This window comes from Pseudomonas sp. HAR-UPW-AIA-41, assembly GCF_002304225.1.
Lineage (GTDB): Bacteria > Pseudomonadota > Gammaproteobacteria > Pseudomonadales > Pseudomonadaceae > Aquipseudomonas.
Window position 1 is genome coordinate 55,891 of sequence record NZ_NSLB01000005.1, and the last position, 55,839, is coordinate 111,729.

Annotated in this window: 51 protein-coding genes, 1 tRNA gene and 1 pseudogene (2 of these 53 cut by a window edge); 31 read left to right on the forward strand and 22 right to left on the reverse strand. The window is 61.6% G+C overall.

Annotation, left to right across the window (positions count from 1 at the left end):
* Positions 1 to 273 carry the 5' portion of an MOSC domain-containing protein gene (locus CK486_RS11285; protein ID WP_256574415.1) on the reverse strand. It extends 204 nt beyond the left edge of the window, so the window shows 273 of its 477 coding nt (coding positions 1-273); the start codon lies at positions 271 to 273; its stop codon lies beyond the left edge, outside the window.
* Complete coding sequence (locus tag CK486_RS11290) at positions 270 to 896, reverse strand: DUF1780 domain-containing protein (protein WP_095940404.1); 627 nt, start codon at positions 894 to 896, stop codon at positions 270 to 272. The genes CK486_RS11285 and CK486_RS11290 overlap by 4 nt, the downstream gene beginning before the upstream one ends.
* Before the next feature lie 112 nt (positions 897 to 1,008).
* Here CK486_RS11290 and CK486_RS11295 point away from each other — a divergent pair, with 112 nt between their 5' ends.
* From CK486_RS11295 to CK486_RS11310, 4 genes are all read left to right on the forward strand, one after another.
* Positions 1,009 to 1,431, forward strand: coding sequence for a GNAT family N-acetyltransferase (locus CK486_RS11295; protein ID WP_095940649.1), 423 nt, complete (start codon positions 1,009 to 1,011; stop codon positions 1,429 to 1,431).
* Complete coding sequence (locus CK486_RS11300) at positions 1,431 to 1,895, forward strand: FAD/FMN-containing dehydrogenase (RefSeq protein WP_095940405.1); 465 nt, start codon at positions 1,431 to 1,433, stop codon at positions 1,893 to 1,895. Before CK486_RS11295 ends, CK486_RS11300 begins: the two co-directional genes overlap by 1 nt.
* Complete coding sequence (locus CK486_RS11305; protein ID WP_095940406.1) at positions 1,895 to 2,584, forward strand: energy-coupling factor ABC transporter permease; 690 nt, start codon at positions 1,895 to 1,897, stop codon at positions 2,582 to 2,584. The genes CK486_RS11300 and CK486_RS11305 overlap by 1 nt, the downstream gene beginning before the upstream one ends.
* Before the next feature lie 107 nt (positions 2,585 to 2,691).
* Positions 2,692 to 2,907 (forward strand): hypothetical protein, encoded by a 216-nt coding sequence (locus tag CK486_RS11310; RefSeq protein ID WP_095940407.1) that lies wholly within the window; start codon positions 2,692 to 2,694, stop codon positions 2,905 to 2,907.
* A 26-nt stretch (positions 2,908 to 2,933) separates the two neighbouring features.
* Here the strand turns inward: CK486_RS11310 and yacG are convergent, their stop codons facing one another.
* The 5 genes from yacG to pilB all read right to left on the reverse strand — a co-directional run bounded on the left by yacG (position 2,934) and on the right by pilB (position 7,621).
* On the reverse strand, positions 2,934 to 3,134 hold the full coding sequence (gene yacG, locus CK486_RS11315; protein WP_095940408.1) for a DNA gyrase inhibitor YacG: 201 nt from the start codon (positions 3,132 to 3,134) through the stop codon (positions 2,934 to 2,936).
* Positions 3,131 to 3,739 carry a dephospho-CoA kinase gene (coaE, locus tag CK486_RS11320; protein WP_095940409.1) on the reverse strand — a complete coding sequence of 203 codons (609 nt, stop codon included), beginning with the start codon at positions 3,737 to 3,739 and terminating at the stop codon, positions 3,131 to 3,133. The genes yacG and coaE overlap by 4 nt, the downstream gene beginning before the upstream one ends.
* A gap of 81 nt (positions 3,740 to 3,820) precedes the next feature.
* On the reverse strand, positions 3,821 to 4,693 hold the full coding sequence (locus CK486_RS11325; protein WP_141248899.1) for an A24 family peptidase: 873 nt from the start codon (positions 4,691 to 4,693) through the stop codon (positions 3,821 to 3,823).
* A gap of 3 nt (positions 4,694 to 4,696) precedes the next feature.
* Positions 4,697 to 5,917, reverse strand: a complete 1,221-nt coding sequence (locus CK486_RS11330; RefSeq protein WP_095940410.1) for a type II secretion system F family protein — start codon at positions 5,915 to 5,917, stop codon at positions 4,697 to 4,699.
* A 3-nt stretch (positions 5,918 to 5,920) separates the two neighbouring features.
* Positions 5,921 to 7,621 (reverse strand): type IV-A pilus assembly ATPase PilB, encoded by a 1,701-nt coding sequence (pilB, locus tag CK486_RS11335; RefSeq protein WP_095940411.1) that lies wholly within the window; start codon positions 7,619 to 7,621, stop codon positions 5,921 to 5,923.
* A gap of 284 nt (positions 7,622 to 7,905) precedes the next feature.
* Here pilB and CK486_RS18410 point away from each other — a divergent pair, with 284 nt between their 5' ends.
* The 3 genes from CK486_RS18410 to CK486_RS11350 all read left to right on the forward strand — a co-directional run bounded on the left by CK486_RS18410 (position 7,906) and on the right by CK486_RS11350 (position 10,315).
* Positions 7,906 to 8,370: a prepilin-type N-terminal cleavage/methylation domain-containing protein gene (locus tag CK486_RS18410; RefSeq protein ID WP_095940412.1), complete on the forward strand. Its 465-nt coding sequence runs from the start codon at positions 7,906 to 7,908 to the stop codon at positions 8,368 to 8,370.
* 58 nt (positions 8,371 to 8,428) lie between these two features.
* Positions 8,429 to 10,132, forward strand: coding sequence for an O-antigen ligase (locus tag CK486_RS11345; protein ID WP_141248900.1), 1,704 nt, complete (start codon positions 8,429 to 8,431; stop codon positions 10,130 to 10,132).
* A gap of 107 nt (positions 10,133 to 10,239) precedes the next feature.
* A tRNA-Thr gene (locus CK486_RS11350) sits at positions 10,240 to 10,315 on the forward strand.
* Between the two features lie 54 nt (positions 10,316 to 10,369).
* On the opposite strand, the gene nadC is transcribed toward CK486_RS11350, so the two are convergent.
* Complete coding sequence (nadC, locus tag CK486_RS11355) at positions 10,370 to 11,218, reverse strand: carboxylating nicotinate-nucleotide diphosphorylase (RefSeq protein WP_095940414.1); 849 nt, start codon at positions 11,216 to 11,218, stop codon at positions 10,370 to 10,372.
* A gap of 280 nt (positions 11,219 to 11,498) precedes the next feature.
* Here nadC and CK486_RS11360 point away from each other — a divergent pair, with 280 nt between their 5' ends.
* From CK486_RS11360 to ampE, 3 genes are all read left to right on the forward strand, one after another.
* The gene (locus tag CK486_RS11360; RefSeq protein WP_095940415.1) at positions 11,499 to 13,784 is read left to right on the forward strand and encodes a DUF1631 domain-containing protein; all 2,286 of its coding nucleotides are present in this window, start codon (positions 11,499 to 11,501) and stop codon (positions 13,782 to 13,784) included.
* 105 nt (positions 13,785 to 13,889) lie between these two features.
* Entirely contained in the window at positions 13,890 to 14,453 is a 564-nt protein-coding gene (gene ampD / locus CK486_RS11365; protein WP_095940651.1) for a 1,6-anhydro-N-acetylmuramyl-L-alanine amidase AmpD, read from the forward strand.
* Complete coding sequence (gene ampE, locus CK486_RS11370) at positions 14,450 to 15,268, forward strand: regulatory signaling modulator protein AmpE (protein ID WP_095940416.1); 819 nt, start codon at positions 14,450 to 14,452, stop codon at positions 15,266 to 15,268. Before ampD ends, ampE begins: the two co-directional genes overlap by 4 nt.
* A 4-nt stretch (positions 15,269 to 15,272) precedes the next feature.
* Here the strand turns inward: ampE and CK486_RS11375 are convergent, their stop codons facing one another.
* A complete protein-coding gene (locus CK486_RS11375) occupies positions 15,273 to 16,166 on the reverse strand; it encodes an ROK family protein (RefSeq protein ID WP_095940417.1) in 894 nt (297 codons plus the stop codon).
* 1,533 nt (positions 16,167 to 17,699) lie between these two features.
* On the opposite strand from CK486_RS11375, the gene CK486_RS18505 reads away from it, so the two are divergent.
* Positions 17,700 to 18,413, forward strand: coding sequence for a methyl-accepting chemotaxis protein (locus CK486_RS18505; RefSeq protein WP_371915502.1), 714 nt, complete (start codon positions 17,700 to 17,702; stop codon positions 18,411 to 18,413).
* 51 nt (positions 18,414 to 18,464) lie between these two features.
* On the opposite strand, the pseudogene CK486_RS11385 reads toward CK486_RS18505, so the two are convergent.
* Positions 18,465 to 19,246 (reverse strand): annotated as a pseudogene (locus CK486_RS11385) (TatD family hydrolase).
* A 77-nt stretch (positions 19,247 to 19,323) separates the two neighbouring features.
* Positions 19,324 to 20,907, reverse strand: a complete 1,584-nt coding sequence (locus tag CK486_RS11390) for a peptide chain release factor 3 (protein WP_095940419.1) — start codon at positions 20,905 to 20,907, stop codon at positions 19,324 to 19,326.
* Positions 20,908 to 21,333: 426 nt separating this feature from the next.
* On the opposite strand from CK486_RS11390, the gene CK486_RS11395 reads away from it, so the two are divergent.
* The 9 genes from CK486_RS11395 to CK486_RS11435 all read left to right on the forward strand — a co-directional run bounded on the left by CK486_RS11395 (position 21,334) and on the right by CK486_RS11435 (position 33,056).
* Positions 21,334 to 22,497: a type III PLP-dependent enzyme gene (locus CK486_RS11395; RefSeq protein ID WP_095940420.1), complete on the forward strand. Its 1,164-nt coding sequence runs from the start codon at positions 21,334 to 21,336 to the stop codon at positions 22,495 to 22,497.
* Between the two features lie 255 nt (positions 22,498 to 22,752).
* Positions 22,753 to 25,038, forward strand: coding sequence for a catecholate siderophore receptor Fiu (locus tag CK486_RS11400; protein WP_095940421.1), 2,286 nt, complete (start codon positions 22,753 to 22,755; stop codon positions 25,036 to 25,038).
* Between the two features lie 70 nt (positions 25,039 to 25,108).
* The gene (locus CK486_RS11405) at positions 25,109 to 25,786 is read left to right on the forward strand and encodes a Fe2+-dependent dioxygenase (RefSeq protein WP_095940422.1); all 678 of its coding nucleotides are present in this window, start codon (positions 25,109 to 25,111) and stop codon (positions 25,784 to 25,786) included.
* Positions 25,787 to 25,788: 2 nt separating this feature from the next.
* Positions 25,789 to 26,886 (forward strand): alpha-hydroxy acid oxidase, encoded by a 1,098-nt coding sequence (locus CK486_RS11410; RefSeq protein WP_095940423.1) that lies wholly within the window; start codon positions 25,789 to 25,791, stop codon positions 26,884 to 26,886.
* Positions 26,887 to 26,993: 107 nt separating this feature from the next.
* Positions 26,994 to 29,378, forward strand: coding sequence for a sulfite reductase flavoprotein subunit alpha (locus CK486_RS11415; RefSeq protein ID WP_095940652.1), 2,385 nt, complete (start codon positions 26,994 to 26,996; stop codon positions 29,376 to 29,378).
* Positions 29,379 to 29,446: 68 nt separating this feature from the next.
* Positions 29,447 to 30,208 (forward strand): 5-oxoprolinase subunit PxpA, encoded by a 762-nt coding sequence (locus tag CK486_RS11420; protein WP_095940424.1) that lies wholly within the window; start codon positions 29,447 to 29,449, stop codon positions 30,206 to 30,208.
* Positions 30,205 to 30,882: a 5-oxoprolinase subunit PxpB gene (gene pxpB, locus CK486_RS11425; RefSeq protein ID WP_095940425.1), complete on the forward strand. Its 678-nt coding sequence runs from the start codon at positions 30,205 to 30,207 to the stop codon at positions 30,880 to 30,882. The genes CK486_RS11420 and pxpB overlap by 4 nt, the downstream gene beginning before the upstream one ends.
* Complete coding sequence (locus CK486_RS11430) at positions 30,879 to 31,802, forward strand: biotin-dependent carboxyltransferase family protein (RefSeq protein ID WP_095940426.1); 924 nt, start codon at positions 30,879 to 30,881, stop codon at positions 31,800 to 31,802. The genes pxpB and CK486_RS11430 overlap by 4 nt, the downstream gene beginning before the upstream one ends.
* A 78-nt stretch (positions 31,803 to 31,880) precedes the next feature.
* Entirely contained in the window at positions 31,881 to 33,056 is a 1,176-nt protein-coding gene (locus CK486_RS11435; RefSeq protein ID WP_095940427.1) for an ABC transporter substrate-binding protein, read from the forward strand.
* A gap of 21 nt (positions 33,057 to 33,077) precedes the next feature.
* On the opposite strand, the gene CK486_RS11440 is transcribed toward CK486_RS11435, so the two are convergent.
* Positions 33,078 to 33,782 carry an SIMPL domain-containing protein gene (locus CK486_RS11440; RefSeq protein ID WP_095940428.1) on the reverse strand — a complete coding sequence of 235 codons (705 nt, stop codon included), beginning with the start codon at positions 33,780 to 33,782 and terminating at the stop codon, positions 33,078 to 33,080.
* A gap of 231 nt (positions 33,783 to 34,013) precedes the next feature.
* Here CK486_RS11440 and CK486_RS11445 point away from each other — a divergent pair, with 231 nt between their 5' ends.
* Positions 34,014 to 35,282 (forward strand): ATP-binding protein, encoded by a 1,269-nt coding sequence (locus CK486_RS11445; protein ID WP_095940429.1) that lies wholly within the window; start codon positions 34,014 to 34,016, stop codon positions 35,280 to 35,282.
* Between the two features lie 23 nt (positions 35,283 to 35,305).
* Positions 35,306 to 35,866 carry a response regulator transcription factor gene (locus CK486_RS11450; RefSeq protein ID WP_095940430.1) on the forward strand — a complete coding sequence of 187 codons (561 nt, stop codon included), beginning with the start codon at positions 35,306 to 35,308 and terminating at the stop codon, positions 35,864 to 35,866.
* A gap of 10 nt (positions 35,867 to 35,876) precedes the next feature.
* Here the strand turns inward: CK486_RS11450 and CK486_RS11455 are convergent, their stop codons facing one another.
* The 7 genes from CK486_RS11455 to gatC form a co-directional block, all read right to left on the reverse strand.
* The gene (locus CK486_RS11455; RefSeq protein WP_176481698.1) at positions 35,877 to 36,731 is read right to left on the reverse strand and encodes a TIGR02285 family protein; all 855 of its coding nucleotides are present in this window, start codon (positions 36,729 to 36,731) and stop codon (positions 35,877 to 35,879) included.
* An 86-nt stretch (positions 36,732 to 36,817) separates the two neighbouring features.
* Positions 36,818 to 37,198 carry a carboxymuconolactone decarboxylase family protein gene (locus CK486_RS11460; protein ID WP_095940432.1) on the reverse strand — a complete coding sequence of 127 codons (381 nt, stop codon included), beginning with the start codon at positions 37,196 to 37,198 and terminating at the stop codon, positions 36,818 to 36,820.
* Positions 37,199 to 37,213: 15 nt separating this feature from the next.
* Entirely contained in the window at positions 37,214 to 38,299 is a 1,086-nt protein-coding gene (locus tag CK486_RS11465; RefSeq protein WP_095940433.1) for a calcium/sodium antiporter, read from the reverse strand.
* A 77-nt stretch (positions 38,300 to 38,376) separates the two neighbouring features.
* On the reverse strand, positions 38,377 to 38,820 hold the full coding sequence (locus CK486_RS11470; protein ID WP_095940434.1) for a septal ring lytic transglycosylase RlpA family protein: 444 nt from the start codon (positions 38,818 to 38,820) through the stop codon (positions 38,377 to 38,379).
* A 50-nt stretch (positions 38,821 to 38,870) separates the two neighbouring features.
* Positions 38,871 to 40,316, reverse strand: a complete 1,446-nt coding sequence (gene gatB / locus CK486_RS11475) for an Asp-tRNA(Asn)/Glu-tRNA(Gln) amidotransferase subunit GatB (protein ID WP_095940435.1) — start codon at positions 40,314 to 40,316, stop codon at positions 38,871 to 38,873.
* 11 nt (positions 40,317 to 40,327) lie between these two features.
* Complete coding sequence (gatA, locus tag CK486_RS11480) at positions 40,328 to 41,779, reverse strand: Asp-tRNA(Asn)/Glu-tRNA(Gln) amidotransferase subunit GatA (protein ID WP_095940653.1); 1,452 nt, start codon at positions 41,777 to 41,779, stop codon at positions 40,328 to 40,330.
* Between the two features lie 5 nt (positions 41,780 to 41,784).
* A complete protein-coding gene (gatC, locus tag CK486_RS11485; RefSeq protein WP_095940436.1) occupies positions 41,785 to 42,072 on the reverse strand; it encodes an Asp-tRNA(Asn)/Glu-tRNA(Gln) amidotransferase subunit GatC in 288 nt (95 codons plus the stop codon).
* Between the two features lie 223 nt (positions 42,073 to 42,295).
* Here gatC and mreB point away from each other — a divergent pair, with 223 nt between their 5' ends.
* The 8 genes from mreB (at position 42,296) to tldD (ending at position 53,197) form a co-directional block, all read left to right on the forward strand.
* The gene (mreB, locus tag CK486_RS11490; protein ID WP_095940437.1) at positions 42,296 to 43,333 is read left to right on the forward strand and encodes a rod shape-determining protein MreB; all 1,038 of its coding nucleotides are present in this window, start codon (positions 42,296 to 42,298) and stop codon (positions 43,331 to 43,333) included.
* A 64-nt stretch (positions 43,334 to 43,397) separates the two neighbouring features.
* On the forward strand, positions 43,398 to 44,420 hold the full coding sequence (gene mreC, locus CK486_RS11495) for a rod shape-determining protein MreC (RefSeq protein ID WP_095940438.1): 1,023 nt from the start codon (positions 43,398 to 43,400) through the stop codon (positions 44,418 to 44,420).
* A complete protein-coding gene (gene mreD / locus CK486_RS11500; protein WP_095940439.1) occupies positions 44,407 to 44,898 on the forward strand; it encodes a rod shape-determining protein MreD in 492 nt (163 codons plus the stop codon). Before mreC ends, mreD begins: the two co-directional genes overlap by 14 nt.
* A 33-nt stretch (positions 44,899 to 44,931) precedes the next feature.
* Positions 44,932 to 45,516 carry a nucleoside triphosphate pyrophosphatase gene (locus CK486_RS11505; RefSeq protein WP_095940440.1) on the forward strand — a complete coding sequence of 195 codons (585 nt, stop codon included), beginning with the start codon at positions 44,932 to 44,934 and terminating at the stop codon, positions 45,514 to 45,516.
* Between the two features lie 7 nt (positions 45,517 to 45,523).
* Complete coding sequence (gene rng / locus CK486_RS11510; protein WP_095940441.1) at positions 45,524 to 46,981, forward strand: ribonuclease G; 1,458 nt, start codon at positions 45,524 to 45,526, stop codon at positions 46,979 to 46,981.
* Between the two features lie 22 nt (positions 46,982 to 47,003).
* Complete coding sequence (locus CK486_RS11515) at positions 47,004 to 50,816, forward strand: YhdP family protein (protein WP_095940442.1); 3,813 nt, start codon at positions 47,004 to 47,006, stop codon at positions 50,814 to 50,816.
* A gap of 60 nt (positions 50,817 to 50,876) precedes the next feature.
* Positions 50,877 to 51,737 carry a carbon-nitrogen hydrolase family protein gene (locus tag CK486_RS11520; RefSeq protein ID WP_095940443.1) on the forward strand — a complete coding sequence of 287 codons (861 nt, stop codon included), beginning with the start codon at positions 50,877 to 50,879 and terminating at the stop codon, positions 51,735 to 51,737.
* A gap of 2 nt (positions 51,738 to 51,739) precedes the next feature.
* On the forward strand, positions 51,740 to 53,197 hold the full coding sequence (gene tldD / locus CK486_RS11525; protein ID WP_095940444.1) for a metalloprotease TldD: 1,458 nt from the start codon (positions 51,740 to 51,742) through the stop codon (positions 53,195 to 53,197).
* A 29-nt stretch (positions 53,198 to 53,226) separates the two neighbouring features.
* Here the strand turns inward: tldD and yjgA are convergent, their stop codons facing one another.
* On the reverse strand, positions 53,227 to 53,748 hold the full coding sequence (yjgA, locus tag CK486_RS11530) for a ribosome biogenesis factor YjgA (RefSeq protein WP_095940445.1): 522 nt from the start codon (positions 53,746 to 53,748) through the stop codon (positions 53,227 to 53,229).
* A gap of 93 nt (positions 53,749 to 53,841) precedes the next feature.
* On the opposite strand from yjgA, the gene pmbA reads away from it, so the two are divergent.
* Positions 53,842 to 55,188 carry a metalloprotease PmbA gene (gene pmbA / locus CK486_RS11535; protein WP_095940446.1) on the forward strand — a complete coding sequence of 449 codons (1,347 nt, stop codon included), beginning with the start codon at positions 53,842 to 53,844 and terminating at the stop codon, positions 55,186 to 55,188.
* A 57-nt stretch (positions 55,189 to 55,245) separates the two neighbouring features.
* Here the strand turns inward: pmbA and CK486_RS11540 are convergent, their stop codons facing one another.
* Positions 55,246 to 55,518, reverse strand: coding sequence for an HPr family phosphocarrier protein (locus CK486_RS11540; protein ID WP_095940447.1), 273 nt, complete (start codon positions 55,516 to 55,518; stop codon positions 55,246 to 55,248).
* 12 nt (positions 55,519 to 55,530) lie between these two features.
* Positions 55,531 to 55,839 carry the 3' end of an RNase adapter RapZ gene (gene rapZ / locus CK486_RS11545; protein ID WP_095940448.1) on the reverse strand. Its footprint extends 552 nt past the window's final position, so only the last 309 of its 861 coding nucleotides appear in the window; its start codon lies beyond the right edge, outside the window — the gene reads right to left on this strand; the stop codon is at positions 55,531 to 55,533.

Below are 55,839 nucleotides of genomic sequence, written 5' to 3' on the forward strand. Positions count from 1 at the left end.
GATACCGCTGACGGCGATATTGCGGCGCAAGTCCGTGGCGGTGACCGGTTTGCCCAGCAGGGCGCTGATGACGTGCAGGTGTTCCCACTGGATCAGGGTTACCTGGCGGCTGTTGTTGGCGCCGGGGCGGCTGTGATCGCCGGTCAGGCCGGCGTCGCGGCGCGCTTCCACGGCATCGATTTCCAGCATTGGCGCTTCGCGCGCCGGGCGCACGCCGATCCAGCGCACGGTGCCGATCTGCGGTACGTTGGCGATCAGCTCCTGCAGGTTCACAGGCCGATACCCAGGTCGAACAGGACGGTGCGACCGCGGTTGTGGCGCAGAAACTCCGGGGCATTGTCGTGAGTGAACAGCACGCGCACGAAGTTGGGGCCTACCAGCGAGAGTGAGCGCCAGCCTTGGCGCTGGTATTCCGAGGGCGGTGGAAACGGGCTGTTGAAGTCCAGAGCCGCCTGCTTGAGGTTGCAGAATGCGAGCAAGTCGAGCTCGCCAACTTGGAGGTCGCGCTCCTGATAGTTGTGCGCCTTCTTGCGCAGGGTAGGCCCCAGGCGGGCCTGCAGGTCCCCGGCGCTCAGCCAGCGCGGGCGGCGTTGGCGGCGCACCAGTTGGCTCAGTGAGAAGGCCGAGCGGCGGCGCTCCACTTCATCCCGCCACTCCTCATTGAGCCGCCGTCCTTCGTCGAGAACGAAGAACACTTCGAAGTTGGCTTCGCGAAATTGCACATCCGGTGGCTCCATGCCGCTGCCGAACTCGTCCAAGCGATGACTGATGTTGAAGGCCTGCAGCAAACGCTGGCAGACCCAGCGCTCGCGCTCCCATTTGCGGGCGTTGGACAGGAACTCATTGGCCTGTTCGGCCTGGCGCGTCAGCAGGCGCAGGTAATCGCTCTCGTGCATGAGGCTCATGATAGGCAGATGCAGGAGTAGCGTACAGCCTGCTCTGGCTGCGCCGAGGTGTCTCACGTCCGGTTGCGAATGACGGTGTAAACTGCGCCCATTAGTGAGGTGTCTGATGATCCGCTCTGCTACTGCCGACGACCATGCTCCGCTGTATGCCTTGTGGCAGCGCAGTGACGGTATCTGTGTGCGCGACGAGGATGCTTACTTACCGTTCTGTCGCTATCTGCAGCGTAATCCGCAGCTCAGCCTAGTGCTTGAGCTGGATGGGCAGGTGGTCGGTTCGCTGCTGGTTGGGCACGATGGCCGGCGTGGTTATCTGCAGCATCTGGTGGTCGATCAGCCCTGGCGTGGCCGCGGCTATGCGCGGGCTTTGCTGGATGAGGCGAGAAAGCGTCTGGCGATGCAGGGAATCGAGAAGTCGCACGTGTTTGTATTACGCGCGGCGCCTGAGGCTCAGTCCTTCTGGTCAGCACGGGTGGACTGGCTGCTAAGAGAGGATATTGATGTGTTTTCAACAAGGGAGAATAGCTGATGCGTAGTGTGATTGCGGTGTTTCTGTTGCTGCTGTGTGGCAGTGTCATGGCGCTGGAGAAGGGCGAGCGCCTGTTGCCGTGGACACTGCTGGATCAGTTCGACAAGGCCTATACCCTCGATCAGCAGGCGCGCATTCTGCTGGTGGCGCGCAATATGACCGGTGCCAAGCTGCTCAATGCCGCGCTGGAAGGAAAGCCGAAAGGGTTTCTTGAGGCTCGCCAGGCGGTGTTTGTGGCGGATGTGAGTCGCATGCCGGCGGTGATCTCGACTTTGTTTGCCGTGCCGGCTATGCGTGACTACCAGTACAGGGTGCTACTGGACAGTCAGTCCCGCGTGGCTTCGCGTTATCCGGCGGCAGAGGATCAGGTGCTGTGGCTGGATCTGGATCGCGGTGTGCTGCGCGATAGCCGCACCTTTTCGGATGCCCAGGCGCTGCGTCAGGCGCTGGAGCAAGCGCAGTAATGATCAGTGCAGGGCTGCTAAAACCTGAGGTTCTGCAGTTCGGTTGGCTGGTGTATGGGCCGGCATTGCTGTGGGCTATCTGGCGTGCGCCCTGGCTGGAGTTGTTCAGTGATTTTCGCCGGCAGCATCTGCTGTTCGGTACGGTGCTTTGCCTGTTTCTGTTGTGGTTGGTGCGGCGGGATTTTGAGTCGGGGCTGGCCTTCCATTTCATCGGGATGACGGCCGTTACGCTGCTGCTCGACTGGCCGCTGGCGATTCTTGCCGGCGCGCTTGCGCAGCTGGGTTTGCTGGCGTTGGGGCGTCAGGAGTTCGCGGCTCTTGGGGTCAATGCGTTGCTATTGATCCTGCTGCCGGTGTGGATCGCCGAGGGCTGTGCGCTTCTGGTCGAGCGCTTCCAGCCAAAGAATCTGTTTGTTTACATCTTCTGCGCCGGTTTCTTTCCGGCCGCGCTGACGGCGGCGGTATGCGTGCTCCTGGGATTGGGCATGCTGTGGTGGAGCGCGATCTACGTCATGCCGCCCTGGCTGGACGATATGGCTGCCTACCTCTGGCTGGTGATGTTTCCCGAGGCGTTCATCAATGGCACGGCCATTACGGGGCTCGTGGTGTTCTGTCCTGAATGGCTGGAAACCTTCAACCGTACCCGCTATCTGCAGGCCCCCTGGAAAGACGATGAGTCGCCCCGCTGATTCAGGGTGATTCATCGGTGTGATGCGCGAGTCGCGGTTGATCTGTATCAAATGCCAAATGGCCATGGCCCAGCAGTATCAGGCTTTGTTTGCGAAGGGGGAGCGACATGGGAGCACATGATTGGGCGCGGGGCGCAATCGACAAGGCGTTGCATGAGGCGCGAGAAGTGGGGCTGGATGAGGCGCTGGTGCTGCGCGCACTACTCAGCGCGCTGGTCGAGCGCAGCAAGGTCTCTCGGCCGTTGAATGATCTGGCTCAGGAGCTGCAGTTTCTGGCCGAGAATCTGGATGACGGGCGCGACTACATGTTTATGCGGCCCTGAGTGGCGATTGTTTTCTGCGGGACTGATCAGTGCCCGCGCGGTGGCAGTTCGCCGGAGAACAGTTCGTCTTCCAGTGGGTCGCCGGGAATGGCATGACTTTCCGAAGCCCAGGCGCCCAAGTCGATCAGCTTGCAGCGTTCCGAGCAGAACGGGCGCTGCGTGTTCTGGGGCGTCCATTCGACCGGGGCGCCACAAGTGGGGCAGCTGACGGTGGGGGTTGTTTTCATGGTTGGCCTCCGGTGAAGCGCAGATACTGTTGGTGCAGGCGCTCTACCTGCTGTTGCAGCCAGTGCAGGTCGCGATCATTGACCAGCACGTCGTGGGCGTGCTGAAGACGCTTCTCGCGTGCGGCCTGGACCTGCAGGATGGCTTTGACCTGATCCTCTGGCACCTTGTCTCGCTGCATGGTGCGGCGAATCTGCTCCTCTTCCGGTGTGTCGATGACCAGCACGCGCTGGGTCATTCGGTACTGGCCGGATTCGATCAGCAGGGGGGAAACGAGAATGGCGTAAGGGGAGTTTGCCCGCTGCAGGTGCTGGCGAATTTCGGCGCCGATCAGCGGATGAAGCAGGCTTTCCAGCCAGCGGCGTTCCCCGGTATCACTGAAAATCCGCGTGCGCAGCGCGGCGCGATTAAGCTGCCCGTCGTCCTGCAGAACCTCGTTACCAAAGCGATCGACAATGGCTTGCAGTGCTGGGCGACCGGGTTCCACCACCCAGCGAGCAGCATGATCGGCATCGACGGTGTGTATGCCCAGGGCATCGAAGCAGGCGGCGGCAGCGCTCTTGCCGCTGCCTATGCCGCCAGTCAGGCCGAGAATCCAGGGAGTCATTGCAATCATTCCGGAACAGCGGGCAGTGATTATCCGCGACAGTCAGCGCTGCTGTCATGCCCGGCACGCGCCGGGCATATTTCAGTTGAAATGGGCGAGCTGCAGATAGGCAGAGGTGATCTGTTCACCCCAGATCAGCGCTATCCAGCCGGCGATGGCGAGGTAGGGGCCAAACGGAATAGGCGTGCTGCTCTCGGCATTACGTAAGCGCAGCATAATCACGCCCAGCACGGCACCCACCAACGAAGACAGCAGGAGGGTCAGCGGCAGAACCTGCCAGCCGCCCCAGGCGCCGAGCATGGCCAGCAGCTTGAAGTCGCCGTAGCCCATACCCTCCTTGCCGGTCAGCAGTTTGAACAGCCAGTACACCGACCACAGGCTCAGATAGCCCGCCACTGCCCCCCAAAGAGCGTCGCCGGGCGGCGCAAACAGCCCGTATTGGTTGACGATCAGGCCCAGCCAGAGCAGCGGCAGAACCAGTACATCCGGCAGCAACTGGTGGTCGGCATCGATCAGGCTCATGGCCAGCAGCCCCCAGCTCAGCAGCAGCATCGTTGCGCACTGCCAGGTTGGTCCGAATTGCCACGCAATAAATCCCGACAGCAGGCCGCAGGCAAGCTCAACCAATGGATATCGCTTGCTGATCGGTGCCTTGCACGCGGAGCACTTGCCGCGCAGTGCCAGCCAGCTCACCAGGGGAATGTTCTCCCAGGGACGAATCTCATGCTGGCAGTGCGGGCAGGTGGAGTTGGGAAGTACCAGGTTGAAGGTAGGTCCAGCTGGTTCTGTCTCCAGCTCCAATATTTCCCGCGCCTGCATGCGCCATTCGCGCTGCATCATTTTGGGCAGGCGGTAGACCAGTACATTGAGGAAGCTGCCGATCAGCAGGCCCAAGATCAGTACAACTAAAACAAAGGCCGGCAAATTGCCGGCCACAAGATTAATCAAATTCATGATCTATACGACTGAGCCCAGCTGGAAGATCGGAAGGTACATGGCGATTATCAGGCCTCCGACCAGTACGCCCAATACGGCCATGATCATGGGCTCCATCAGAGAGGTTAGGCCGTCGACCATATTATCGACTTCTTCTTCGTAAAAGGTCGCAACTTTATCGAGCATTGCATCAAGTGCGCCGGACTCTTCGCCGATTGCCGTCATCTGAATGGCCATTGAGGGGAAAATGCCAGTTGTTCGCATAGAAAAATTGAGCTGGGTCCCGCTCGAAACATCCTGTTTGATCTTGTTGACGGCATTAACGAAGACGATATTACCAGTGGCGCCTGCGACCGAGTCGAGAGCCTCTACAAGTGGAACTCCCGCCGAAAAAGTGGTGGATAGAGTGCGTGCATAGCGCGCCACTGCAGACTTGTAAATAATATCTCCCACGATCGGGACCTTCAGGACTGTTCTGTCGGTCCAGTCCCGGAAGTCCTTGGATTTTGCATACGCATTCTTAACTAGAAAGGCTGAGGCAAGCATTGCGCCAAGCACAATCCACCACCACTCCTGCAAAAGCTCTGAGAGGTGGATAACCATCTGGGTAAAGGCCGGTAGTTCGGCGCCAAAATTGGCAAAAACCGATTGAAACTGCGGAACGACCTTGATCAGCAGAATCGCTGAAACAATTATGGCAACCAACACCACGGCGATAGGGTAGTTCATCGCCTTTTTGATCTTGGCTTTCAGTTGCTCGGTTTTTTCCTTGTAGGTGGCCACTCGATCCAGCAGGTTTTCCAGTGCGCCAGACTGTTCGCCTGCGTCTACCAAGTTGCAGTAGAGGTCATCGAAGTATTGCGGCTTTTTACGTAGAGAGGTTGCAAAGCTGTTGCCTGCTGCTACTTCCTGCTTCACCTCGTCTACCAGTTTGCGCATGTTTGCATTTTCTAATCCCTCACCGATGATGTCGAAGGATTGGAGTAGCGGGACGCCTGCTTTCATCATGGTGGCCATCTGCCGGGTAAACAAGGCAATGTCCATGGGCTTGATCTTCTTGCCGGCACCGCCAAAAAGATCTTTGCCTTTCTTGGTTACTTTGGTTGGATTGACGCCCTGTTTGCGAAGTTGCGCCTTTACCAATGCGGGGCTTTGCCCGCTCAGTTCCCCTTTGACTTTGGCACCTTTCTTGTCGATGCCTTCCCATTTGAAGACACTGGTTTGTAGTGCTTTTTCGGCCATGGCTTAGTCCTTGGTGACGCGGTTGACTTCCTCGAGGCTGGTGACGCCTTGCATGGCCTTGACTAGGCCCGAGGTGCGCAAATCATTAAAGCCATCTTTTCGCATTTGTTGGGCGATGTCGATGGAGTTGCCTTCTTCCATGATAATCCGCTGGAGTGCCGGTGTGACCTTGACTACTTCATAAATTCCGACGCGGCCTTTGTAGCCGCTTTTGCAGTTTTCGCAGCCGACGGGCCCGAAAATCTTGAAAGTGCCGATTTTGTCCTCAGGGAAACCCTCGTGAATGAGTGTCTCGCGCGGAACCTGTACTTCTTTCTTACAGCTGTTGCACAGTTTGCGGGCCAAGCGTTGGGCGATAATCAGGTTGACTGAAGTGGCGATGTTGAAGGACGGAACGCCCATGTTGCGCAGGCGAGTCAGGGTTTCCGCTGCGCTATTAGTGTGTAGCGTAGACATCACCATGTGCCCGGTCTGTGCAGCCTTTACTGCGATGGAGGCAGTGTCCAGATCTCGGATCTCGCCCACCATGATGATGTCAGGGTCTTGGCGCAAAAAGGCACGCAGAGCCTGGGTAAAGTCCATGCCCTGCTTGGGATTGACGTTGACCTGATTGATGCCTTCAAGGTTGATCTCTACCGGGTCTTCTGCGGTGGAGATGTTCACATCCACGGTATTGAGAATGTTCAGGCCTGTATAAAGGGAAACGGTCTTACCAGAGCCAGTCGGGCCTGTTACCAAGATCATTCCCTGTGGCTGCTTGAGGGCGTTGAGGTAGAGCTCTTTCTGTTCTTCTTCATAACCGAGCGCATCTATCCCCATTTGGGCGCTGGTGGGGTCGAGGATCCGCATCACGATCTTCTCACCCCACAAGGTGGGCAAGGTGTTGACGCGGAAGTCGATGGCCTTGCTTTTGGATATCTTCATCTTGATCCGGCCGTCCTGTGGCTTGCGCCGCTCGGAGATATCTAGGGCGGCCATTACCTTGAGGCGAGCGGAAATTTTGCTGGCTAGCTGAATGGGTGGGCGGGCGACCTCATGCAGGATGCCATCGGTGCGGAAGCGTACCCGATAGGCTTTCTCGTAGGGTTCAAAATGCAGATCGGAAGAGCCGCCTTTGATCGCATCTAGTAGCATCTTGTTTACGAAGCGGACTACCGGGGCGTCATCAGCCGCTTCGTTGTTGCTGTCTGCTTTCTCGTCATCAACAGCCTCAACATCCAGACCTTCCAGGTCGACATCGGCCAAGTCTTCCATTCCGCTGGGTCCAGCGTCGAAAAACTTCTCGATGGCATCTCCAAGCTTATCGTCTTCTACCAGGATGGCCTCGGTAGTAAGGCCGGTACTGAATTGGATGTCGGTAATACCTTGGTGATTTGCAGGGTCGGACAGGCCGATAAACAGCTTGTTGCCGCGACGGTAAAGAGGCAGGGCGCGGTGTTGCCTTATCAGCTTTTCGCTGACCAGGTCTTTCGGCTGACCCTCCTTGTCGATGGCGTTCAGATCTATGTACGCAATGCCAAACTGCTCGGCGGCCACTTCCGCGAGGGCGCGGCCTTTAACCAGTTTGTTCTGTACCAGATAAGTGACTAGCGAGGTCTTGTTGCGCTGTGCCTGTGCTTGTGCCTGCTGTGCGCTTTTTTCATCCAGCAGTTCTGCCAGCACCAGCTGTTTGGCTAGGCCTGTAAGGTTGACGATGTCATTCATTGGGGAGGCTCGAGGCAGTCATGCTTGCCTTATAGCCTAGTCGGACAGCGCTGCCAAATGCGTGCCTTTGGGATGACAAAAAAAGGCACTTAGTGATAATTTTTGAGTGCTTGCCAGTCTGGCTCTAGGGCGCAAGGCATCGGAGAAGCTTTCATCTCGTTGCCGTTCTCGTGGTTGGCGGCCCTCTTCAGTTGTCGTTTTATCGAGCGCGGCGAGGGTTGGCACGCTGTGTGCTGTGGGTCTGGTCAGGTCGCACGACCTTTCCATGTCGAGGAGACAATTAAATGAAAGCTCAAATGCAAAAAGGCTTTACCCTGATCGAACTGATGATCGTTGTGGCGATTATCGGTATTTTGGCCGCTATTGCGCTCCCTGCGTATCAGGATTACACCAAGCGTGCCCGCGGCGCTGAGATAGTTGTTGCTGCTGCGCCGTTCAAGCTGGGTGTGACTGAGTGCGTTCAGTCCGGCAGCTGCGTGGCCGCCGGCGCAATTTCTGTTCCTGCTACTGGTTCTGCTTCGCGTGCCCAGTGGTCCGTTCCTAACGATGTTGCTGCTGGTAATGGCCAGGGGCAGGTCAACGCAATCGCTCTTGCTGCTAACGGGCAAATTACTGTGACTCCGCGGGCTACCAATGGCTTCGCAGCGACTGATACTTATGTTCTGGGCGCTGGCTTAAACGCTGATGGCTCTGTCACTTGGACTCCGTCTGGTGATTGTGTGACCAAAGGCTTCTGCAAGGGCAAGTAAGTCTTCATGACTTCAAAAGAGCAGGCTGCGCCTGCTCTTTTTTTTTGGGGGGGTGTGTGTGCGCTGGCTGATGTTCTGTTTGGTGAGCGTGCCGTTTGTGGTGCCATTTCGTTGGTATCCAGACGGTGATTTTTTTTCCGACACCATTGCTGTTTTTTTTGCCCTCCTGTTTGTTATTGCTAGTAAAGAGCTGCGCTGCAGCTCGCTGGTGTTAATTGGTTTTTCGCTTGCTGGGCTGATTCTTGTTGCCGGTGTGCTGGGCGGTAGTGCGTACATGGAGGCTTGGCTGGCGCCGGCGCTCATGGTTCTGGTTGGTTCTCTTTTCTTGGGCTCTATGCACGCGCGTGACCCTGCTGAACTTCAGCGTGACTGGGATGCTGTGCTCTATGGGCTTGTGCTGGGCGGAGGGTGCTCTCTCGTACTCGGCCTGGGGCAGATTTTTGAGTGGGGGTGGATCAGTTTTTTGACGTTTGATGGAGCGATTGGTGTTGTCGCAAACATAGGGGGGCGAAATCAGTTCAGTCTTTATGTTTTATTGGGTTTTCTGGCCTTTCTGGTGTTGCTGGTTCGTTCGGCGTTGTCAGTCTGGTGGCGTTGTGCGGTTGTGGTGGTTGTCGCTTCTTTATGTTCTTTTGTACTTGTTAGTTCGGGTTCTCGTTCAGTAGTGCTGATGGTTTTTTCAGTGCTCGTTCTTGCAATATTCCGGCTTTATTTTTGGCGTAACGACCGCTTTAGCTATTATTTTTTGATTTTTGCGGGTGTTTTCTTTCTCACACAGCTGCTGTCGGTGTTATGGCCGGACTATTTCTCAGCTGTGGATGGGGGGTCAGGGTTTTCGAGAATTCAGAATGCCTATGCCGATACTCGCTGGGTCGAGTGGGCAAAGGCCTGGAGCATCTTTCTTGAACATCCGTTCGGTGTGGGGTTTGGTAATTATGCTTTCTTCAGCTTCGCGGCTACGCAAATGCCGTCCTTGGTGTGGTCTAATCCGCATAATGTGATTTTACATTTTTTGGTTGAAACGGGGTTTGTTGGCGCTGCTCTGATTGTTTTTGGTTTTGTTGTTGTTACTGTGGGCTGTTTTAGATATTTGCGAATGGCGGAGGGAGGGGTGATTCTACCCGCTGCAATAGGCTCTTTTATATTGCACAATCTTCTGGAGTATTCCTTCTGGTATGCAAATTTCTTTCTATGTTTTTTGATTTTTTTGGCGTTTTTGCCTACCAGTGGTCGTGTGCTGCGGTTTGTTAGTGGGCGCGTGGTGAGTCTTGTCTTTTTGGTGTTGCTCCTTGTTTCGGCGGTTCAATATTGTCGCTTGCTAAGCGCGGTTTGGTTGCCAGATAGTAAGTCGCGTGTCGCCCGTATTGTTGTATCGGCTCAAGTGGGTCTGAATCCGTTCTTGTCCTGGCGGGCAGATAAGGTATTCATGGATTTTATCCCTTATGACGATGGTCCGGATTTGGTGGTGCGCTTTTGCCGGCTTGAAGATATGGCAAGGCGTGAACCGTTACCTCAATATCTTGAACGGATGGCGTTTTTAGCAATGGTTGCTGAGGATCATGATCTTTATGGTGGTATTTTAAAGGCGCGCTATAGGAGGCTTTCTGATACCTCCGGTTATTATTTTGAGTCTGCGGTGAAAACTGCGTGGCCTCTTGCGGCTGAACGTGTAATTCGGGATTTTAAAGAAAGAAAGCTGGAAGGGTTTAAGTCGTATGAAGAATATCAGCTGGGAGAGTCTGGTGTTTGTGATGGGGGATAGTTGGGCGGAGCAGGTTGTGCAAGGGGCTTTGCAGATGTTTCTTGAGTTTAGCGCCGACATCCGGGATGTGTGGCCTGCTTTAGTAAATCGTGATTGAATTAGCAAAGGCCGGTGTAGCTCAGTCGGTAGAGCAGCTCATTCGTAATGAGAAGGTCGCAGGTTCGATTCCTGTCTCCGGCACCAAATCAAAAGCCCCGCATTTGCGGGGCTTTTGATTTTCAAGTGTTTTGAGTTGGGTTACATCGTCAGGCGCATGGACAGGTCGATGGCTTTGATGTCCTTGGTCAATGTACCGAGGGAGATATAGTCGACGCCCGTTTCGGCCACGCTGCGCAGGGTGCTGTCGTTGATGCCGCCGGAGGCTTCCAGCTTGGCGCGGCCGGCGGTGAGCTGTACGGCGGTGCGCATGTCCTCATGGCTTAGTTCGTCGAGCATGATGATGTCGGCGCCGGCATCCAGCGCCTGCTTCAGCTCTTCCAGGCTTTCCACTTCAACTTCCACCGGTTTGCCGGGGGCTATCTGTCGGGCGCTGGCGACTGCCTGGGCAATCCCGCCGCAGGCGGCGATATGGTTTTCCTTGATCAGGAAGGCGTCATACAGACCGATGCGGTGGTTATGGCAGCCGCCGCAGGTGACGGCGTACTTCTGCGCCAGGCGCAGGCCGGGGATAGTCTTGCGGGTGTCGAGCAGTTTGACTGGTGTGCCTTCGACCAGATCGGCGTAGTGACGGCAGCGGGTGGCGACGGCGGAGAGACTTTGCACGAAATTCAGCGCGCTGCGCTCGCCGGTGAGCAGGGCGCGTGCCGGGCCGCTCAGGGTGAACAGGGTCTGGTCGGCGCTGACCTTGTCGCCGTCCTGGGCATTCCAGGTCACCACCACGCGCGGATCCAGCTGGCGGAACACTTCATTGACCCAGGCGCTACCGCACAGCACAGCCGCCTCGCGGGTGATCACGCGGGCAGTGGCCACGCGTTCTGCGGGTATGAGCTGAGCGGTGATGTCGCCGGCACCGACATCTTCCTGCAGTGCCAGTTGCACGTTGCGCTGAATTTCGTCGTGCAGGTCGGCCAGGCGCAGGTTGGGCATGATCAGGCTCCAAGTTGGGGATGGCGCATTATACGGAGGCTGTGCACGGCTTGCTAACGGCGGTGTTGGTCTGCTTTGCATGACCGTTGGTAGGGCATTTGCCGCTAACTGTGACCCCGATCAAATCTACTGGGGTGCGCTGTTGGTTGTAATGCCCACCTGCCTCAATAATGAATCCAGAGAAATTGACGCCAGAGGGTTGACCTTTTTTGTACTGGCGTCCCGGTTGTTGATGTGTGCTGATGCTCCAGGCTGGACATTGGCTCACAGGAGAATTGAAATGCAGACTGATGCGAATGTGGTGCCGCTCAATCGTTCGGCCCCTGAGCATACCTCTAACACCCAGGTAGGAAGACTGCCCGTGGCGTTGACGCAACTGCGTGATAAGGCTGCTATGCAGCTTAAGCAGGATTTGCAGGCGTTGTTTGATAACGCTGACGATAGCCTTTTCGAGATGGCTGATCGTGCTACCTCTAACGCTGAGCAGAATGATCTGTTCGAGGCGATGCGTGAGCTACGTCTTAAGCGCAAGAGCATAGCCAATACATTCCTGCGTAGGGTGTTTGAAGGTTTCGCCGAATTGGCGCGCTACAGTCTGGACCAACCCCCACAGTTGACGCCTGTGACCTTGGACAGTCTCAGTCTGATGCAGAACGATGAGCTGGAAGAGTCTGTAGCTGTCGACGCCATGGTCGCCAAGATACTTAGTCGTGATGCTCAGGCTCTCCATCATCTGACTACGCGTATCAATACTCTGATTCACAAGAAAATTGATGAGGCCAGTAATCCGCTTGGGCCGCGACCGGTTTGCGAGAGTTTTGTCGCAGCCTGCGCTGATCTGGGTGTCGATATCCGCATCAAGCTGATCATCTACAAGCTGTTTGAGAAGTATGTGCTCAGTGAAATAGGCCAGTTGTACGCCGAGGCTAACCAGATTCTCGTGCAGGCTGGTGTTCTGCCTGAATTGAAGTCGGCCCCGCCAGCGGTCCGCCAGCCTCGAGCGGGCGCTCGTCCTGCTGTGAGCGCTCCGACTGCGTCGGAGTCGCCTGCCGGTTTTGCAGGTGCCAGCGAGGACATGCAGGAGGCTTTTGCTGCCTTTCAGGGGCTGATGACCCAGCTGCGCGGTACCGCCCTTCCGCAGCGAGAGCTGCCGGCCGATGCAGTGCCCATCACCAGTAATGATCTGACGCGGCTGCTTTCGCATCTGCAGCAGCACTTGCCGGCTGCCAGCCAGATCAGTGGTGAAGAACTGCGCGAAAAACTCGATCTGCTGCTGAGCAAGGCCAGCGCCAAGTCGGGCAAAACCCGAGTAGTTGGGCAGGTGGATGATGATGCGATCAACCTGATCTCCATGCTGTTCGAGTTCATCCTCGATGACCGCGCGCTGCCGGACTCGCTGAAGGCGCTGATCGCACGCTTACAGATTCCCATGCTCAAGGTGGCGGTGCAGGACAAAGCATTTTTCAATCGAGGAAGTCATCCGGCTCGTCGGCTGCTTAATGAAATCGCCTCGGCAGCACTGGGTTGGAGTGAACACGACGCCGAGAAGCGCGATAGCCTCTATCAGAAAATCGAACATGTCGTGCAGCGGTTGCTGAATGACTTTGTTGATGATCCGCGGATTTTCTCTGAGTTGTTGGCTGACTTTGTTGCCTTTACGGGTAGTGAGCGCCGTCGCAGTGAGCTGCTTGAGCAGCGCATGCGTGATGCGGAAGAGGGGCGCGCCAAATCCGAGCAGGCACGTTTGGAAGTTGAGCAGGCTCTGAACCAGCGCCTGCTGGGTAAGACCTTACCGGCAGCAGTAGTCCGGTTGCTACAGGAGGCTTGGAGCAAGGTACTGTTGTTGGTCAACCTTAAGCATGGTGGCGATTCTCAGGCATGGCGCGAGGCGACTGCGACCATGGATGATCTGGTTTGGAGTGCCTCCACACCAGATACTGCTGAGGATCGACTGCGTTTGTTGCAGATGGTCCCAGGTTTGCTGCGTAGCTTGCGTGCTGGCATGGCGGAGGCTTCGCTGGATCCTTTTGTGGTCAACGAGCTTTTTGCCGGGCTTGAGGCGCTGCACGTGCAGGCCTTTCAGCGTATGCGGCAGGAGCCTGAGGCGGATGCGGTGGTAAGTGCCGTCGAAGCGCAGGCACTCTCGGAGGTGGCGGAGGTGCTGCCGCTGGACAGCGCGCCGGAGATCAGTGAGCCGGCGCCGATGGTCGAGGTGGTCGAAGAGATCGTGTTGCTGGCGCCTGGCGAGCGCCGCGATCGTGAGGAGCAGCCGGTCGTCGAGGATGAGGCCGTGCTGGCTCAGGTCGATGCCCTGCGCGTCGGCAGCTGGGTGGAAATTCAGGAAGATGAGGAGCACAAGCTGCGCTGTAAGCTTGCGGCTGTGATCAAACCGTCCGGCAAGTTCATCTTCGTTAACCGCACCGGTATGAAGGTCCTGGAAAAGACCCGCATGGGGCTTGCCGTGGAGTTCCGCCGGCAGGCCGTGCGTCTGCTGGACGATGCCCTGCTGTTTGATCGGGCGCTGGAGTCGGTCATCGGCAATCTGCGGCGCATGAAAGGCGCCTGAGTATGCTTGCCTGCAAGCGCCCGGTGTTGCCGGGCGTTTGCCTTGATGGCTGGCGCAGTCTGTTATCCTCGCGCTTTTGCTGCGACGGAAATGCACGTGACTGGACTGCTTCTGGATGTCGACAGCGGCTGGGTGATCGGCGCTCGCCACTGCCCGTCACCAAACTGCAACAGCCGCCCTGCTGATGAAGTTTCCCTGTTGGTGATCCATAACATCAGCCTACCACCGGGCGAATTTGGTGGCGGATGGGTGCAGCGGTTCTTCCAGAATCAGTTGCCCGCTGATGCACATCCCTATTTCGCCAGCATTGCCGAAATGCGTGTGTCGGCGCACTTTCTGATCGAGCGTGACGGCGGTCTGACCCAGTTTGTTTCTTGCCGTGAGCGGGCCTGGCATGCGGGTGTTTCCAGCTTCGCCGGACGGGAGAATTGCAACGATTTTTCCCTGGGCATCGAGCTGGAAGGCACCGATGATCTGCCCTATACCGAGGCGCAATACGGCACTTTGCAGGCCCTGACCTGTCAGTTGCTGAATGCCTACCCCCTGCTTACGCACCAGCGCATCTGCGGGCATAGTGATATTGCCCCACAGCGCAAGACAGACCCGGGGCCGGCCTTCGACTGGCAACAGTTTTTCGCCGGGCTGCCACAAGAGGAGAGCAAGCAATGAGTTTTCTGGTGATGTTGCTGGTGATCTGGGTCGAGAAGTTTTCCGCCCTGCGCCAGCGTATTCAGCAGGATGGCTGGTGGCTGCGTCAGCTGCGCAGCCTTGAGGCAAAACAGGCCGGTGATGCCTGGCAGCTGCTGCGTCTGGTGCTCTTGCCGATGCTGCTGCTCGCGCTCCTGCTGATTCTGCTGGAGCCGGTGGCCTATGGCTGGCTGGCGCTGCCGGTTCATCTGCTGGTGTTGGTCTATGCCCTCGGGCGCGGCGATTTGCTGGCTTCCCTTGGGCCGTTCCGGGATGCCTGGCGCCGCGGTGATCATGAGGCAGCTTACCTGGCCATGCAGCGCGATCTGGGTCTGGCGGCCGAAAGCGAGACGACATTGCTGGGGCAGGTGCAGGCGCATCTGCTCTGGCAGGCGTATCAGAGTTTCTTTGCGGTGATCTTCTGGTATGCCCTGGCGGGACCGGTATTCGCGCTGGCTTATCGTCTGCTGGCGCTGCTAGAAGAGCAGGCGGCCAGCCCTTCTCTGCGTCAGCAGGCGACGGCATTGCGTCATGCCCTCGACTGGTTGCCGGTGCGCCTGCTGGCTGGTGCCTTTGCGCTGGTGGGTGATTTCACCGCCGTTGGCCGGGTACTGCTGCATGATCTGCTCAACTGGCAGGCCGGCGCCGCGCGCCTGGTGGCTGTCAGCGGGCAGGCGGCGGCAGATCTGGAAGATGCTCGGGATGGCGTTGCGACGCTGGATCAGCTTTGGCAGTTGCTGATTCGTGCCGCCATGCTCTGGTACGCCGCATGGGCCGTGTGGTTGTTGCTGATCTGACCGGCTACTGCCACAGCCAGGCAGCGCCCCGCACGCCGCTGGAGTCACCGTGGCGGGCCTGGACCAGGCGCGTGTTGACCTGGTCGGAAAAGACGTAGCGAGTCAGCAGTGGAGGAACTTCGCGGTAGAGCGCGGCGATGTTGGAAAGCCCTCCACCGAGCACAATCACTTCCGGGTCGACGATGTTGATCACGCTGGCAAGGGCGCGTGCGAGTTGATCGTAATAGCGTTGCAGCGCCTGCTCTGCCTGTTCAACGCCCTGCTGTGCTTGCGCCACGAGCTCGCGCGCGTCGACTTCAAGGCCGCTGCGGGCCGCCCAGCCGGGGCCGCTGAGAAAGGTTTCAATACAGTCCTGTTTGCCGCAATAGCAGCGGCGCGCTTCGCCGTCGGCTGAGTCTCGCCAGGGCAGGGGGTTGTGTCCCCATTCGCCACTGATACCGTTGGGCCCCTGCAACAGTTGTCCGTTGATGATCAGGCCTCCCCCCACACCAGTGCCTATAATCACTGCAAAGACCGTTTTGGCACCGGCGGCGGCACCGTCGCAAGCCTCCGAAACGGCCAGGCAGTCCGCGTCATTGGCTAGCCGTATGGGACGCTTTAGCAGATCTTGCAGGTCCTCTTGCAATAACTGGCCATTGAGGCAGGTGGAGTTGGCGTTTTTGATGCGGCCATGGTCGGCTGAGCGGGTGCCGGGAATGGCGATGCCGATGCTGCCGTGTTGGCCGAGTTGCTGTTCGCACTGGACGACCAGCCCGGCGATAGCGGTCAGCGTGGCTGAGTAGCTCCCTCTGGGAGTCGGGCAGCGCTGGCGCAACAGTTCGCGTCCGTCTGGAGCCAGGGCAATGATTTCGATCTTGGTGCCGCCAAGGTCTATACCGAGCCGGAGCGGGTTGTTCATGTTGCACCTTAAGTTCTGTACGTGGGGGCCGATAATCGTTGATGACGGCCTTGCCAGAAAAGAATGATGGCATTATGCCTTCTGATGGGTAGCTATCAGAGAGCCTGATGGCAGCGTCCGCATGTCTGCCGCTTAAGCTTTATCCCATGCCGACGTGCCAGAATGGCCCCGCCCCTTGGGCTGGCGTAGAAAAATAACAGGAGACGTCTCGTGAAGACCGTGTTGTATCCGGCTATCGCACTGATGAATCGACTGAGCTTCGGTATGAAGTTCAGCCTGATTAGCATCATGTTCTTCCTGCCTATGGGCATTACCAACTATTACCTGGTGAGCGATTCCTACACGCAATACCAGAACACACGTGCTGAGCTGGAAAGCCTGGATCTGCTGTCTTCCAGCTTGCAGCTCCGGCGGGATTTGGAAACGCTTAATGACCTTGTGCAGATCAACACGATGGTCGGCCAGTCCGGTAAGACTGGAGACATTGAGACTCAGATCAGCAAGCTTGAGCAGGGGCTGATTCAGCGGGTAGAAGAGATGAAGTCTGTCTCTCACCACCCGGAGGAAGTTGAGGACTTCAATAGCAAGCGTGATGCCCTATTACAGGCGCTCAAGGCTGTTCGCGCCGAAACCTCGCTGCAGAGTAAGACCGGTGCTGTGGAGAAACAGCTGGGCAGCTCCCAGGTTTTCCTCAAATACGTTGCTGCCCAAGCGGGGCTGAGCCAGGATGGCCTTGCCGAGGTGCGTCAACTGACTGAGCTCATTACCAGTTTTACCCCGCAGGTGACAGCCAATATCGCCGTGGGGCGTGCGGTGGGGTCTTACTCTCTGGCTCAGGGTTTTCTTAACTCGTCGTCCAGCACCAAGATGGACGATCTGTTGCTGCAGTTGGAAAAACTACAGGGCGAGTACTCGGTACGCTTGAAAGAGGCGCTGGCTGACGGTGAAGCCAAAACCACCTTGTCCTCCAAAGCCGAGGACAGCCTGAACAGTCTGAAGGAAGTTTCAACCCTTTTTGAAGACCAGATCATTGTTGCCGATAGCCTGGATCAACCATGGCAGGGCTATTTTGATCAAGTCACCGCCGTTTTGGCCAAGACCTATGCGCTTAACGACGCTTCCGTTGAACTGCTGCGCTCGGTGCTGGAGAAGCGACTGGCCCAGAAGCGCACCGACACTGTTCTGCTTGTGGTGGCGCTGGTGTTGGTGTTCCTGGTCATCGTTTACCTGTATGGCGGCTTCTATGTGTCCACTCGCAGCACTCTGAAGACCCTTGGCCAGGTAATGGACAAGGTTGCTGCCGGCGATATGACCGTTGGTTTCAAGGCGCAGAGTCAGGACGAGTTGGGCGAGCTGGGGCAGGTTTTCAACGATACCGTGGCGAAGATTCACGACCTGATAGACATCGTTGGCCAGACTGTTATTGAGGTAGAGCGTCAGGCGGATCGTGTTGAGCTGGTTTCCGGTGAGAGTAATCAGGCCGTGTTTGAACAGCGCGGCCAGATTGAACAGGTCGCAACCGCGATGAATCAGATGTCGGCCACGGCGCAGGAAGTGGCTCGCAGCGCGGCCGCCGCGGTGCAGAGTGCGCAGAGCGTCAATGACGAAACGGTCAGTGGTCGCAGTCTGGTAGAGAATCAGGTCGGCAGCATCCGTCGTCTGGCTGCCGAGATTGATCAGTCGGTGGCGGTCATCAATCAGCTGGCAGCCGATAGCGCTTCGATCAGCCGGGTGCTGGAAGTCATCAAGGGCATTGCCGAACAGACCAATCTGCTGGCTCTCAACGCCGCTATCGAGGCGGCGCGCGCCGGCGAGCAGGGGCGCGGCTTTGCCGTGGTGGCCGATGAGGTGCGCACCCTGGCCAAGCGCACCCAGCAGTCCACTGAGGAAATCGAGCAGATGATTGCCAAGTTGCAGGGCGGCGTGGGTGCGGCAGTGAAGGCTATGAGTGTCAGCCATCAGATGGCCGATGGCACGGTCAGCCAGTCGGGGCAGGTACAGCAGGCGCTGGAAAATATCCTCGGTGCGGTGGGTATGATCGTTGATCAGAACCAGCAGATTGCCGCGGCGGCCGAGGAGCAGACGGCTGTGGCGCACGATATCGACCAGAATATCGTGCAAATCAATCAGGCCGGTGAGCGTACTGCTGAAGGTTCCAGTCAGACCGAGCAGGCCAGCCGCGAGCTGTCGGCGCAGGTGGCTCAGCTCAAGCAGTTCATCGGCGCGTTCAAGGTGCGCCGGCACTGACCTGAGGTTGTGCTGAAAAAGCCCGCCGCTGTGCGGGCTTTTTCATGCCGGTCAGACCGGCCAGCGGAACAGTTCGCAGGCGTTGCGCGTGCTGGCCAGGGCCAGCTCGTCGGCAGGGACGCCACGCAGTTCGGCCAGAGCGGTGCAGAGCGCCGGCAGGTGTTCCGGGCTGTTGCGCTGGCCGGCATACATCACGGGCGCCATGTCCGGCGCATCGGTTTCCAGCACGATGGCATCCAGTGGCAGCTGCGCGATCACCTTGCGCAGGCGCAGCGCCTGCGGCCAGGTGGGCGCGCGCCCAGGCCGAGTTTAAAACCGAGCTTGAGGTATTCGCGGGCTTCTTCATGACTGCCGGCGAAGGCATGGACGATGCCGCCGCGCGCCGGCTTGAGGCGTTTCAGCGTGGCGATGGTGGGCGCATGGGCGCGGCGTACATGCAGCAGGGCGGGTAGTTCAAAATCAATGGCGAGTTTCAGCTGGGCCTCGAACAGCTGTTGTTGCCGTGTGCGGTCCAGCTCTTCGAGAAAGTAGTCCAAGCCAATCTCGCCCACTGCGCAGAGCTTGGGATGGCCCGACAGTCGCTGAAGCCAGTCCTGAAGTTCCTGCAGGTGGCCGGGCTGATGCTGGTCGAGGTACACAGGGTGCAGGCCGAATGCGGCGTACAGGCCATCCTCCTTCAGGGCCAGATCCCAAAGGCGTTCCCAGTTGTCCCGGTAAACCCCGAGCAGTACCAATCGCTCCACGCCCAGTGTGCGGCAGTGGGTCAGCACCTCGGCGCGGTCGCTATCGAAGTCGGGGAAGTCCAGGTGGGTGTGGGTATCGATCAGGCGCATAGGGCCAGTGTCGGTCTGACGCCGGGGTTCGGCAAGTGCCGATACAAAACGCCCCGGCTGGACCGGGGCGTAAGGCATCAGTGGTGTTCGCGAGTGGCGCGGAACTTCACTTCCGGCCAGCGCTCTTCCATCAGGCTCAGGTTGACGCGGGTCGGTGCCAGATAGGTGAGGTGACCACCGCCGTCCACTGCAAGGTTCTCAAAGGCCTTGTCCTTGAACTCCTTGAGCTTCTTCTCGTCGCTGCACTCGATCCAGCGCGCCGACCAGACGTTGATCGCCTCGTAGGCGCACTCGACCTTGTATTCCTCCTTGAGACGGCTGGCGACCACATCGAACTGCAGCACACCGACGGCGCCGAGGATGATGTCGTTGTTGCGCTCGGGGAAGAACACCTGGGTCGCACCTTCCTCGGCCAGCTCCTGCAGGCCCTGGCGCAGCTGCTTGGATTTCAGCGGGTCCTTCAGGCGCACGCGGCGGAACAGTTCCGGGGCGAAGTGAGGGATACCGGTAAAGCCCAGGCTTTCGCCCTCGGTGAAGGTGTCGCCGATCTGGATGGTGCCATGGTTGTGCAGGCCGATGATGTCGCCGGCAAAGGCCTCTTCCAGCTGCTCGCGCTCACTGGAGAAGAAGGTCAGCGCGTCGCCGACGCGCACGTCCTTGCCCAGACGAGCGTGGCGCATCTTCATGCCCTGGCTGTACTTGCCCGAGCAGATGCGCATGAAGGCGATGCGGTCGCGGTGTTTAGGGTCCATGTTCGCCTGGATCTTGAACACGAAGCCACTGAACTTCTCTTCTTCTGGCTCCACGCTGCGCTCGTTCGCCACTCGCGCCAGGGGCTTGGGTGCCCAGTCGACGACCGCGTCGAGTACGTGGTCGACGCCGAAGTTACCCAGCGCGGTGCCAAAGAACACCGGGGTCATCTCGCCTTTGAGGAAGGCATCCGGCTCGAATTCGTGGCAGGCGCCCTGCACCAGTTCCAGTTCCTCTACGAAGCGTTCGTACATGTCGCCCAGGTGGCTGCGCGCCTCGTCGGAATCCAGTTTCTGGATGATCTTGGCTTCGGTGCGCTCGTGGCCGTGCCCCGGGGTGTAGACAATGATGTAGTCGCCGGTCAGGTGGTAGACGCCCTTGAAGTCCTTGTAGCAGCCGATCGGCCAGGTGATCGGTGCAGCTTTAATTTTCAGGACTGCCTCGATCTCGTCGAGCAGTTCGATGGGGTCGCGGATATCGCGGTCGAGCTTGTTGATAAAGCTGACAATCGGCGTATCCCGCAAGCGGCACACGTCCATCAGGGCGATGGTGCGTGGCTCGACGCCCTTACCGCCGTCGAGCACCATCAGCGCCGAGTCGACTGCGGTCAGGGTGCGGTAGGTGTCTTCCGAGAAGTCCTCGTGGCCGGGGGTGTCGAGCAGGTTGATGATGTGCTCGCGGTAGGGGAACTGCATCACCGAGGTGGTGATGGAGATGCCGCGCTGCTTTTCCATTTCCATCCAGTCGGACGTGGCATGACGGTCGGATTTGCGCGACTTCACCGTACCGGCGACCTCGATGGCCTTGCCCATCAGCAGCAGCTTCTCGGTAATGGTGGTCTTACCGGCGTCGGGGTGGGAAATGATGGCGAAGGTACGGCGCTTCGCCACTTCGGCGGCCTGGATGCTCATGCTGGGAAACCTGTCGACTGCGTAGTCGGTTTGTCAAAAAAGGCGGCGATTATACCGGTAAAGCCGAGGCTCGCGGCGCCCGCTCGGAAAGTGGCTGAAAACCCCGATTTGTGCAGCATTCCGGACGTTTTGTTAAGTATCGAAAACAGGCAATCAAGCAGGCGACAACCGGGTGCAAAAAGGCGGCAATTTTTGATTGATCTCACCGGCTCATGGTCCTAAAGTTCGCGCCCGAACGCTCATGCTGGAAACGATCCATCCGGCTCAAGTACTGACGACGAGAGGCTTTCGTGTTGCGAAAGTCATCGGCGACATGCCTTGGGAAGTAGGCGAACCAAAGTGGGGAAACTGATCAGGCGTTCGCGGTTCTCATCGAGAGCCACTCCCTCTTTTCAATAACGTGTTTTGCCATTTGGAGTCCCGCGCATGTCGATCAAGGTCGAAGACTATTTCGCACCCGCCACCTTTGCCCGCATGAAGGCGTTTGCCGATCAGCACGAAACGCCGTTTGTGATGATCGACAAGCAGACCATCGCCGATTCCTATGATCAGCTGGTCAACTGCTTTCCGTTCGCCAAGGTCTATTACGCGGTGAAGGCCAACCCGGCCACCGAGATCACCGAGCTGCTGCGCGACAAGGGTTCCAACTTCGATATCGCCTCCATCTACGAGCTGGACAAGGTGATGAAGACCGGCGTCGGCCCGGAGCGCATCAGCTACGGCAACACCATCAAGAAAGCCCGAGACATTCGTTACTTCTATGAGAAGGGTGTGCGCCTGTTCGCCACCGACTCCGAGGCTGATCTGCGCAACATCGCCAAGGCTGCTCCGGGCGCCAAGGTCTATGTACGCATTCTCACGGATGGCTCCAGCTCGGCTGACTGGCCGCTGTCGCGCAAGTTCGGCTGCAACCCGGACATGGCTCTGGATCTGCTTATCCTCGCCAAGCAACTGGGTCTGGTGCCCTACGGCATCTCCTTCCACGTTGGCAGCCAGCAGCGCGACATCGATGTGTGGGACGCCGCCATCGCCAAGGTCAAGGTGATCTTCGAGCGTCTGAAGGATGAAGACGGCATCACCCTGCAGATGATCAACATGGGCGGCGGTTTTCCGGCCAACTACATTGCCCGCACCAACAGCCTGGAAACCTATGCCGAAGAGATCACCCGCTTCCTCAAGGAAGATTTCGGCGACGATCTGCCGGAGATCATCCTCGAGCCGGGCCGCTCGCTGATTGCCAATGCCGGCATTCTGGTTTCGGAAGTAGTGCTGGTTGCGCGCAAGTCGCGCACGGCTGTGGAGCGCTGGGTCTACACCGATGTGGGCAAGTTCAGCGGCCTGATCGAAACCATGGACGAGTCCATCAAGTTCCCCATCTGGACCGAGAAGAAAGGCGAGATGGAAGAAGTGGTGATCGCCGGGCCTACCTGCGACAGCGCCGACATCATGTACGAGAACTACAAGTACGGCCTGCCGCTGAACCTGGCTGCCGAGGATCGCCTGTACTGGCTGTCCACCGGCGCCTACACCACCAGCTACAGCGCCGTGGAGTTCAATGGCTTCCCGCCGCTGAAGTCCTACTACCTGTAAGTCTTTCAGCGCATCAAGAAAACCCCGGCTAGCCGGGGTTTTTGCATTTATGGCCCCGGCAATTCCCGCTTCCGCTATGCGAATCCATCCTAAATGATATTTTTTCTCGAAAACTCATGATCCTTTATTGCGATGGCAAATGATAATGATTAACATCCGCTCCGCTTCGAACTTACCGCCCGCGGTATGGCGCACTCATCACCAGAAGTGCAGGCGCCGCGCAGGGCATTTACCTGTTTCGAGTTGGGGAAGTCCATGTCCATTCGTAGTCGCAAACACCACAAAGCCACTCAACTGGCCGCGCTGATCGCCGCCACCTTTCCGGCACTGGCCGTTGCCGCTGAGCAGAAAGGTGAGCTGAGCTTGCCGGCCATCAGTGTCAGTGGTTCCAGTCAGGAGGCGCCGTACAAGGCAACTCGCAGTGCCAACGACAAGATGACCGAGGACCTGCTGGACACGCCCAAGACCGTTCAGGTGATCAAGAAGGAGATGCTTCAGGAGCAGGGCGCCAGCAACCTGATGGAGGCGCTGCGCAATACCCCCGGCATCACCATGCAGCTGGGCGAGAACGGCAACACCTCCGCCGGTGACACCTTCATGATGCGCGGCTTCTCGACCCAGACCTCGACCTTTGTCGACGGCATCCGTGATCTCGGTGCGGTCAGCCGCGATGTGTTCAACCTGGAGCAGGTGGAAGTGGTGAAGGGCGCCGCTGGCTCGGATATCGGTCGCGGCGCTTCGTCCGGCTACATCAATCTGGTGTCCAAGCTGCCGACCCTGGAAGACAGCATCAGTGGCACACTGGGCTATGGCACTGCCGACAAGGCCGCCATGACCGCCGACATCAACCAGACCATGAGCCAGGGTTCCGCCCTGCGCCTGAACCTGATGCGTCGCGACGGTGGCGTCGATGGCCGCGACTATGTGGAAAACAGCAGCTATGCCGTGGCGCCGGCCGTGGCCTTTGGTCTGGACGGCGATACCCGTCTGTATGTCTACAGCCAGCACGTGCGTCAGGAAAATGTGCCGGATGGCGGTATCCCGACCATCGGCATGGAGGGCTTCTACAACGCGGACGCCCGCCTGAATGCCGGCGGCAAGGTCGACGAGAACAACTTCTACGGCAGCACCGGTGACTATGAGGATGTCGATGCCGACATGCTCACCGTCAAGCTGGAGCACGATCTGAATGACGTGACCACCCTGCGCAACACCTCGCGCATCGGCAAGACCACCACCGACCGCATCCTCACCGGGGTCAACACCCTGTCGGCGAACAACTCCAGTGATCCGTCGAACTGGACCGTCACCCGCTCGCGCCAACTGACCGACCAGGAAAACGAGATCGCCGCCAACCAGACCAACCTGAGCACCGAGTTCTTCACCTTCGGCCTGCGCAACACCCTGGCCACCGGCGTCGAGTTCATGCGCGAGAGCCAGCGTACGGAGTCCGGTGCCACCGCTCTGCAGGTTATCGACGGTGTTACCTATGCGGCGGTAACGCTGCCGAATGCCAACCTGTATGACCCCAATGCCCATGATGTGATGGGCAAACCCTACAAGACCGGCGTGTACGCCGATGGCACCACCGATACCGCTGCGCTGTATGCCTTCGATACCCTGCACCTGAACGATCAGTGGTCGGTCAATGCAGGCGTACGCTTCGAGCATTACCGCACCGATACCAAGGGTGCTTCGCTGGTGTCGATTGCCTCGACTCCGGCCACCAACGACTACCTGCTGACGCCATATGATCTCGACAGCTCGGACGACCTCACCAGCTGGAACACCGGCATCGTCTACAAGCCGGCCGAGAACGGCAGCATCTACCTGTCCTATGCCAACTCGCTGACCCCGCCGGGCAGCTCGAACTTCGCTCTGTCTACCTCCGAGAGCAGCGACAGCCAGCCGAACCTGGACCCGCAGGAAACCGAGCACGTCGAGCTGGGCACCAAGTGGGATCTGCTGGATGAGCGCCTGAACCTGACCGCCGCCGTCTACCGTACCGAGAACACCAATCAGGTGTCCTACGACTCCCTGACCGGTGAATACCAGCAGGACGGCAAGATTCGCGTGACCGGCGTCGAGCTGGGCATGGTCGGGCAGATCACCAACTTCTGGCAGGTCAGCGCCGGTATCGCCAGCATGGATAGTGAACAATTGGATCAGTTCAGCCGTAACAGCAGCGGCGTGGTGACCGAGAACACCGGTGTGCGCTGGTCGCCGGACCTGACAGCGACCCTGTGGACGTCCTACACCCTCGGTGATCTGACCCTTGGTGGTGGTGCGCGTTATGTCTCGGATCAGGATCGTCTGATTGCCGAGGGCGCTGACAAGAACACCACCAACATGCCGGAAATCCCGTCGTACTGGGTGGCCGATGCCATGGCGGCCTATCGCCTGAACAAGAACGTCAACCTGCGTCTGAACGTCTACAACCTGTTCGATGAAGAGTACATCTCCACCCTCAACAACAGTGGTGCGCGGATGGTCCTGGGTACGCCGCGCTCGGCGATGATGACCACCGAGTTCAGCTTCTAAATCCACTGAAACCCGCCAAGAAGCCTGCGCCACTGCGCGGGCTTCTTGCGTTGGGTGAGGAACGTTTCCGATGTTGCTGCATATCCCGCAGGTGCTGAGTAAGGCCGAGGTTGCCGCGCTGCGCGCCGAACTGGCGGCTCATGACTGGGTCGATGGCGCGCGGACCTCTGGTGCCCAGGCCGCCCTGCTCAAGCACAATCTGCAGTTTCCGGCCGACTCGCCGGCCTTTGCCGGCCTGTCGCAGCGCGTCGCCGATGCCCTGGCGCGGCACCCGTTGTTCGTCTCGGCGGCCTTGCCCCGCCACATGCTGCCGCCGATGTTCAACTGCTACCGGGGCGGCGGGCAGTACGGCAACCATGTCGACAACGCCTTGCAGCGTGACCGTTTCAGCTGCGTGCAGGTGCGCACCGACGTGTCGACCACGGTGTTTCTCAGCGAGCCCGAGGAGTACGAGGGCGGCGAGCTGATCGTCGAGGACACCTACGGCGAACACGAGGTCAAACTGGCCGCCGGTGACGCCATCGTCTATCCATCCACCAGTCTGCACCGGGTCGAGCCTGTGACCGAAGGTGCGCGCATCGCCGCCTTTCTCTGGACCCAGAGCTGGGTGCGCGATGCCTGGCAGCGCAAGATGCTGTTCGACCTGGACATGACCATCCTCAAGCTGCGCGGCCAGCTGGGCGACAGCGAGGAAGTGCTCAGCCTGACCAGCACCTACCACAACCTGCTGCGCCAGTGGGGGGAGTGAGCATGTCGCGCTTGCCGCCCCTGAGCGGGATTCCTGCTGATCTGGTGTCGGCCGCCGACTACCAGCGTCATGCCCGGCAACGGCTGGACGAGAATGCCCTGGCCTATCTGGAGGGCGGCGCGGCCGATGAGCTGACCTGTCAGGCCAACCTGCAGGTCTGGCAGGAGTGGGCTCTGCTGCCACGGATGCTGCGTGATCTGCGCGGCGGGCATACCCGCTGCCGCCTGCTGGGGCAGGAGCTGCAGCACCCGATCCTGCTGGCGCCGGTGGCCTATCAGCAGTTGTTCCATGCCGAGGGCGAGCTGGCCACGGCCATGGCCGCCGGGGTGATGGGCGGCGCGGCGGTGCTCAGCTCATTTGCCTCGACCTCCCTGGAAGCGGTTGCCGAGGTGGCGCAGGGCCCGCTGTGGTTCCAGCTCTACTGGCAGGGCGATGGTGACCGCACGCTGGCGCTGGCCCGGCGAGCCGCAGCGGCTGGCTACCAGGCGCTGGTGCTGACCGTGGATGCGCCGGTCAGTGGTCTGCGTAATCGCGAGCAGCGAGCGGGTTTTCAGCTGCCCGACGGCATCCGTGCGGTGAATGTGGATGAGGCGTTGCGTCTGCCTGATCTGCAGCCGGGACAGAGCCCGGTGTTCGACGGTCTGCTGGCGCTGGCGCCGCGCTGGGAGGAGGTGGCCTGGTTGTGCCGGCACAGCCCTCTGCCGGTGTTGCTCAAGGGCATTCTGCACCCCGCCGATGCGCGGCAGGCCATGCAGGCCGGCGCCGCCGGCGTGATTGCCTCCAACCACGGCGGTCGCGTACTGGACAGTCAGTTGCCGGCCGTGAAGATGCTGCCGGCGATTCGCCAGGCCGTGGGGGACGGCGCTCTGCTGCTGGTAGACGGCGGTATTCGCCGCGGCACGGATGTGCTCAAGGCCATTGCTCTGGGCGCTGACGCGGTGCTGATCGGCCGGCCCTATGTGCATGCCCTGGCCACGGCCGGGGCGCTGGGCGTGGCGCACCTGCTCAAGCTCCTGCGTGAGGAGCTGGAAGTGAGCATGGCCCTGTGCGGTTGCCGCGAGTTGGCGGATATCAGGCCCGAGTTGCTGGTGCCGCTGTGAGCAGGGCTGCCCAAGGTAAAGGCTGGGTAAACCTTAAGCAGATGCAAATGCTTCCTATCTAGAATGTGCGCCGTTATGGGCGTGGCCTGTTGATCAAGGTGTTTGTCGTGTTCAAGAAGATCGTTTTCCAACTGCACTGGTTCTTTGGCATCAGCGCCGGCCTGGTGCTGGTGCTGATGGGTGTAACCGGTGCGCTGTACGCCTTCGAAGGCGAGATCATGGGCGCCCTCAATCCCGAGGTGCTCAAGGTTGAGGTGCGTGATTCGGGCATCCTGCCGCCGGCCGCACTGGTGGCGAAGATCGAGGCGGCCGAGGGCAAGACCGTCTCCGGCCTGTGGGTCGATCAGCGTGACGGGCAGGCATCGCGGGTGTTCTTCACTCCGCCACCGGGCGAGCGTCGCGGCCCTATGCGCTACTTCGATCCCTACACCGGAGAACTGCTCGCACAGCCGAGCGGGCAGGCGTTCTTCGGCCTGATGCTGAAGCTGCACCGTTTCCTCGCCATGGGCGATACCGGCAAGCAGATCACGGCGGCCAGCACCCTGGCGCTCGTGTTCTTCTGCCTGTCCGGGCTGTACCTGCGCTGGCCGCGCCAGGCGCTGAACTGGCGAGCCTGGCTGAGCCTGGACTGGGCGAAGAGGGGCCGAGCCTTCAACTGGGACCTGCATGCGGTCTTCGGCACCTGGGCGCTGTTGTTCTACCTGTGCGCCAGCCTGACCGGCCTCTATTGGTCCTATGACTGGTACCGCGACGGTATGACCCGCCTGCTCAGTGATGCGCCGGCCGGCGAGCATCGCAAGCCCGGCGAAGGCCGCCGTGAAGGCGGCCGCCCGGGGCAGCAGGGCGTCCCCAGCGGACAGCCGCCAGTGGTGGATTACCCGGCGCTGTGGCACAGCCTGCAGCAGGCGGCCGGTCCGCAACTTGCGGCCTGGAACCTGCGCCTGCCACCGGTGGCCGGGCAGCCGGCGACGCTGTTCTACCTACTGGAGGATGCCGGACATTCGCGGGCCTTCAATCAGCTGACCCTGGAAACGGACAGGGGTCGTGTGCTCAAGCATGAGCGTTATGCCGACAAAACCTTCGGTGCGCAGCTGCTGGGCAGCGTCTATGCGCTGCACACCGGTGAATACTTCGGTCTGCTCGGGCGCATCCTGATGGCGCTGGCCAGTCTGGCCATGCCGCTGTTCGCTATCACCGGCTGGCTGCTCTACCTGGACCGCCGGCGCAAGAAAAAGGCTGTGCAGGCCGCGCGTGTCGCCACCGGCGAGGGCGGTGCTGGCGAACCCTGGCTGATCGGTTTCGCCAGCCAGAGCGGCATGGCTGAACAGCTCGCCTGGCGCAGTGCCGGCCAGTTGCAGGCGGCCGGTCATACCGTTCAGGTGCAGCCTCTGGCCCGCCTGGATGCGCAAAAGCTGCAGCAGGCCCGTCGCGCCCTGTTCGTGGTCAGCACCTTTGGTGATGGCGAGGCACCGGACAATGCCCGTGGTTTTGAACGCAAGCTGCTGACCGGCGAGCTGGCGCTGGGCGAGCTGAGCTATGCCGTGTTGGCTCTTGGGGATCGCCAGTATCAGCAGTTCTGCGGCTTTGCTCGGCGCCTGCATGACTGGCTGGGGCGGCAGGGCGCACGCAGTCTGTTCAGCCCGGTCGAGGTGGACAACGGCGACAGCGCGTCGCTCAACCGCTGGCAGCAGCAACTCGTTGAGCTGGGCGCGGCGGAGGCAACGGCCGAGGTAGCGCCTGACCTACAGAACTGGACTCTGCTGGAACGGCGCTGCCTCAACCCCGGTAGCAGCGGCTCGCCCCTGTTCCTCCTGCGCCTGCAGGGACCGCAGGATGCCCAGTGGAAGGCCGGTGATCTGCTGCAGGTACAGCCGGGCAATGAGACCGCTGCCGCGTTGCGTGACTACTCGATTGCCACGCTGCCTGCCGCCGGTGTACTGGAATTGCTGGTGCGTCAGGAGCGTCTGAGCGATGGCCGTCTGGGCCTGTGCTCCGGCTGGCTGACGACCGATCTGGCGCTGGGCGGGAGCCTGCGCGCCAGTCTGCGCAGCAATCCGGCGTTCCGCGTGCCGGAGGCGGATGTGCCGCTGATCCTGATCGGCAATGGCAGCGGTCTGGCCGGTCTGCGCAGTCTGCTGCAGGCGCGAGTTGCTCTGGGTCGCCAGCGCAACTGGCTGCTGTTTGGCGAGCGCAACCGGGAGCATGACTTCTTCCTGCGCGAAGAACTGGAGGGCTATCTCGCCGATGGTCATCTGCAGCGACTGGACCTGGCGTTCTCCCGCGACCAGGCGGAGAAAGTCTATGTGCAGGACCGTCTGCGCGAGGCGCGCGTCGAGCTGCTGCGCTGGCTGGAGCAGGGCGCGGTGCTGGCGGTGTGCGGCAGCCTGAAAGGCATGGCCGCGGGCGTCGACGAGGTTCTGTTGGAGCTGCTCGGTCGCGAGGCTTTCGAGCAGTTGCAGGACAGTGGCCGTTATCGTCGCGACGTGTATTGAAGTTCGGGCGGGAGCGACCAAGGCCGCTCCCGCTGGCCGCGAGCCGTTTAGCGGCTTAAGCTTCGCGGATGAACAGAATCCTCCTCAATTGCGACATGGGTGAAAGCTTCGGTGCCTGGCAGATGGGCGATGACGCTCTGGCCATGCCGCTGATCGATCAGGCCAACCTGGCCTGCGGCTTTCATGCCGGTGATCCGCTGATCATCCAGCAGAGTGTTCTGCTGGCCCGCGAGCATGGCGTCAGCATCGGTGCTCATCCTTCCTATCCCGACCTGCAGGGTTTTGGCCGGCGCCATCTGGCCTGTTCGGCCGAGGAGGTCGAGGCGCTGGTGCTCTATCAGTTGGGCGCGCTGGATGCCTTCTGCCGGGCGGCGGGCACACAGATCGATTACGTCAAACCCCATGGTGCTCTGTACAACGATCTGCTGCAGCGTGATGACCTGTTGCAGGCGGTGTTGCGCGCCTGTTCCCGCTACCGTGCCGGGCTGCCGCTGATGCTGCTGGCCCGTGGTAGCCAGCATGCTGGCGAGGACAATGTCCGTGAGCGGCAGCTGGCCGAGGCGGCAGGGGTGCCGCTGCTGCGCGAGGCCTTTGCCGACCGCGCCTACCTGGCCGATGGCAGCCTGGCACCGCGCCGCCTGCCCGGTGCGGTGCACCAGCAGGCCGAGCGCATTCTTGAACAGGCGCTGGCCATCGCCCGTGGCGAACCCTTTGCTGCGCTCGATGGCAGTCCGCTGCGCCTTGAGGCCGACAGCCTCTGCGTGCATGGCGACAACGCCGAATCCCTGGCGGTGCTGCGCCGGCTGCGGGCGCAACTGGACAGCTTGTGATCCGCCTCGAACCGGCCGGTGCCGAAGCGCTCTTGCTGGTGCTGGCCGAAGCGCCGGATGACGACCTGCCGCTGCGTCTGGCGGTGTTGGCGCAGCGTATCCGAGCCGAGCTGGGGCCTCTGCTGATTGATCTGGTGCCGGGCTGGACCACCCTGCTGCTGCATTACGACCTGCTGCAGACCGATCACCTTGCATTGTCGGCACGGCTGACGCCGTTGCTGGACGTCTGGCTGGCCGAACCGCCGCCAGCGCAGGCCGGGCGCCTGCATGAGTGGCCGGTGTGGTACGCGGGGGAGGACCTCGCTGAAGTAGCGCAAGCCTGCGGTCTCGGTGTTGCCGAAGTGATCGCCCTGCACAGCGCGGTGGAGTACCGCGTCGGTGCCATCGGTTTTGCACCGGGCTTTGCCTATCTGGGGGAACTGGATTCGCGTCTGCAGCTGCCGCGCCGGGCCACGCCGCGCACGCGGGTGCCGGCTGGCAGTCTGGCGATTGCCGAGCGGCAGACGGCGGTCTATCCGCAGGCTTCTCCCGGAGGCTGGCATTTGCTGGGACGTTGTCCGCTATCTCTCTTCAATCCCCGGCAAACGCCGCCCAGCCCGCTGGCCATCGGTGACCGGGTGCGTTTTCACAGCATTGATGAGGCCGCTTACCGTGCCCTGGGTGGGGCGTTGTGACTGGCCTGCGCGTACTGCGGGCAGGGCCGCAGACATTGCTGCAGGATGGCGGCCGTCAGGGCTGGCTGCATCTGGGCGTCTCGCCGGCCGGGCCGCTGGACCTTAAGGCGGCCGCCTGGGCCAATCGCCTGTTGCACAATCCCTGGGGCACGCCGCTGTTGGAAATCGCCCTCGGTGACGTCGAGCTGGAAAGCGAGGTCGATACCTGGCTGGCGGTGACCGGTGCCGAGCTACCGATGCGGCGCGATGACCAGTCGCTGCCGCTGTGGACGCGCTTTGCGCTGCGGGCCGGCCAGCGGCTGAAACTGGGTTTTGCCCAGCGTGGCCAGCGGGCATATCTGGCGGTGGCCGGTGGCTTTCGTGGCGAGGCGGTGCTGGGCAGCGTCAGTTGCCAGCCGCGTGAAGGGCTGGGTGGCCATGCCGGTGGCGGGAGGCTGCTGCAGGTGGGGGATCGCTTGCTCTGCTCGCCTGCGCAGTTTTGTCAGGCGGCCAGCATGCCCTGGCCCTACCGGCCGGATTACAGCTGCTCGCCGGTACTGCGGGTGATGACCGGTGGTGATGCGGCGGAATTTGCCGAGGATGAATTGCAGGCGTTCTTTGAGCAGACCTGGCAGCTAAGCCCGCACTCTGACCGCATGGGTGCGCGCCTGCGTGGTCAGGCCATCGTGCCACCACGGCGACAGTGGTCGCTGGGTGTGACGCGCGGCGCCATTCAGGTACCGCCCGACGGTCAGCCGATCATCCTGCAGGCCGATCACCAGAGCATGGGCGGGTATCCGATTCTGGGCTGGCTGCATCCGCTGGATCTCAGTCGCCTGGCGCAATGCGCTGCGCAGCAGCCTCTGCGTTTCACTCCGGTCAGCGTGGGCGATGCCCAGGCTCAGTTGCGCCAGTTCTACCGTTTTTTCCAAACGGCCTGAATAGGGCGATTCGTGCACAAACACGAGGTTTCAGCCAGACTGCAATGGCGGTCGCCATCCATCACCAGTGAGAGCTGCATGTCGTCAGTGTTGCGCCACCTTCCTTCGTTTTGTCGCCTGGGCCGTGCTGCTGGTCTCTGGGTAGTTTCTGCGCTGTTGAGCATGCTGCTCGCCAGCGGGCTCAAGGCAGAGGATGGCGTGAGTGATGACGAGATTCGGCTGGGGATGGTCAATGCCCAGAGTGGCCCAGCTGCTGGACTCGGACAGGGTATGCATGCCGGGGCTCAGGCATATTTTGCCCGGGTCAATGCGGCTGGCGGCGTTCATGGGCGAAAGATCAGTCTGCTGCTACGGGATGACAGTTATGAGCCCGTTCAAACGGCCGAACACACTCGCCAACTGATTGCGTCCGGTTCGGTATTTGCCCTGTTCGGCTATGTCGGTACGCCAACGTCTCGCGCGGCCATGCCGATTGCTCTTCAGGCCGAGGTTCCCTATTTGTTTCCTTTTACGGGAGCCGAAGTGCTGCGCCGGCCGGTGCATGAGTGGGTATTCAATGTGCGCGCTTCCTACTTCGATGAAGCCGAGGTCATGGTTGAGCGGATGACTGGCAACCTCGGTCTGCGCAAGGTCGCCCTGTTGATGCAGGATGATTCCTTTGGCGAGACGGTGAAGAGCGGGCTAGTCGGGGCGCTGCAGCGCCGCGAACTTACGATTCATAGCGAAGCACGTGTGCAGCGCAACTCTTTGGATGTGGCAAAGGCTGTGGCTGAGCTCAAGCGCAGTCAGCCGGAGGCGATCTTTTTTGTCGGCACCTATAAGCAGTTGGCTGCTGCTATTCGCCAGGCACGAGTCAGTGGTTTGAAGGCTCGCTTTTTTACGGTTTCCTTTGTGGGTACTGATCATCTCATTCGTGAGGCAGGGTTGGCAGGCGACGGGGTTTATATCAGCCAAGTAGTACCCTCACCCTACGACCGCCACTTGGCACTGATCCGGCAGTATCAGACCGATGTGCCGGCAGCTGATATCGGTTACGCCTCGCTGGAGGGCTACATTGATGCGGCGGTTTTCGTAGCGGCTCTTCGCGAAGCGGGGCCTCAGCCGACCCGTAAAGCGCTGATCCAGGCATTGTCGTTTCTACGGGTCGACTTGGGCGGTTTCTCGGTGGCCTTCTCGCCGAATGACCATCAGGGCTCAGATGCTGTTTTCATCACGCGTGTCGAGGCAGGGAGGCCTTTGCCGGTCGATCGCTAGAATTCCCGGCTTGCTCACCGTTCAGGGCATTTGTACCTCGATGACACCATCGACGCTGAGCGTAACTTTGCTGCTGCCTGCCTCGATTTCAGGCGCCGGAGCCGCCTCGTTCATGGCCATCCCTTTCATGGCTGCCATACGCACTGGCATTGGTGGCTGGAATCCACTGTTGAAACTGAGGTTGACGATTTTGTAGGCATTACCGCCCAGCGTTTCGCTGGTCAGTTGAGCGCGGGCCTTGAAGCTCTCCACTGCGGTTTTGATCAGCGCATCTTCGCTGGCCTGGCGTGTGCTGTCGGCAATGCTGAAGGTCATACCGCCCATTTTCAGTTGCTGCAGCAGTTCACCGGTGAGCTTGGACAGTTGAGAGAACTGGGCGCTTTCCAATCGCAGCTCAGCCCGCTCGCGCCAGGCACTGATGTGTTCACCGTTATCACTGTATACCGGGTAGCTATGGCGGCTCCCCAGGCTCACTTGAACCCCCTTGCTCTGCCGGGCTTGGGCGATGGCCTTGTTCAGATTCTCGGTGATGCTCGCTGCCAGTTTGGCTGGATCATTGTCCTGCGCTTCGCTGTACAGGATGACCTGCATGAGGTCATGGGGCACTTCCTGGCTGACCTCGGTGCGCAGGCTGACTTGGTTGTAGTGCAGGTTATCGGCCTGTGCCGTACTGACGAGCAGGGCAGCAGGGAACAGCAGGACATAAAGACGGGTAGACGGAATCATGCCAGCTCCTTTGGAGGCGTGCCGCAAGCGGCGGTCATATGAGTAGACGCTGTTTTGAAGGCAGACGGGTTAACCGAACCTAGAAAAAATACGTTTCGGCCATCAGCTTGTTCAACGGCTGGTTAGCAGACACAGGAAAATGCTTGTGGTTCAGCCTGCGGTTTGTTGCCGCAGGGCAACGGATGCATTCCGGTGCCTTGGTTATACTCGCGGCCACTTACCGGAGACGCCATGTACACACCCGTTCAGTTGCTATCTGCCAGCCGCCAGAATCTCTGGCGCCTGACTCTGATCCGCATCCTGGTGCTGGCTGCCCAGGCCGGCTCGGTCGGCTTTGCCTGGCTTTCCGATCTTTTGCCGCTGCCCTGGTTGCCGATCGGCATTACCCTCGGCCTTTCGGCGAGTCTGTGCTTGCTTACGGTTCTGCGCTTGCGCGGGCCGTGGCCGGTGACCGAACAGGAATATGCCGTGCAACTGGCCGGCGACCTGATCATTCACAGCGTGCTGCTGTATTTCTGCGGCGGCTCGACCAATCCCTTCGTGTCCTATTACCTGGTGCCGCTGACCATTGCTGCCGCGACCCTGCCGTGGATTTACTCCATGGTGCTCAGCGGCTTGGCTCTGTCGGGCTATACCGCACTGCTGATCTGGTATCACCCGCTGCACCTGCAAGGTGTCGAGCATGAGGCGCTGATGATCAGTCTGCACCTGTTCGGCATGTGGCTGAACTTTGCGCTATCCGCGGCCTTCATCACCTTCTTCGTGGTCAAGATGGCCGGTGCTCTGCGACGACAGGACCAGTTGCAGGCCGAACGGCGCGAGGAGCACATGCGTGACCAGCAATTGCTGGCCGTTGCTACTCAGGCGGCTGGTGCTGCTCATGAACTGGGTACGCCGTTGGCGACCATGAGCGTGCTGCTCAAGGAGTTGCGCCAGGAACATCGCCACGAGCCGGCCTTGCAGGATGATCTGGCGCTGCTGCAAGAGCAGGTCAAGCTGTGCAAGGACACCCTGCAGCAACTGGTGCGCGCCGCTGAGGCCGACCGCCGGCAGGCGGTAGTCGAGCAGACTGCTGTGCAGTGGCTGGAGTCGACTCTTAATCGCTGGCACCTGATGCGCCCGGAGGCGACCTACCGCTACCAGTGTCTTGGTGTGGGGGCTGCACCGCGCTTGATGCCACCGGCCGACCTGACCCAGGCACTGCTCAATCTGCTCAACAACGCCGCCGATGCCTGCCCGGACAAACTCGATATCCAGCTCAACTGGGATCATCAGTGGGTTGTGCTGGGTATCCGTGACCAGGGAGCCGGTGTGCCGCTGGCCATTGCCGAACAACTGGGGCGCCCGTTTTTCACTACCAAGGGCAAGGGCTTCGGTCTCGGCCTGTTTCTCAGTCAGGCCAGCGTGACGCGTGCCGGCGGAACAGTGAAACTGTACAACCATGAAGAGGGTGGCACCCTCACAGAATTGAAGTTGCCGCGTTCGTTCGGGCTATCCTGACGGATGCACAGAGAGGAATCAGCATGAGCGAAGAGCATCTGCTCGAAGGTGAAGAACAACCCCATCTGCTGCTGGTAGATGATGATCCGACCTTCACCCGGGTCATGGCGCGGGCCATGGACCGGCGTGGCCTGCGTGTGAGTGTGGCCAACTCGGCTGAGGAGGGTTTGGTTATTGCCAAGGCCGATCTGCCGGATTACGCCGTGCTGGATCTGAAAATGGAGGGTGATTCTGGTCTGGTGCTGCTGCCCAAACTGCTGGAGCTGGATGCCGAGATGCGGGTGGTGATCCTGACCGGGTATTCGAGCATTGCTACCGCGGTAGAGGCGATTAAACGTGGGGCCTGCAACTATCTGTGCAAGCCTGCCGATGCTGATGACGTGCTGACTGCGCTGCTCTCCGAGCATGCCGATCTGGAAAGCCTGGTGCCGGAAAACCCCATGTCGGTGGACCGCTTGCAGTGGGAGCACATCCAGCGTGTGCTCGCTGAGCATGACGGAAACATCTCCGCCACGGCTCGCGCTCTGGGCATGCACCGACGCACCTTGCAGCGCAAGCTACAGAAGCGCCCGGTACGGCGCTGAGGACGCCGAATTACTCTCGCGGTAGTTCTTCGAGCATGCGGTGGTAGGGTTCGATCAGATATTCGGGCAGCCAGCGCTCGTAGCTGTTTCTCAGTAGCTCTTGATGGTGGTTGCTCTTCAGCGCTTCACTCAGGTCGGTAAAGGCCCGGTCGGTTTGTGGGCTGCGTGTGCAGCTCAGGCGCCCTGGGAGCAGGCGGTCGTTGCCTTCGATCAGATAGAACTGCAGGTCCTGATGGCGAGAGGAGAAGTACACCAGTTCGCCGGGATAGCTGAAGGTGTAATCGATCCGCTGGTAGTCGAGCATGCTGAACAGGCCGCTGGTGGATTCGCTTTGGTATATCTGTGAAATAGGCGCTGCCTGCGAATGGTTGGCGCGTTTCAGCAGGTTATCGATCAGGCTGCCGTAGCTGCGCTGGTTGGCAATGCCGGGTCGTAAGTTCGGGTCCTGCAGCAGGCGCCCCAGTTGGATTTTTCCATCGGCATTGAGGTACTTGGTAAAGGCTTCGCGTTGCGCGCGCCGCGTGACCAAGCCGAGCGGGAAGACGTAGCCATAGGGTTTGCTGAAGCGCAGATAGGTTTCTCGCTCTGGCGTCTGGAACGCTGCAAGCAGGCAGTACGGACCGCCCTTTTCGGCCATGTGCATGGCTCGCTGCCAGGGTACGACTTGCTCGCCAAACTGGTGCTGGGGCAGTCTGCCGGCGAGGTAAGTCGCCAACACATTGATATAGCCTTGATTAGCATGGGGGCCCTGGCTCATGGCCATGGGTGGGAACTCAGAGTTCAGCCAGATAATGTTGTCTGCTCGTGCTATGCCCCCACCCAGGCCGGCATGCAGGGCAATCAATAGAGCGATCAGGTGTTTCATGCGCACATTCTTCTGGCTTGGACGGTGTGCGTCTGGCATCAGCCTCGCTTTATCACAGTCTAGAGAGCATCGGTGCTCGGGTAGGCTCAATTACTTTTCTGGTGCTCGTCGATGACTTCCTGAGCTGCGCGGAACGCATCGATGGCGGCGGGGACGCCGGCATACACCGCGCAGTGCAGCAGCGCTTCGCGGATTTCTTCCACCGTACAGCCATTGTTCAGTGCGCCGCGTACGTGGCCCTTGAGCTCCTGCGGGCACTTCAGCGCGGTCAGCGCAGCCAGAGTAATCAGGCTGCGGGTCTTGCGCTCCAGCACACCGCGAGTCCAGACGCCACCCCAGGCATGCTCGTTGACGAAGTCCTGCAGTGGCTGGGTGAAGTCGGTGGCATTGTTGAGGGCGCGGTCGACGAACGCATCGCCCATTACCTCGCGGCGTACCTGTTCGCCGTGTTTGCGGTTGTCACTCATCGTGCTACTCCAGATTCAGCGCTGGCGATGCCAGGCGCGGGCACCGATCACCGCCAGGGTGATGGCGGTCAGCGGCAGGACGAAGGTCTGCATGGCTTGCTGGAAGGCATCGAGCCAGGGCGCGCCGCTGCTGTTGAATACAAGGTAGGTGGTGTAGAGCGCGTAGTAGGCGACGAACAGGACGCCTTCCCAGCGGTTGATCGAGTAGCCGTTGAAGAAGATCGGCAGGCAGGCGATGGCCACCGCAATCATCACCGGGAAGTCGAAGGCCAGGGCATTGGCTGCTACCGGGATGGCGGCGGGCGACACCAGCGATGCCAGGCCCAGTACGCAGAGCAGGTTGAAAATGTTGCTGCCGACGATATTGCCCACGGCGATGTCGCGCTCGCCTTTGATGGCGGCCATCACCGAGGTGGCCAGCTCCGGCAGCGAGGTGCCGACGGCCACCACGGTCAGGCCGATTACCAGTTCCGACATGCCCAGGGCGCGGGCCAGCTGCACGGCGCCTTCGACCAGGAAGTTAGCGCCGCCCACCAGCAGGGCCAGGCCGGCGATCACCAGTGCTGCGTTGATGGCCCAGGCATAGGGTTTTGGCGTTTCGTGCAGGCCGTACTCATCCTCGAACTCGTCACCGGCCGCGGCCTGTTTCTCGCGACGGCTGATGATGATCAAAAACGCGGTGTAGGCCAGGATGCCGGCGAACAGCACGGCGCCATCGAGGCGGCTGAGGCTGCCATCCCAGGCCAGGGCATAGGTGATCAGGCTGGCGCCGATCATGATCGGCACATCCAGACGAATCAGCTGGCGTGAAACCAGCAATGGAGCAATCAGCGCCGTCAGGCCGAGGATAAACAGCACGTTGGCGATGTTGCTGCCGACCACGTTGCCGATGGCCAGGTCGCCCTTTCCATCCAGGGCAGCCTGCACGCTGACTGCGGTTTCCGGGGCGCTGGTGCCGAAGGCGACAACGGTCAGGCCGATGATCAGGGGAGGGATGCCGAACTGTGCGGCCAGCTTGGCGGCCCCGCGGACCAGTACTTCAGCACCGGCCACCAGCAGCGCCAGGCCGGCGATCAGATAGACGAATGTCATCAAGGTCATGTGTAAGTCCTCACGGGTAGCCGGCCAGAGTACTCAACAACCTTTGCTGTTGCTGTCTGGCACTGTTGCTGACTGCTTCAGTCGCCCAGTTGTTCCAGTTTGACCTGCGCGGTACCGCTGCGCAGCATGCCCAGTTGCTCGGCTGCCTGACGTGATACGTCGATGATGCGCCCGCCGCCGTGCGGGCCACGATCGTTGATGCGGACGATCACCGACTGCTGATTGGCCAGGTTCGTCACCCGTACCAGGCTGCCGAACGGCAGTTCGCGGTGGGCCCCGGTCAGATCGGCGTTGTCCAGTCGCTCGCCACTGGCAGTCCGCCGGCCGTTCAGGCGGGCGGCATAGTAGGAGGCCTTGCCCTGGCCGATCAGTTGGTAGCGGGGCTGGGGCCGGACCGGCGGCGCCGCCTGTGCAACCGGCTTGGGTGTCACAACCGGAGTGGTGACGGGCTCTACCGGAAGCTGTCGGGCGCAACCGGCGAGCAGGCTGAACAGTAGCAGGGCAGCGAGGGGCTTGTGCATGGCGGTCTCCGGACAAAGCAACGCCGGGCGAACCCGGCGTTGATTCAGGCTCAGGACTCGAGCTTTTTCTTCAGCAGTTCGTTCACTTGCGCCGGGTTGGCCTTGCCCTTGGCGGCCTTCATGGCCTGGCCGACGAAGAAGCCGAACATCTTGCCACGCTTGGCTTCGTCGCTGGCGCGGTACTGCTCGACCTGCTCGGCGTTGGCCGCCAGCACTTCGTCGAGCAGCTTCTCGACGGCGCCGCTGTCGGTGTTCTGCACCAGGTCCTTGGCCTTGATGATCGCGTCGGGCGAGCCTTCACCCTCGGCCATGGCGGCGAATACAGTTTTCGCGGCCTTGCCGTTGATGGTGCCGTCCTTCAGGCGCAGGATCATCTCGCCCAGGTGCTGGGCGGAAACAGGCGACTGCTCGATCTCCAGGCCGTCCTTGTTGAGCAGGCTGGAAAGCTCGCCCATCACCCAGTTGGCGGCCAGTTTGGCGTCGCCGCAGACCGCTGCGACCTGCTCGAAGTATTCGGCCATCTCGCGGCTGGCCGACAGTACGGTGGCGTCGTAGGCCGACAGGCCGTACTGGCTCTGGAAGCGCTCGCGTTTCTGAGTCGGCAGCTCCGGCAGCTGGCTGCGGACTTCCTCGATGAAGCTGTCTTCCAGTACCACCGGCAGCAGGTCGGGGCAGGGGAAGTAACGGTAGTCGTTGGCTTCTTCCTTGCCGCGCATGGAGCGGGTCTCGTCCTTGTTCGGGTCGTACAGGCGGGTTTCCTGCACCACCTTGCCGCCATCCTCGATCAGCTCGATCTGACGCTGGATCTCGTGGTTGATGGCCTTTTCGATGAATCGGAACGAGTTGACGTTCTTGATCTCGGCGCGGGTGCCGAACTCGGCCTGGCCCTTGGGACGTACCGAGACGTTGCAGTCGCAGCGCAGCGAGCCTTCGGCCATGTTGCCGTCGCAGATGCCGAGGTAGCGGACCAGTGCGTGAATGGATTTCACATAGGCGACCGCCTCTTTCGCCGAGCGGATATCCGGTTCGGAGACGATTTCCAGCAGCGGGGTGCCGGCGCGGTTGAGGTCGATGCCGCTCATGCCGTGGAAGTCTTCGTGCAGGCTCTTGCCGGCGTCCTCTTCCAGATGTGCGCGGGTGATGCCGATGCGCTTGACGGTGCCGTCTTCCAAGGTGATGTCCAGGTGGCCTTTGCCAACCACCGGATGGTCCATCTGGCTGGTCTGGTAGCCCTTGGGCAGGTCCGGGTAGAAGTAGTTCTTGCGTGCGAACACGTTGGTGCGGCCCAGTTCGGCGTCGATCGCCAGGCCGAATTTCACCGCCATGCGCACGGCCTCGGCATTGAGCACCGGCAGGGTGCCGGGCATGCCCAGGTCAACCAGGCTGGCCTGAGTGTTGGGCTCGGCGCCGAAGGTGGTGGCGCTGGCCGAGAAAATCTTCGATTGGGTGCTGAGCTGGGCGTGGATTTCCAGCCCGATCACGGTTTCCCATTGCATTGCGGTCGTCCTCAGAATCCGGTCGGGGCTTGGCGGTGCCAGTCAGTGACCTGCTGGTACTGATGGGCCACGTTGAGCAGGCGTGCTTCCTGGAAGTAGGGCGCCAGCAGCTGCACGCCGACCGGCAGGCCGTCGACGAAGCCGGCGGGCATGGACAGCCCCGGAATGCCGGCCAGGTTGGCGGTGATGGTGTAGATGTCTTCCAGGTAGGCCGAAACCGGGTCGGCATTCTTCTCGCCGATCTTCCAGGCCAGGTTCGGTGTGGTCGGGCCGATGATCAGGTCGACCTCGTTGAAGGCCGCGACGAAGTCGTTCTTGATCAGCCGGCGGATCTGCTGGGCCTTGATGTAGTAGGCGTCGTAGTAGCCGGCCGACAGGGCGTAGGTGCCGACCATGATGCGGCGTTTCACTTCGGCGCCGAAGCCTTCGCCGCGCGAGCGCTTGTACAGGTCTTCGAGGTTGACCGGGTTTTCGCAGCGGTAGCCGAAGCGCACACCGTCGAAGCGCGACAGGTTGGAGCTGGCTTCTGCCGGGGCGATCACGTAATAGGCCGGAATCGCATGCTGCATGTTCGGCAGGGAGATGTCCTTCACTGTGGCACCGAGCTTTTTCAGCTCTTCGACCACGGCCAGTACCTTCTCGCCGATACGCGCGTCGAGGCCGGCGCCGAAGTATTCCCTGGGCAGACCGATACGCAGGCCGGCCAGCGGCTTGTCGAGGGCTGCCAGGTAGTCATCCAGCGGCTGATCGACACTGGTCGAGTCCTTGGGGTCGAAGCCGGCCATGGCCTGCAGCAGCAGGGCGCAGTCCTCGGCGTTGCGGGCCAGCGGGCCGCCCTGGTCGAGGCTGGAGGCGTAGGCGATCATGCCCCAGCGCGAAACGCGGCCGTAGGTGGGCTTGAGGCCGGTCAGGTTGGTCAGTGCCGCCGGCTGGCGGATCGAGCCGCCGGTGTCGGTGCCGGTCGCAGCAGGAATCAGGCGCGCAGCCACTGCAGCGGCCGAGCCGCCGGAGGAACCGCCCGGTACGCGGGTCAGGTCCCAGGGGTTCTTCACCGCGCCGTAGTGGCTGGATTCGTTGGCCGAGCCCATGGCGAATTCGTCCATGTTCAGCTTGCCCAGGGTCACGGTCCCGGCGCTCGCGAGCTTTTCGACCACGGTGGCGTTATAGGGCGCCTTGAAGCCGCTGAGGATCTTCGAGGCGCAGCTGGTCAGCACGCTCTGGGTGCAGAACAGGTCCTTGTGGGCGATTGGTGCGCCGAGCAGCGCGCCGCTTTCGCCGGCCGCGCGGCGGTCATCGGCGCTTCTGGCCTGGCTCAGGGCCAGCTCTTCGGTGACGGTGATGAAGCTGTTCAGCTGCGGATCGACCGCCTGGATGCGTGACAGCAGGTTTTGCGTCAGCTCGGTGGCGGAGAAGTCCTTGTTGGCCAGGCCGCTGGCGATCTGGCGCAGGGTCAGTTCATGCATGCTCATTACTCGATCACCTTCGGCACCAGGTACAGGCCGCTTTCCACGGCCGGGGCAATGGCCTGGTAGGCCTCGCGCTGGTTGGTTTCGGTCACCACGTCGGCGCGCAGACGCTGGGTGGCTTCCAGCGGGTGAGCCAGCGGCTCGATGCCGGTGGTATCGACGGCCTGCATGGCGTCGATCAGACCGAGGATGTTGTTGAGGGTGTCGGTGGTTTGCGGAACTTCCGCCTCGGTCAGGCCCAGGCGGGCCAGATGGGCGATTTTTTCCACGTCGGAGCGTTCAAGCGCCATCGGGAGTCTCCAAAGGAAGGCCTGCGAGTGACCAGGCAAAAAACAGGCAGGGCAACTATGTGCCAGGCAGGCGGTCAAACGCCGTGCTGACGGGCCGAACAGGCCCGGAAAAACAGGCAATCTACCACAGCGCGCGGGTTGCCCAAAAGGCTGCCGGTTGATAGAGTTTGCCGCACTTTTTTACCCAGCGTTTTTTCACGCTCTGTCTAGGGTTTTTCATCCCATGTTCAAGAAACTGCGTGGCATGTTTTCCAGCGATCTGTCGATCGACCTGGGTACCGCCAACACCCTGATCTATGTGCGCGAGCGCGGCATCGTCCTCAACGAGCCTTCCGTGGTCGCCATTCGCAACGTCGGCACGCAGAAGAGCGTGGTGGCGGTCGGTACCGAAGCCAAGCGCATGCTCGGCCGTACCCCGGGCAACATCCAGGCCATCCGCCCGATGAAGGACGGCGTGATCGCCGACTTCAGCGTGTGCGAGAAAATGCTGCAGTTCTTCATCAACAAGGTCCACGAGAACAGCTTCCTGCAGCCGTCGCCGCGCGTGCTGATCTGCGTGCCGTGCAAGTCGACTCAGGTCGAGCGTCGTGCCATCAAGGAATCGGCCCTCGGTGCCGGTGCCCGCGAGGTGTATCTGATCGATGAGCCGATGGCTGCTGCCATCGGCGCCGGCCTGCCGGTGGAAGAGGCGCGTGGTTCGATGGTTGTCGACATCGGCGGTGGTACTACCGAGATCGCGCTGATCTCCCTGAACGGTGTGGTCTATGCCGAATCCGTGCGTGTCGGCGGCGACCGCTTCGACGAAGCCATCGTCACCTACGTGCGCCGCAACTACGGTTCGCTGATCGGTGAATCCACTGCCGAGCGCATCAAGCAGGAAATCGGCACCGCCTTCCCGGGCGGCGAAGTGCGCGAAATCGACGTGCGCGGCCGCAACCTGGCCGAAGGCGTACCGCGCAGCTTCACCCTGAACTCCAACGAAGTGCTCGAAGCGCTGCAGGAGTCGCTGGCGACCATCGTTCAGGCGGTCAAGAGCGCTCTGGAGCAGTCGCCGCCGGAACTGGCTGCCGACATCGCCGAGCGTGGTCTGGTGCTGACCGGTGGCGGTGCGCTGCTGCGTGATCTGGACAAGCTGCTGTCGCAGGAAACCGGTCTGCCGGTGATCGTCGCCGAGGATCCGCTGACCTGCGTGGCCCGCGGTGGCGGCAAGGCGCTGGAAATGATGGAGCGCCACACGCTGGAACTGCTCTCCACCGAGTAAGCCTGGCGCTGCAATACCGAAGCCGGAAGCCTGACTTCCGGCTTTGCATTTGTGCTGACGCGCAATGGGAGATGCCGTTATCAAACCGCTATTCGTGAAAGGTCCTTCGCTCGGGGTGCGCCTGCTGGTGCTCACCGTGCTGTCGGTCAGCCTGATGGTGGTGGATGCGCGCTTCGATACCCTCAAGCCGCTGCGCAGCCAGATCGGTCTGCTCACCACGCCGCTGTACTGGCTGGCCGATCTGCCCAATCGCCTGTGGGACGACATGACCCAGTCGATCAGCAGTCGCAGCGAACTGCTGGCCGAGAACGAGAAGCTCAAGGCCGAGGCTCTGCTGCTGCAGCGGCGCCTGCAGAAGCTGGCGGCGCTGACCGAGCAGAATGTGCGCCTGCGTGAGCTGCTCAATTCCGCCGAGCTGGTCGATGAGCAGGTACTGGTCAGCGAGCTGATCGGTGTCGACCCCAATCCCTTTACCCAACGCGTGATTATCGACAAGGGCAGCAAGGACGGCGTGACTCTGGGCATGCCGGTGCTTGACGCCCGTGGCCTGATGGGCCAGGTGGTCGAGGTCATGCCCTACAGTGCGCGCGTGCTGCTGCTGACCGACGCCACCCACGGCATTCCGGTGCAGGTCAACCGCAATGGTCTGCGCGCCATTGCCAACGGCACGGGCAACCCGGGACTGATCGAGTTGCGGCATGTCGCCGACACGGCCGACATCAAGGAAGGTGATCTGCTGGTCAGCTCCGGCCTGGGGCAGCGCTTCCCGGCGGGTTACCCGGTGGCGGTCGTCAAGGAAGTGGTGCGTGACTCGGGTCAGCCGTTTGCCATTGTCCGTGCCGAGCCGACTGCCGCCCTGAGCCGCAGCCGCTATCTGTTGCTGGTGTTCAGTGACCAGCGCTCGCCCGAGCAGCGTGCCACCGACTCGGCGGAGGCTCAGGAAGCCGCTGACCGCGATGCTGCAGCAAAACAGGAGGCTGCAGCCTCGGCACCGGCACCGGCACCGGCACCGGCACCGGCACCTGGCACCGCAGCGGCGCCTGCTGCCCCGGCCGCCACAGGGGAGAACCACAATGGTCGTGACTAGATCGCGCAACGGCTGGGTGATCTGGCTCAGTCTGGTGTTGGCGTTGCTGCTTTCGGTGGCGCCGATGCCTGCCTTTCTCGAGGCGGGCCGCCCGCTGTGGCTGGCACTGTTTATCACCTACTGGGTACTGGCCCTGCCGCACCGGGTGGGCATGGTGACGGCTTGGCTGTTCGGCCTGTTTGCTGATGTGCTCTATGGCAGCCTGCTGGGGCAGAACGCTCTGGTGCTGATGCTGACCACCTTTTTCGTACTGACCCTGCATCAGCGTCTGCGCCTATTCCCGTTATGGCAACAGAGTGTGGTGTTGCTGGTGCTGTTCGGTATCCCGCAGCTGGTGCAGCTGTGGTTGTTCGCTCTGGCGGGCAATCGTCCGCCGGAGGCGTTGAAATTCCTCTATCCGGTGCTGATCAGCGCGCTGCTCTGGCCCTGGGTGCATACCCTGCTGCGTGGCCTGCGCGTACGACTGCAGGTCAGCTGACGACCCGCTGGCGGCGCCGACAAGGAGATGTTCATGCCCACCCTGTTCCTTGCGTCGGCCTCGCCGCGCCGCGCCGAGTTGCTCGGCCAGATCGCCGTGCCCTTCCAGCGGGTCAGCGCGAGCATCGATGAAACCCCACGTGAGGCCGAAGATCCCGCTGCCTATGTCGAGCGGCTGGCGCTGGAGAAGGCGCAGGCTGGTCTGCAGCAGCTGCAGCAGGATGCCGGGGCGGTGGTGCTGGGCGCCGATACGGCGGTGGTGCTGGACGGGCGGATACTCGGCAAACCGCAGGACCGCGCCGATGCGCTGGCCATGCTGGCTGCGTTGTCCGGGCGTGAGCATCAGGTGCTGACGGCTGTTGCTCTGTGTTCAGCCACGCGCTCGGCCTCCGTGGTAGTGGCCAGTCAGGTGCGCTTTGCTGCTATCAGCCCGGCTCAGGCTGAAGCCTACTGGGCCAGTGGCGAGCCGCTGGACAAGGCCGGCAGCTATGCCATTCAGGGGCTGGGGGCTGTGTTCGTAGCCGGCATGAGTGGTAGTTATTCGGCTGTGGTCGGCCTGCCGCTGTGCGAAACTGCCAGTCTACTGGCCGAATTCGGCATCCCCTGCTGGCAGATGTGAGCTGAGCATGAGCGAAGAGATTCTGATCAACATCACCCCGATGGAGTCCCGCGTTGCGGTGGTGGAAAACGGCGTGCTGCAGGAAGTTCACGTCGAGCGTACGCAAAAGCGCGGCATTGTCGGCAACATCTATAAAGGCAAGGTGGTTCGTGTGCTGCCGGGCATGCAGGCGGCCTTCGTCGATATCGGCCTGGAACGCGCGGCGTTCATCCATGCCGGCGAGATATCCAGCCGTGAAGGCAGTGCCGTGGAGTCCATCAGCGCTCTGGTGCATGAGGGGCAGAGCCTGGTGGTACAGGTGACCAAGGACCCGATCGGCAGCAAGGGCGCGCGCCTGACCACGCAGCTGTCGATTCCTTCGCGCTATCTGGTGTATATGCCGCGCACTGCCCATGTCGGCATTTCCCTGAAGATCGAAGACGAAGCCGAGCGCGAGCGCCTGAAGAAGGTGGTGACCGACTGTGTGGCAGCCGAAGGCATCGAGGAGGCGGGCGGCTTTATCCTGCGCACGGCCGCCGATGGCGCCAAGGCCGAGGATATCCTCGCCGATATCCGCTATCTGCGCCGCCTGTGGCAGCAGATTTCAAGCCAGATGCAGACGGCCAAGACGCCCTCGGTGATCTATGAAGACCTGTCGCTGGCTCTGCGCACCCTGCGTGATCTGGTCAATTCGCGCATCGAGAAGATCCGCATTGATTCGCGCGAGACCTTCCAGAAAGTCACCCAGTTCGTCGATGAGCTGATGCCCGAGGTGGCTGACCGTCTGGAGCATTACCCGGGCGAGCGGCCGATCTTTGATCTGTATGGCGTCGAGGATGAAATCCAGAAGGCGCTGGAACGCAAGGTGCTGCTGAAGTCCGGTGGCTACCTGATCATCGACCCGACCGAGGCGATGACCACCATCGATGTGAACACCGGCGCTTTCGTCGGCCATCGCACGTTGGAAGAGACCATCTTCAAGACCAATCTCGAGGCGGCCACGGCCATTGCCCGTCAGCTGCGCCTGCGCAACCTCGGTGGCATCATCATCATCGACTTCATCGACATGGAAGATGAAGAGCATCAGCGCCAGGTGCTGCGCACTCTGGAGAAGCAGCTCGAACGTGACCATGCCAAGACCAACATCATCGGCATCACCGAGCTGGGGCTGGTGCAGATGACCCGCAAGCGCACCCGCGAGAGCCTGCTGCAGGTGCTCTGCGAGCCGTGCCCGAGCTGTCAGGCGCGTGGCACTCTGAAGACCGCCGAGACCATCTGCTACGAGATCTTCCGCGAGATTCTGCGTGAGGCGCGGGCCTACCAGGCCGAGGGCTACCGGGTGCTGGCCAACCAGAAGGTGATCGACCGCCTGCTCGACGAGGAGTCGGGCAATGTCGCCGATCTGGAGGCTTTCATCGGCCGACCGATCAAGTTCCAGGTCGAGGCCATGTACTCCCAGGAACAGTATGACGTGGTGCTGCTCTGATGCCGTTTGAGGGCGCTGCGGCATGAGCCGTCTGGGGCTCTGGCTGATCCGCCTGCTGCGTGGCCTGCTCGGTCTGGCCGCGTTTGTTCTGGTGTTGCTGGCGCTCTATGTCAGCCTCGGGCGCGAACTGGCACCGCTGGTTGCCGAATATCACGACGAGGTTGAGCAGCGGGCCAGTCAGGCGCTGGGGCTGCCGGTGCGTATCGGTCGCCTGCAGGGTGAGTGGAGCGGCCTGGCGCCGCGTCTGGTGGCGTACGACGTCGAACTGGGCGACGGGCAGCAGGGCCTGCAACTGCAGCAGATTGCCGTGGTACCGGCCGTTCTCGACAGTCTGCTGACTCGTGCGCCGCGCCTACGGCATGTTGAGCTGGCAGGCCTGCAATTACGCGTGGCGCAGGATGCCGCGGGTGACTGGCAGTTGCAGGGCTTGCCCAGCCGTCAGCCCGGGGCGGCGCTGGAGCCGCAGCAACTGCTGGCGGCGCTGGGCATGATCCAGCACCTGACTCTGCTCGACAGCCAACTGATCATTCAGCGCCAGGGCGCGGAGCCGCTGAGCCTGACCTATCTGGGCTTTACCCTGCACACGGGAAGGCGCCTGCACCTGGATGCCCGGGTAACCCTGCCGGATGGTCAGCCCCTGGCCCTGCAGCTCAAGGTGCGGCCGGACCTGAAGAACTGGCAGCAGTCGCCGGCGCAGCTCTACCTGAGTCTGCCGCAAAGCAACTGGGCGCAGTGGCTGCCGCAACAACTGTTGCGTGACTGGCGCTTTGCCGAACTCAAGGGCGGCGGTGAGCTGTGGCTGGACTGGCAGGGCCGTCTTCAGGGCGCCGTGGCCCGCCTGCATTTACCCAGCGTCAAGGCCAGTCATGCCAGCTACACCCCGCAGCAGTTCAGCGACCTGGGCTTTACCGCGCACTTCCGTCACACCGACACGGGCTACCGCTTCGTTGTCGAAGAGCTGGGCTTGACCTACGACCAGCGGCGCTGGGGGCCGGTGGTGGTGGGTGTCGAACATCAGCATGAAACCGATGAGGTGCAGGCCGAATGGCGCATCAGCGCCGATGAGCTGCAGCTGGCGCCGATTGCCCATGCGGTGAATGCGCTGGCGCCGCTGCCGGACAAGGCCCGGGAAGTGCTCAAGGCGCTGCGCCCGCGGGGCACCCTGAGCAACCTGCAGGTGGACTGGCGCCCCCAGCGGGAAGGGGCCAAGCGTCTGGAGTTTGCCGCTAATCTGGAGCAGGTCGGTGTCTCTGCCTGGGAGGGGGCGCCGGCGGCGGAAAATGTCAGTGGCAGCGTCAGCGGCGATTTGCAGCAGGGACAACTGCGTCTGGCCAGCGAGGCGTTCGGTCTGCATTTTGCCACGCTGTTCCCCGAGCTCTGGCGCTACCACGAGGCCGGCGCACTGCTCAAATGGCAGCTGAACGAGCAGGAGCTGGTGCTCAACAGTCCCTACCTGCGCCTGCGTGGCGACGAGGGCGAACTGGCCGGTGATTTCACCGTGCGCCTGATGCGTGATGCGCAGGCCGAGGACTACATGGACCTGCGGGTCGGCCTGCGTCAGGGGCAGGCGCAGGCGGCCAAGAAATACCTGCCGAGCCGTTCGCCAGGCTTCAGCCCTGAACTGGCCAAGTGGCTGGATGAAGCCATCCGGGGGGCACGTATCGAAGAGGGGGTCTTCGAGTACCAGGGCTCACTGATGAAAGGTGCAGACCCGGCCGCCAGCAGTATTGGCCTCTACTTCAAGGTCAGCGAGGCAGAGCTGGATTATCAGCCGGGCTGGCCGGCTCTGCGCCAGGCGGCCGGTGAAGTCTGGGTCGAAGACAGTGGCGTGCAGGTGCGCGTCAGCAGCGGCCAGTTGCATGACAGTCGGGTACGCCAGGCAGTGGCCCGGGTGCCTCATGTTGCCGCCGGGCAGGTACCTCGTCTGCTGCTTCAGGCGGATCTGGACAGCAGTGTGGAAGATGCCCTGCGCACGCTGCGCGAGGCGCCGATCCCCAATCAGGATTTTGCCGACTGGCGTGGTCAGGGCGCGCTGAGCGCCAAGCTGCAACTGGATATCCCGCTGGCAGCCGGTGCCGCGCCGGGTGTACAGGTGGCCTTTAGCAGCGAGGATGCCAGTTTGCAGCTGAGCAATCCTGTGCTGTCGTTGAGCCGCATCAAGGGCGATTTCAACTTTGACCTGGCCAAGGGACTCAGTGCTCAGGCGGTGTCGGCGCGGGTTCTGGAACATGAGGTGCGTGGCCGCATTCGTGCTGAGGGCAGCGCCGGGCGGCAGCGCACACGCATTGAAGTACAGGGCCGGGCCCCCTTGAAACCGGTACTGGATTGGCTGGCGGTCAGCCAGCCGCTGCCACTGCGCGGCGAATTGCCCTATCAGTTGCAGCTCAATATCGAGGGAGCAGACAGCCTTCTCACGCTCGACAGTGACCTTAGAGGGCTGGCCATCGACTTGCCGCCACCCTTTGGCAAGACCGCTGACGAGCGCCGTACGACCCGCTGGCGCATGACGCTGGCTGGCGCACAGCGGCGTTATCAGCTGGAGCAGCCGGAGCAGCTCAGCCTGGTAATGCAAATGCCGCCGGGAGACTGGGCCAGGGCCGCGACTGCCGTGGTGATTGGTCCGGGCAAGGCCATACTGCCGGCACAAGCCGGACTGCGTGTGCGCGGCGAGCTGGCCGAGTTCTCGCTGGAGGACTGGCAGGCAGCGCTCAAACCCTATGCGCAGAATGCCGTGCGTCCGACTGTGGCTGCCGATGTCGCCCTGCAGATTGGTCGTTTCCGGGGCTTCGGCATTGACCAGCAGCAGGTTGGCGTAACCCTGCAGCGAGCTGAAGGCGCCTGGAAACTGGGCGTCGACAGTCCGCTGGCCAGGGGGAAGGTGAGTGTGGCGGATGCTTCTGGCGAGCCGATGCAGGTGAGTCTGGATTATCTGTCGCTGCCCAAGTCTGAGGCGCTCAAGGGCGTGGATGTGGAGAGCAGTGACCCGCTTGGCAGTGTCGATCCGCGCATTCTGCCGGCGATGGATGTGCAGATCGCCAAGGTGCTTTACGGTAACGAGCTACTGGGTAGCTGGCGTTTCAAGGCACGCCCGCAGACGCAGGGCAGTCAGTTCAGTGATCTGCAGCTGGAACTCAAGGGTATGCTGCTCAACGGCTCGCTGAGCTGGAACCAGGAGGCCGGCGGCTCGCGTACCACCTATCAGGGGCGTCTGGCCGGGGGCAACCTGCGCGATGTGCTGACGGCCTGGGGCTATGCGCCCACGGTGAGCAGCGAGCATTTTCGCCTGGATGTGGCCGGCGACTGGCCCGGCTCGCCGGCCGGGCTGAGCCTCAAGCGGTTCTCCGGAACCCTGGACGCCAGCCTGCGTAAAGGTGCTATCAGTAATGTCGAGGGCGGAGCGCAGGCCCTGCGGGTCTTCGGTCTGCTCAACTTCAACGCGATTGGCCGCCGCTTGCGTCTGGATTTCAGCGACCTGTTCGGTGAGGGCCTGGCCTATGACCGGATGAAGGTGCGCCTGGAAGGGCCGCAGGGGGTATTTGTCACGCGCGAACCGCTGCGCATCGAGGGGCCCTCCACGCTGATCGAATTGAATGGCACCCTGGACATGGCCAGGGATCAGATCAATGCGAAGCTGCTGGTGTCGCTGCCGGTCAGCAACAACCTGCCGCTGGCGGCCCTGATTGCCGGGGCTCCGGCCATCGGGGGGGCGCTGTTCGTGGTCGACAAGCTGCTCGGTGACCGGGTGGCACGCGTGGCCAGTGTGAAATACCACGTCAGCGGGCCCTGGCAGGATCCGCAGATCAGCTTCCTCAAACCGGATCAGCAGAAACCCTGAGCAGCCTGTGCTTGCCTGTGTCAGTCTGATGACTGTCAGGGTGAATGAAGTCGAGACGTCATGACAATTGCAGTAATTCAAATGGTCAGTCAGGCCGACGTTGCGCAGAACCTGCGTGATGCCCGGCGTCTGCTGGAACGAGCCGCAGAGGCCGGCGCGCGGCTGGCGGTGTTGCCGGAAAATTTTGCCGCCATCGGCCGCAGCGATCTGCCTGCATTGGGCGCGGCCGAGGCGCGCGGTGAAGGACCGATTCTGCCGTGGCTGCGTCAAAGCTGCCGTGATCTGGGCCTGTGGCTCGTGGCGGGGACCATCCCGTTACCGCCCGATGCTAAGCCCGACGCGCGCCCGCATGCCTGTTCGCTGCTGCTGGATGATCAGGGTCAGCGCGTGGCGCGCTACGACAAACTGCACCTGTTCGATGTCGATGTGGCCGACAGCCGCGGTCGCTACCGTGAGTCGGATGACTATGCCCATGGCAGTCAGGCGGTGGTGGCCGATACGCCCGTGGGGCGTCTGGGGTTGTCGGTGTGCTACGACCTGCGCTTTCCCGAGTTGTACACCGCGCTGCGTGAGCAGGGCGCCGAGCTGATCAGCGTGCCTGCGGCCTTCACCGCCGTGACGGGCGCGGCGCACTGGCAGGTATTGACCCGTGCCCGGGCCATCGAGACGCAGTGCTATGTGCTGGCGGCCAATCAGGGTGGCACCCATCCGGGGCCGCGGCAGACCTTTGGCCACTCGGCCATCATCGATCCCTGGGGCGTGGTGCTGGCCGAGCAGCCTGAAGGTGAGGCGCTGCTGCTGGGCGCGCGAGATGCCCAGGCTCAGGCAGAGATACGTCAGCGCATGCCGATCAGCCAGCACCGGCGCTTTTCCATTTCCCGTATTACCAGTAACGACCGCACGATGGCCGTTTCGGAGTGAACATGAACAATCCCCTGTCCATCGTCAGCGAGCAGTTGCTCAGCCCGGGCGGACTCGATCTCGATCAGCTGCAGGGCATCCTGGGTGAACTGGCCGGCCCCGGTATCGATGCGGCCGACCTGTATTTCCAGGGCCAGGTGTCCGAGTCATGGATGCTGGAGGATGGCATCGTCAAGGAGGGCAGCTTTCACCTGGATCAGGGTGTCGGTGTGCGTGCCCTGTCCGGTGAAAAGACCGGTTTTGCCTACAGCAACAGCCTCACTGCCGAGGCTTTGCGCCAGGCGGCCCGCGCGGCCCGCAGCATTGCCCGTGCCGGGCAGCAGGGGCGGGTGCAGGCGTTTGCACCGGCTTCGGTGCCGGCCCTGTATATCGATGGCAATCCGCTGGATGTGCTCAGCCGTGCGGAAAAGGTCGAGTTGCTCAAACAGGTGGATCAGGCCACGCGTGCCTTCGATCCGCGCATTCAGCAGGTGACCGTGAGCCTGGCCGGCGTCTGGGACCGTGTGCTGGTGGCGGGCATGGATGGCAGTCTGGCGGCGGATATCCGCCCGCTGGTGCGTTTCAATGTCAGTGTCATCGTCGAACAGAATGGTCGCCGCGAGCGCGGTGGCCATGGCGGTGGCGGCCGTACCGATTACCGCTACTTCCTGCAGAAGGCCGGTAGCGAGCAGAACCGCGCCATGGACTATGCCCGCGAGGCGGTGCGCCAGGCGCTGGTCAATCTGGAAGCCGTTCCGGCGCCGGCGGGTACATTGCCGGTGGTGCTCGGCCCGGGCTGGTCCGGGGTGTTGCTGCACGAGGCCGTCGGTCACGGTCTGGAAGGGGATTTCAACCGCAAGGGCAGCTCGGCCTACAGTGGCCGCATCGGCGAGCAGGTGGCTTCCAGCCTGTGCACCATCGTCGACGACGGCACCCTGGCCGATCGCCGCGGCTCACTGAGCGTGGATGACGAGGGCACGCCGACCCAGTGCACCACGCTGATCGAGAACGGCGTGCTCAAGGGCTACATGCAGGACAAGCTGAATGCCCGGCTGATGGGCGTGGCGGCCACCGGCAATGGCCGGCGCGAGTCCTACGCCAATCTGCCGATGCCGCGCATGACCAATACCTACATGCTGGCCGGGCAGAGTGATCCGCAGGAAATCATCGCGTCGGTGGAGCGGGGTATCTACTGTGCCAGCCTCGGCGGTGGTCAGGTGGATATCACCAGTGGCAAGTTCGTCTTCACCACCAGCGAGGCCTACCTGATCGAGAATGGCCGCATCACCACTCCGGTCAAGGGCGCGACCCTGATTGGCAATGGTCCGGAGGCGATGGGGCGGGTGTCGATGGTCGGCAACGACCTGGCGCTGGACAGCGGGGTCGGTACCTGTGGCAAGGATGGTCAGTCGGTGCCGGTGGGCGTGGGTCAGCCGACCCTGAAGATTGATGCCATGACCGTAGGCGGAACTGGGGCCTGATGCTGCACCGGTTCCGCGAGTCGCAGTGGCTAGCGCAGGCCGCGCTGGGTTTCATCCAGTTCGCGGATGTACTTGAACACCTTGCGTGCGGCCGCCGGTGGCTTGCTCTGCGCGGCTTCATGTTGCGCCTGACGCAGCAGCTGACGCAGGTGCTGGGCATCGGCGTCCGGGTACTGGTTGATAAAGTTGTTCAGCGCTTCATCGCTGCCGGTCAGCAGCAGGTCGCGCCAGCGCTCAAGGGCGTGGAAGCGTTCGTTGTACTGGCGGGTAGAGGCGTCCAACTGGTCGATCAGCGTGGTAATCGCCTCGACATCGGCGCTGCGCATCAGTTTGCCGATGTACTGGATATGACGTTTGCGCGCGATGTGCGCCTTGTGCTTCGGCGCATCGTCCAGCGCCTTGCGCAGGGCATCACTGAGCGGCAGCTTGCTCAGCAGCTCAGGCTTGAGGGTGGTCAGGCGTTCGCCCAGGTCCTGCAGCGCATGCAGCTCGCGCTTGACCTGGGTTTTGCTCTTCTCGCCAGAGAAGTCATCGTCGTACATTTCAGACATGGGGCGGATCCAGTGGGGAACGCCGCCATGATAACCAGTCAGGGCCGGCTTGTCCGGCCCGGCCGCGCAGCGGTCAGTGGAACGGAGTAGGTTATGAGTGCAGTTGCCAGTGTCGGACCCCAGGCCTTGCCGGCCCTGCAGGAGCAGGTCGAGGCGATTGTTGCCGAGGCGCGACGGCAGGGCGCGACGGCCTGCGAGGTGGCGGTTTCGCTGGAGCAGGGGTTGTCTACCACGGTGCGTCACGGCGACGTGGAGACTGTGGAGTTCAACCGCGACCAGGGTTTTGGCGTGACCCTCTATGTCGGTCAGCGCAAGGGTTCGGCCAGTACCTCGGCCAGCGGCGCCGAGGCGATTCGCGAGACGGTGGCCGCGGCCCTGGCGATTGCCAGGCACGCCTCCGAGGATGAGTGTGCCGGTCTGGCGGATGCCGAACTGATGGCCCGCGAGCAGGTTGAGCTGGACCTCTACCACCCCTGGGAGCTCCCACCAGAGCGGGCCGTGGAGCTGGCGCTGAGTTGCGAGCAGGCGGCCATGGCCGTTGATCCTCGGGTGCAGAAGGCCGATGGCACGACCCTGAACACCCATCAGGGCTGCCGGGTGTATGGCAACAGTCATGGTTTTATCGGCGGCTATGCCAGCACCCGGCACAGTCTGAGCTGCGTGATGATTGCCGAAAGCACCGGTCAGATGCAGCGCGACTACTGGTACGACGTGGCCCGCCGTGGCGACGATCTGCAGGCGGCCGAGCTGATCGGCCGTCGCGCGGCGGAGCGCGCTGCGGCCCGGCTTGGCGCGCGTAGCGTTCCGACAGGCGAAGTGCCGGTGCTGTTCGCGGCGGAGTTGGCTACCGGCCTCTTTGGCCATTTTCTCGCCGCGATTTCCGGCGGCAATTTGTACCGCAAGTCTTCCTTCCTCGAAGGGGCTCTGGGGCAGCAGGTGTTCCCCGACTGGCTGAGTCTCCACGAGCTGCCGCATCTGCGTGGCGCGCTGGGCAGCGCGGCGTTCGATGGCGACGGTCTGGCGACCTATGCCAAGCCCTTTGTTGAACAGGGGCAACTGGTCAGCTACATCCTCGGTACCTACTCCGGGCGCAAGCTGGGCATGCCCAGCACGGCCAATGCCGGCGGCGTGCACAACCTGCAGGTCAGTCACGGCGACGAGTCCCAGACCGCGCTGCTCAAGCGCATGGGGCGCGGCCTGCTGGTTACCGAGTTGATGGGGCAGGGCCTGAATCTGGTGACGGGCGACTACTCGCGGGGGGCGGCGGGCTACTGGGTGGAAAATGGCGAGATCCAGTTCCCCGTCCATGAAGTCACTATCGCCGGTAACTTGCGCGAGATGTTTGCGCAGATCGTCGCGATTGGCGGTGATGTGGAGCGGCGAGGCAATATCCACACCGGCTCGGTGCTGCTGGAGCGGATGATGGTGGCCGGCAGCTAGGTTCTGCGCGGCCATGAAAAAGGGCGCCAAAGGCGCCCTTTTTCATGGGAGGCGACGCTACTCGCCCTCGTCGAACCTGTTGTTGATCAGTTCGATCAGTGCCGCCAGTGCCGCCTCTTCATCCTCACCTTGGGTCAGTAGATGCACGCTGGTGCCCTTGCCGGCGGCCAGCATCATCACGGCCATGATGCTCTTGCCGTCGACCTGGCTCTCAGCGCTGCGACCTATGCGGACGTTGGAGCTGAACTGGCTGGCTACGCCGACGAATTTGGCCGCCGCGCGTGCATGCAGGCCGAGTTTGTTGATGATGGTGATTTCGCAGGCGGGCATTGCCGTCGATCCTTATTCGCTGAGATCGCGGTGGCGAATCTGTACGTTCTTCAGGGCGGGTTTGAGGGCGGCACCCAGGCGTTCGGCGATGTACACCGAGCGGTGGTGCCCGCCGGTGCAGCCGATGGCGATGGTCACATAGGCGCGATTGCTGGCGGCAAAACGCGGCAGCCACTTCAGCAGGTAGGCGTGGATGTCCTGGTACATTTCTTCGACATCGGCCTGTGCGGCGAGATAGTCGCGGACCGCCTCGTCCCTACCGGACTGCTCGCGCAGTTCGGGCTTCCAATAGGGGTTGGGCAGGCAGCGTACGTCGAAGAC

What these genes read in the sequence shown, in the direction of transcription:
- CK486_RS11290 (WP_095940404.1), bottom strand. Translation starts at nt 896, where the DNA reads ATGCACGAGAGCGATTACCTGCGCCTGCTGACGCGCCAGGCCGAACAG.
- CK486_RS11300 (WP_095940405.1), top strand. Translation starts at nt 1,431, where the DNA reads ATGCGTAGTGTGATTGCGGTGTTTCTGTTGCTGCTGTGTGGCAGTGTC.
- CK486_RS11305 (WP_095940406.1), top strand. Translation starts at nt 1,895, where the DNA reads ATGATCAGTGCAGGGCTGCTAAAACCTGAGGTTCTGCAGTTCGGTTGG.
- CK486_RS11310 (WP_095940407.1), top strand. Translation starts at nt 2,692, where the DNA reads ATGGGAGCACATGATTGGGCGCGGGGCGCAATCGACAAGGCGTTGCAT.
- yacG (WP_095940408.1), bottom strand. Translation starts at nt 3,134, where the DNA reads ATGAAAACAACCCCCACCGTCAGCTGCCCCACTTGTGGCGCCCCGGTC.
- coaE (WP_095940409.1), bottom strand. Translation starts at nt 3,739, where the DNA reads ATGACTCCCTGGATTCTCGGCCTGACTGGCGGCATAGGCAGCGGCAAG.
- CK486_RS11325 (WP_141248899.1), bottom strand. Translation starts at nt 4,693, where the DNA reads ATGAATTTGATTAATCTTGTGGCCGGCAATTTGCCGGCCTTTGTTTTA.
- CK486_RS11330 (WP_095940410.1), bottom strand. Translation starts at nt 5,917, where the DNA reads ATGGCCGAAAAAGCACTACAAACCAGTGTCTTCAAATGGGAAGGCATC.
- pilB (WP_095940411.1), bottom strand. Translation starts at nt 7,621, where the DNA reads ATGAATGACATCGTCAACCTTACAGGCCTAGCCAAACAGCTGGTGCTG.
- CK486_RS18410 (WP_095940412.1), top strand. Translation starts at nt 7,906, where the DNA reads ATGAAAGCTCAAATGCAAAAAGGCTTTACCCTGATCGAACTGATGATC.
- nadC (WP_095940414.1), bottom strand. Translation starts at nt 11,218, where the DNA reads ATGCCCAACCTGCGCCTGGCCGACCTGCACGACGAAATTCAGCGCAAC.
- CK486_RS11360 (WP_095940415.1), top strand. Translation starts at nt 11,499, where the DNA reads ATGCAGACTGATGCGAATGTGGTGCCGCTCAATCGTTCGGCCCCTGAG.
- ampE (WP_095940416.1), top strand. Translation starts at nt 14,450, where the DNA reads ATGAGTTTTCTGGTGATGTTGCTGGTGATCTGGGTCGAGAAGTTTTCC.
- CK486_RS11375 (WP_095940417.1), bottom strand. Translation starts at nt 16,166, where the DNA reads ATGAACAACCCGCTCCGGCTCGGTATAGACCTTGGCGGCACCAAGATC.
- CK486_RS18505 (WP_371915502.1), top strand. Translation starts at nt 17,700, where the DNA reads ATGTCGGCCACGGCGCAGGAAGTGGCTCGCAGCGCGGCCGCCGCGGTG.
- CK486_RS11390 (WP_095940419.1), bottom strand. Translation starts at nt 20,907, where the DNA reads ATGAGCATCCAGGCCGCCGAAGTGGCGAAGCGCCGTACCTTCGCCATC.
- CK486_RS11395 (WP_095940420.1), top strand. Translation starts at nt 21,334, where the DNA reads ATGTCGATCAAGGTCGAAGACTATTTCGCACCCGCCACCTTTGCCCGC.
- CK486_RS11400 (WP_095940421.1), top strand. Translation starts at nt 22,753, where the DNA reads ATGTCCATTCGTAGTCGCAAACACCACAAAGCCACTCAACTGGCCGCG.
- CK486_RS11405 (WP_095940422.1), top strand. Translation starts at nt 25,109, where the DNA reads ATGTTGCTGCATATCCCGCAGGTGCTGAGTAAGGCCGAGGTTGCCGCG.
- CK486_RS11410 (WP_095940423.1), top strand. Translation starts at nt 25,789, where the DNA reads ATGTCGCGCTTGCCGCCCCTGAGCGGGATTCCTGCTGATCTGGTGTCG.
- CK486_RS11420 (WP_095940424.1), top strand. Translation starts at nt 29,447, where the DNA reads ATGAACAGAATCCTCCTCAATTGCGACATGGGTGAAAGCTTCGGTGCC.
- CK486_RS11435 (WP_095940427.1), top strand. Translation starts at nt 31,881, where the DNA reads ATGTCGTCAGTGTTGCGCCACCTTCCTTCGTTTTGTCGCCTGGGCCGT.
- CK486_RS11440 (WP_095940428.1), bottom strand. Translation starts at nt 33,782, where the DNA reads ATGATTCCGTCTACCCGTCTTTATGTCCTGCTGTTCCCTGCTGCCCTG.
- CK486_RS11445 (WP_095940429.1), top strand. Translation starts at nt 34,014, where the DNA reads ATGTACACACCCGTTCAGTTGCTATCTGCCAGCCGCCAGAATCTCTGG.
- CK486_RS11450 (WP_095940430.1), top strand. Translation starts at nt 35,306, where the DNA reads ATGAGCGAAGAGCATCTGCTCGAAGGTGAAGAACAACCCCATCTGCTG.
- CK486_RS11455 (WP_176481698.1), bottom strand. Translation starts at nt 36,731, where the DNA reads ATGAAACACCTGATCGCTCTATTGATTGCCCTGCATGCCGGCCTGGGT.
- CK486_RS11460 (WP_095940432.1), bottom strand. Translation starts at nt 37,198, where the DNA reads ATGAGTGACAACCGCAAACACGGCGAACAGGTACGCCGCGAGGTAATG.
- CK486_RS11465 (WP_095940433.1), bottom strand. Translation starts at nt 38,299, where the DNA reads ATGACCTTGATGACATTCGTCTATCTGATCGCCGGCCTGGCGCTGCTG.
- CK486_RS11470 (WP_095940434.1), bottom strand. Translation starts at nt 38,820, where the DNA reads ATGCACAAGCCCCTCGCTGCCCTGCTACTGTTCAGCCTGCTCGCCGGT.
- gatB (WP_095940435.1), bottom strand. Translation starts at nt 40,316, where the DNA reads ATGCAATGGGAAACCGTGATCGGGCTGGAAATCCACGCCCAGCTCAGC.
- gatA (WP_095940653.1), bottom strand. Translation starts at nt 41,779, where the DNA reads ATGCATGAACTGACCCTGCGCCAGATCGCCAGCGGCCTGGCCAACAAG.
- gatC (WP_095940436.1), bottom strand. Translation starts at nt 42,072, where the DNA reads ATGGCGCTTGAACGCTCCGACGTGGAAAAAATCGCCCATCTGGCCCGC.
- mreB (WP_095940437.1), top strand. Translation starts at nt 42,296, where the DNA reads ATGTTCAAGAAACTGCGTGGCATGTTTTCCAGCGATCTGTCGATCGAC.
- mreC (WP_095940438.1), top strand. Translation starts at nt 43,398, where the DNA reads ATGGGAGATGCCGTTATCAAACCGCTATTCGTGAAAGGTCCTTCGCTC.
- mreD (WP_095940439.1), top strand. Translation starts at nt 44,407, where the DNA reads ATGGTCGTGACTAGATCGCGCAACGGCTGGGTGATCTGGCTCAGTCTG.
- CK486_RS11505 (WP_095940440.1), top strand. Translation starts at nt 44,932, where the DNA reads ATGCCCACCCTGTTCCTTGCGTCGGCCTCGCCGCGCCGCGCCGAGTTG.
- rng (WP_095940441.1), top strand. Translation starts at nt 45,524, where the DNA reads ATGAGCGAAGAGATTCTGATCAACATCACCCCGATGGAGTCCCGCGTT.
- CK486_RS11515 (WP_095940442.1), top strand. Translation starts at nt 47,004, where the DNA reads ATGAGCCGTCTGGGGCTCTGGCTGATCCGCCTGCTGCGTGGCCTGCTC.
- CK486_RS11520 (WP_095940443.1), top strand. Translation starts at nt 50,877, where the DNA reads ATGACAATTGCAGTAATTCAAATGGTCAGTCAGGCCGACGTTGCGCAG.
- tldD (WP_095940444.1), top strand. Translation starts at nt 51,740, where the DNA reads ATGAACAATCCCCTGTCCATCGTCAGCGAGCAGTTGCTCAGCCCGGGC.
- yjgA (WP_095940445.1), bottom strand. Translation starts at nt 53,748, where the DNA reads ATGTCTGAAATGTACGACGATGACTTCTCTGGCGAGAAGAGCAAAACC.
- pmbA (WP_095940446.1), top strand. Translation starts at nt 53,842, where the DNA reads ATGAGTGCAGTTGCCAGTGTCGGACCCCAGGCCTTGCCGGCCCTGCAG.
- CK486_RS11540 (WP_095940447.1), bottom strand. Translation starts at nt 55,518, where the DNA reads ATGCCCGCCTGCGAAATCACCATCATCAACAAACTCGGCCTGCATGCA.